This is a genomic window from Streptomyces sp. NPDC052020 (assembly GCF_040680575.1).
Classification (GTDB): domain Bacteria; phylum Actinomycetota; class Actinomycetes; order Streptomycetales; family Streptomycetaceae; genus Streptomyces.
Window position 1 is genome coordinate 1 of sequence record NZ_JBFAWY010000047.1, and the last position, 47,824, is coordinate 47,824.

A 47,824-nucleotide genomic window follows, 5' to 3' on the forward strand; every position below is an offset into this window, starting at 1 on the left:
GCACTCCCGCCCGTCCACCCACCGACGACCCCGCGGAAGAAGCCCCCATGACCCTCCTGACCATCCACCACCACCCCACCCACAACACCACCCCCTCTACTCCCCCTACTCCCCACGAATACAGCTCAGCCCTGCTCGCGCTCCACCGGAAGCCACAACTCGGCGTCGGCTTCGGTCCCGTCCGGTGACAGGCGAGTCCGCAGGATCTCCGGACCGAGGCGGCTGCGGTACGGGTTCGCGGGGAACCACTCGGTGAATACGTCCCGCCACATCAGCTGAATGGCCTGCGGCGCGGGCCCCGAGGTGGTGAAGACCGCCCAGGTTCCTGCCGATACCGGCAGGACCGTCGTGCCCTCGGGTGCGGGAGCGGGTGCGGGTGCGGACGTGATGACGCCGTGGTAGTAGTCGAGTTCGGTGCCTTCGGCACGGCTCGGGTCCAGGTCGTCGCAGACCGCGACGATGCCCTGCGGCTCCTGGTCCGACAACTTCTGCAAGCCCTTCAAGCCCTCCAGGACCTGCGAGTCGATCCCGCGGACGAAGTCCATGATCGCCTGGTTGGGCCCGGTGTGCACCAGAGGCACCCTTGCCTTGAGGCCGACGACGCTGAAGTCCGGCCTGTTCACAACGCGATATCGCATGCTGCTGCTCCCTTCGAGAGTGAGGCGGAAGGTCAGCCGGGGCTGGGAGACGAGCGCGGCACCGGTGCGGCGGGCCTCTCCCGGCCCTACACCGTGCAGAGCGCGGAACGCGCGTGCGAACGCCTCTCCCGAGCCGTAGCCGTAGCGGAGCGCGATCTCCAGCAGCCTCTCGTCACCCGCGAGCACCTCGGCACCCGCGACGGTGAGCCGTCGCCGCCGGACGTACTCCGACAGCGGCATGCCCGCGAGTGCGGAGAACATCCGACGCAGGTGGTACTCCGAGGTGGCCGCGATGCGCGCCAGCTCCGCCGCGTCGATGGACTGGTCGAGATGGCGCTCGATGTGTTCCATGGCCTGGTTGAGCCGCTCCAGCACGCCCCGGTCCCCTTCCTTCTTGTGACCACCACGCTAGGTGGCGCGCCCCCTGTCGCACCCGACATGCTGTGCCCGGTCCTGTCGGGTGCGTGGCGGGGCGGACGGTGAGCGGACGCCGAGGCATCCCGCGTGCCCCCCAGCTCGCCGGCCCGCCGGTCGTACCCGACGCCCCGCCCCGCCGGTCGTACCCGACGCCCGACGGCCGGTCGCGCCCGACGGAGCGTCCGCCTGCCTGGCTGGACCGGGCGCCTGCTCGCCGACCGGCCGCGGAGGTGCCTCGCCCGCTGACCGGGCGGGCCGTCCGGGGGCAGGGCTGAGGAGCTTTTCATCCGGCGTGATCAGGGAACCCGGTCGTCCGCCCGGATCACTCAAGAGACAGGAGGCCGACGTGGCGGACGACCAGCACACACAGCAGGATCCCACCACTCAGCACCCCCGCCCCGACTTCCCGCAGCAGGACCAGGCGCATCCGGGCTGGACCGGGCCGATGGACCCGCCGCCCGACCACGGTGAGGACTCCTACCGGGGCTCGGGCCGTCTGGAGGGCCGCAAGGCGGTCATCACGGGCGGGGATTCCGGCATCGGCCGTGCGGTGGCCCTGGCCTTCGCCCGTGAGGGCGCCGACGTGCTGTTCACCCACCTCGACGCGGAGGAGGGCGAGGCACGGGAGACGGCACGCCTGGTGGAGGACGCGGGCCGCAAGGCGGTGGCCGTCTCCTGCGACATCCGGGAGGAGGACAACTGCCGGGCGCTGATCGAGCGGGCCGTCGCGGAATTCGGGCGTATCGACGTCCTGGTGAACAACGCCGCCTACCAGATGGCACAGCCGGACGGCATCGAGGCGATCACGACCGAGCAGTTCGACCGGGTGATGCGGACGAACCTCTACGGCATGTTCTGGCTGACGAAGTTCGCCCTGCCGCACATGGGCCGGGGTGCGAGCGTCATCAATTCGACTTCGGTGCAGGCGTACCAGCCGAGCCCGCATCTGCTCGACTACGCGATGACGAAGGGCGCGATCGTCACGTTCACCCAGGGGCTCGCCCAGATGGTCGCCGAACGCGGGATCCGCGTGAACGCGGTGGCGCCGGGTCCGGTGTGGACGCCGCTCATTCCCTCGACGTTGCCGGACACGGCGGAGTTCGGCAAGCAGAGTCCGCTGGGCCGGCCGGCCCAGCCGGCCGAGCTGGCCCCCGCGTACGTCTACCTGGCCTCCCAGGAGGCGAGCTTCGTCACCGCGGAGATCCTCAACGCGACCGGCGGGACGCCACTGCCCTGACGTTCGCCGGTCCGCTGCGGCGTCGGCACGCGGGCGAGGGCGGTCCCGGCCCCCGGTGGACGGACAGTCCGCGCGGGGGCCGGGACCGCCCTCGCCGTGACGGGGGCGCGGTCCGCTCAGGCCGCCGGGGTGAAGCAGGCGGCGACGGCCGCGTCTCTCCGGGTGTGGAGGGTCAGACGGGAGCAGGCCGCGTCGGCGTCGCTCTCCAGCAGACGCCGCAGCCGGGCGCTCCGCGTGACGACGGACATCGTCACGCCCTGGCGGCCGCACAGCTGGTGGGCACGGAGCACGGCGCTGACGGTGGCGATGCTCGCGGCCCGGTCGGTGAGGTCGATGACGACCGGTGTGGGGGCATGGGCTTCGATCAGGTGGGCTATCTGGGTGGACAGCGCGGCCCGCCCGTCGATTCCCGGGTCCCGGCCCACCGTGATGACCAGAACGCCGTGCTCGAGGGTGTGCGTCAGCATCGCAGTCTCCGATCCGAGGCCATGTGGGGTTGGGTGCCCAGTCAACGTGCCCCGTACTGGATGTGGCATGCACCGGGTTCCGCCGAGGAAACGGAGGCTCGCATCGGCACCGCTCGGCTCCCTCACCGTTCGTGTACGCCCGCGCGGCGCGACCGTAGCGTCAGGAGCCGGGGCCCATGTCGGGAGGGCTGGGCGGCCGGCCGGTGAGGTTGGTGATGAGTTCCGTGCACAAGTCGCGGAGCTTGACGTTGCGGTGCTGGGAGGCGGTCCGCAGGATGGCGAAGGCCTCGTCGGCGGTGCAGCGGCGCTGGCCCATGATCACCCCGAGAGCCTGGTCGATGACACTGCGCGACTTCATCGCGGTCCGCATCTGGTCGGCGAACTCCTGGGTGGCGAACATGCGCTGAGCCAGCGCGACACCGCCCGTGGCCTGGGCGGCCAGTGAGCGCACGGCGTCCAGACCGAGGTTGTGGAACGCGTCGGGCGCGGTGGCGTAGAGGTTGAGAGCTCCCGCGGTGGGGGTCCGCGCGGCGATCGGCAGGGAGAGGGAGGAGCGGATACCGCAGGCCGCGGCGTAGGCGGGGTAGTCGCCCCAGCGTTCCTCGCTCAGCATGTCGTGCACGACGATCTCCTGGCCGGTGCGCAGGGAGCGCAGGCACGGGCCGTCGTTCTGGCCGTACTGCTTCTCGTCGAGCTTCGGCGCCGGCGGGCCCGCGCTCGCCACCGTCAGGGGACGCCCGTCGCGTTCCAGGGTCACCCCGGTGCCCTCCACGCCGGCCACCTCCAGGGCGGCCTCGGCGAGAGACTGCAAGAAGTCCTCCAGTGACTCGGTCTCGAGAAGCCACTGGGTGATCTCGGTGCTCCTGTCGTACACGTGGTCAGCGCTCACCGCTCCGCCCTTCGCGGGGCACGGGCCCCCGTGGTCGGCGTCATGTCGTGTGTGGTGCCGGCGGGGGCGACGGGGGTTCGGGGGAGCGGCGCGGCCGCGGCCGTTGCCGGCACCCTCGCCGTCACCCCACCGGCGCGGCATTCACCACCTATGTCCCACCCTACACACGTGTGCGCTTGACACTGAGGCGATCGGATACACGGGGGTGAGGGGGACGGACGGGCTCGACCATGGAAGGAACCGACATGACCAGTCCGCACGAGGACAAGCTGTCCCACCCGCTGGAGCAGGTCACGGGCGAAAAGGATGTGCACCCGGAAGAGGAAGAGGAAGGGACGCCGCGCCGGGAGCGGGCGGCCCGGAGCGAGGACGAGCGCCCCGGCCCCGGCCGTCATACGCGGGAAGGCTCCTCTCGGGAAGAATCTCCGTGAGGGCTTGCGCCACCGACCAGGATGCCGCCCGGCTCGAGGGCCGCGGCGGCGTTCTTCGCAGTCCTCCGCTCCCGGCCCGGTACGGCACCCGGCACCGGCTCCGGCGGTGAAGGGCGCAACCGAGCCGGTTCGTGGGCGTGGGGTGCGTCGAGAGAGGTGCCGGCCGGCGCGAAAGGCGGTACGGGCTTCACGGGGTGACCGCTGACCGCCTTCGCCGCGAAGAGGCCGGCCGGCTACCCACGCGACCACGGTCAGACCACCACCGGCACGGCTCCGGGGCCGCAGGCCAGACGGGCACGCTGACCGTGGCGGCAGTGGATGATCCGGTCGCCCAGCCCGATCCTGCCGGCCTCGGCGAGGAACTCGGCCAGCGGGGAGCGCATCACCGTGTAGTCGCCGTAGTGCACGGGCAGAAGGAGGCGGGGGTCGAGGCGCCGCGCGAGTTCCGCGCCCTGCGCGCCGTCCATGGTGACGAGGAAGCCCCCGGGGAGCCGGGTGCCGCCCAGGTGGAGGACGGCGAGGTCGGCGGCCGGGAAGCGGGCGGCGATCTCATCGAGGCCGTCGTAGACCAGGGTGTCCCCCGAGATGTACAGCCGCAGTCCGACCGGGCCGCCGGACGGGCCGAATTCCAGCATGCTCCCCATCACCGGCGGCAGCAGTCCCCGCAGCAGTCTGTGACCGGCGTGCCGGCCCGGCAGGGCCGTGATCTTCACCTGCGACCCGCCGCGCCGCAGCGTGAGCGCCTGCCAGGTGCGCAATCCCGCCGTGCGGTGGAAGCCGTGCACCACCTTCAGCCGGCGCGCGGCGTGCGGTGTGGTGAGGATCGGCACCGTGCGGTCCAGCCGCCGTCGGGCCCTGCGGTCCCAGTGGTCGCCGTGCAGGTGCGACAGCACGATGCCGTCGAGCCGGGGGAGCTCGTCCACGTCGACGGCCGGTTCCGTCAGGCGCCGGCTGAGCAGTCCGTATCCCAGGTAGGCGTACTGCCCGCGGTGCAGGAAGTTCGGGTCGGTGAGGAGGCTGATCCGCCCGTACCGCAGGAGCACGGTGGCGTTGCCGATGAAATGGACATCGAGCGCGTCGTCGCCCGCCGTTTCCGTGTTCGGTGGCATCGTTTCCTCCTCCGGACGGCGAAGCGCCCCCCTGCCGGCCTTCTGAATCGGGGTCCCGGGACAGCACGCCTAGGGCCGGATGACGGTGCGGACGCAGCCGTCGGTCTTGTGCTTGAACATGTCGTACGCCTTCGGAGCCTGGTCGAGGGGCACGGTGTGGGTGGCCAGGTGTGCGGTCTGAAGTTCACCGGAGGCCAGGCGTTCCAGCAGCATGGGGATGTACCGCTGGCCGTGCATCTGCGCCCCGCGTACGGTCAGCCCCTTGTTGATCACGGCGCCGAGCGGGAACTTGTCGACGGCGCCGGCGAAGACGCCCAGGATGAAGACGGTGCCGGCCTTGCGGCAGGCGTGAATGGCCTGGCGCACCGCGGTGGGCCGGTCGCTCTGCATCCGCAGCTGCTGTTTGGCCTGGTCGTACAGGTGCATGGGGCCGTCGCTGTGGGCCTCCATGCCCACCGCCTCGATGCACACGTCCGGGCCGCGTCCGCCGGTGCGCTCGCGCAGCTCGGCGGCGACGTTGGTGGTCGTGTAGTCGATGGTCTCGCAGCCCGCGTACCGCTCGGCCATGGCCAGCCGCTCGGGGATGCGGTCGATGGCGATGACCCGTTCCGCGCCGAGCAGGCTCGCCGCGCGGGCCGCCATCTGCCCCACCGCGCCGCAGCCCCAGACGGCGACGACGTCGCCGGGTCCGACGCCGGCGAGGTCGGCGCCCATCCATCCGGTGGGCACCGAGTCGGAGACGAAGAGGGCGCTGACGTCGTCGATCCCGTCGGGGACGCGGAAGGCGCCGTAATCGGCGAAGGGGACCCGGACGTACTCGGCGTGGCTGCCGCGCAGGCCGCCCATGGCGTGCGAGTAGCCGAAGATGCCGGCCGTCTCGTAGCCGAACAGGGCCTGTCCGATGCCCGGGTTGGTGTTGGTGTTGTCGCACAGGGACCACAGGTCGTTCGCGCAGTACCAGCAGCGCCCGCACCCCACGAACGAGCAGACGACGACGCGGTCGCCCACCTGGTGGCGGCGTACGCCGGGGCCGGTCTCCACGACCTCCCCGACGAATTCGTGCCCGATGACGTCTCCGGCGCGCATGGCCGGGATGTACCCGCCGATGAGGTGCAGGTCCGAACCGCAGGTCGTGCCCGCGACGAGCCGCACGATCATGTCCTGGTCGTTGTGGAGCTCGGGGTCGGGGACGTTCTCGACGGACAGCTTGTTCACGCCCTGCCAGCACAGCGCCTTCACAGCACTCCCTCCCCGCCGGAACGACGGCTGATCAGCCCGAGCAGTTTGCCGGCCGGGGTCGGGCGGGTCGTCGGCGGTGTGTCGGCATGGAGGACTTCCCCGGCCTCCAGTACGGCCTTGGCCTCGCGCAGCGCGCGCCGCAGTTCTTGACGGGGGTCCTGGCCGGACAGCCGCGCGGGCACTGAGGACGACCGTTCCCGTACCTCTCGATCCGCCGGCCGTACGGCCAGCTCCGTGCCCCGGTCGCCGGGTGCGGGCCGGATGCGTACGTCGATCGACTCGCCGAACCGGTCCAGGGGCGGGGGCGGCTTCTCGCCGGACCCGACCTCGTCGACCGGCCGGTTGACCGTCACGGTCAGCCACCGGTCGTCGGGCCGCCCGTCGGAACGCGAACCGGCGGGCCAGGCCCTCCGTGCCGCGACGACGCCCGCGCCGACCACCGGCACCGTCCACCACGTCTTCTTCATGCAGCCGCCTCCGCTCCGGCACGCGACCCTCGCCGTCCCGCGGCGGGTTTCCTCCCCGGGGAGGCTCAAACGACGGCAGGGCACGAAGAGCCGCGGCCGGTGGGCGGCGCGCGGTCCTGGTCGCGCCCAGTACCGCGCGGAAGCGCACGCCGGCGAGAAGGACGTGCACAAGCTCGCGGAACACCTGGTCCGGCACGCGATCGGCTCACCCGGCGAACGCCCTTTCCGGACCCGCGAGCGGATCGCCGTGGTCGATGCGCCGGCCCGAGGGCTGCTCGCCCTCGGCGACCTCGACACGGACGGCGTCCAGGCCGTGCGGCTCGGTCACGAGGAACTGGCACGCGGGCTGCGCCACCGGGCTTCCGCGCCGGACGGGCTGTCGCGGCCGGCGCCCGGCTCTGCCTCGGCTCCGCGGCGGAGTGGGCCTGCCTGCCAGAGGACGTGACCGGGCACGGAGGCGAACCGGACATCCCGGACTTCCGGCCGGCGCCGGCCTCCCCGTCTCCACCCCCGTCGATCAGGCACTGTCCGGTTACGACCGGATGCCGCCGGACCCCGAACGCGGACGTGCCCGGACCTGCCCGCGCGCCCTGGTGCACCGAGTGGGCGGCGTTCGATGTTCGTCACATCCCGGGAACACGCCCACCGGGACAGAGATGTCTGTCAGCCCAGGCTGCGTGCGAAGACGTCAGTACGGCCGTTGGTGTCGCCGGGCACAAGATTGTCCGCGCCGCTGTCGAAGGACACGGTGCGCCCGGAGGCGTCGGCGCTGAGGAAGCCTGCCCCTGCGTTGGACTGCGTCCCGTCGTCGGCGACATCGACCCGTTGTACGTCACCGGTGCGCAGGTTTCGCACGAAGGCGTCGGCCATGCCGTTGGTGTCGCCCGGCACCAGGTTGGAGGCGGTGGAGGTGAAGACCGCGTAGCGGTTGTCGGCGCTGAGGTGGGGGCGGCTGGTGCCGGAGTCGTCGTTCGGCTCGGAGCCGTCGTGGGCCGCGGCGAGACGCCGGGTGACACCGGTGGTCAGGTCCCTGGCGAAGTGGTCCCTCGCGCCGTTGGTGTCGCCCGGCACCAGGTTCGCGTACGGGGAGGAGAAGAGCGCGTAGCGTCCGTCCGGGCTGAGACCGACATCGCCGTTGAGCGCCGTCTCCTCGCCGTCGAGGTCCACCACCGCCGGTGTGGTCCGGCCGGTCCGGGTGTCATGGACGTAGAAGTACCGGGACCGCGGGCGTTTCAGATCCGTCCCGGGCTCCTCCGCGCCGGTGCCGGCGCCGAGGCGTCGCGCACTCGTGAAGGCGATCCTGGTCCCGTCCGCGCTGATCGCCTCGCTCGCGGACCGGCCCGTGCCCTCGGTGCCGTCAGTGGCGACGCTCACGCGCCGGGTGGTCTTCTTCCACCGGTCGTGGACGAAGGCGTCCGACTCGCCGTTGGTGTCCCCGGCCACCAGGTCGGAGCGGCTGGAGGTGAAGGCCACATAGCGTCCGTCGGGGCTGATGAACGGGGCGTAGGTGAAGCTTCCCTCGGGACCGGGCCCGATGAGCGTCTCCGTGCGCCCGGTCCGGCGGTCGCGGATGAAGACGTCCTCGCTGTCGGGGGTGTCCCCCGGAACCAGGTCGCCGTCAAGCGAGTCGAACGCGACGTACCGTCCGTTCCCGCTGATCGAGAACGCGATGGAGGAGACGTCGGCCTGGGTTTCGTCGCTCGCCACGTTGATCCGCTCGATCGCTCCCGTCCGCCGGTCCTTGACGAAGACGTCGTTGACGCCGTTGGTGTCGCCCGGCACCAGATTCGCCGACCAGGAGTCGAAGGCGACATACCGCCCGTTCGCGCTGATCCGGGGAGTTCCCGAGTCGGAATCCCCGCCAGTCCCGTCGACCGCGGTACTCACCAGACTGGTGCGTGGCCGGCGCCCTTCACCCGCGGCTTCCGCCGAGGTCATGGGCAGCGCCGTCGCGCAGCTCCCTAATATCGCCGCCACGGCGGCAGCCCGCCTCACACACCGCATCTCTCCCCCTCGCGACACAGCCCATGGCCCCGGACGCGCGAGGCCGGGGACAGCTAATACCGCGCAACGCGGAGGGTCAACGGCGTGGGCACGAAGGGATTCGGCTGTCCGTGGTACGGGGACAGGGCAGCAGGCTTGATCGACTGGGACCGCGCGCCGCTCATCCGGCGCCGGGCGGCGTCCCGTCCGGGTCGCGTTCGACTCGGCGGAGACGGTGGCCGGCTGACGCTTCATCCTTTGCGGTGGCCTTGCTGGTGCGGTGCCAACTCCGGGGCGGGTCTCGTCGTTGGCGGAACACGCGTGTCCACAGACGGAACAGGAGGAAAACGGCATGGCCGATGTCGCCAGGAGTGCTGTGATCGTTGCGGGTTCGGTGGTTGGTCTGGTGGCTTCCGCTGTCGCCGGGGCTGGCGGCGCCGCAGCCACGACGATCATCGGCGCGGGCAACAGCGCGAGCGGCAACCGCTGTCTCAACGTGGAGGAATCGAACGCTCCCCGGGGGGTGACCGGGCGGACGGACGGCGTCGTCACCGCGACGTTGGCGGCGGTGCCGTTTTCCGCGCCTGCCAACCAGTGCGGTGACCTGGGCCTGCCGAAGGAGGACAAGGCCGACCAGCCGGAAGAGAACGCTCATGTCGACGTGGCGGAGTGATCTGGGGATCGCCGACCTCGCCGACCCGGTCGCCCTCGTGATGCCGAGATCCCGGGCCGGAACTGACCGCCACCCCGCGGTTCGCGGAGCCGCGAGCGGCCAGACGCCGTGGCTCCGGAAGACCGCGACCGGGATCTGATCCGCCTACGAGCCGGGAGGCAGCAGACTGCGGGTCAGGGTGAAGGCGGCTGTGGCCGTGGACAGGAGGGCGTTGATCCTTCCGAGGATGCGGCCCGCCCCGTCGGCGTCCTGCGCGTCGACGGCCGAGGCCAGGTCGTCGGCGTACTCCCGCGCCCGCACCGCCTCATCGGACGTCGCGGTGGCCGCGTCCGCGCGCAGCGCGTCGATCAGCCGCTGGTGGGGAATGTCAGACGCGTTCGCTCGGTTGCCGTGACCGCCGTGGGCCACGGCTTGAGGGCTGTGGACGTTTGCCACGACGAAGCCACCCGACGCAGAGGAGATGTGCACTCCTTCGCCTCCCATCCATATGAACCTGCGCTCGTACTCGGACCAGCCCTTGCGCGTCACGCTGTACTCGCCGAACCGCCAACCACTGATCCTGATCATTTTGTGCTTGAGCGGCTCGGCCAGGATGAGCATGGCGTCCGCCCGGTTCCATCCCCGCTGAGCGAAATAGTCCGTCATCACCACGTTCGGTCCTGGACCCACTGCCCGTCGGCAGATCTCGCGGAACGCCTGCCCCTGATACGACTCCAGCTGGCCGGGATCTAGCGACGGCTCCGGGAGTCCCCTCCGGTGCACAGCCCCGCGGATCCGGACGAACAGCCCGTAGGCCGACCAGCAGAGCAGAGTAATCAGCACAACGTGCCCGAGCGTCACATCCTCGCCCATCACTGTCCCCCGTCGACCTCAATTCCCCCTATTTTAAATTTATTTGGCGCCTCGTGAAGAACCCGCACCAGCCACCTCACACCACTTCGCCCTGCCGCATGCGGCAGGGCGAAGTCATCAGACCCCGGATGAACCGACAGGCCCTGCGGGGCGGGGCCCGGCGGTGGACCGGCTGATCAGTCGGTGTAGGGCACGGCGTCGGCGGGGTCGGTGTGCCAGTTGGTGGCCACCGGCTTGTCGACCAGGACGGGCTCGGAGAGTCGGAAGGCGACGGCATCGGCCTCGTATCCGGCGACGGCGACGATGAGCTGGCTGAACTGCCTGCCGTCGTTGGTGTTGGTGCTCTTGGGGCTGATCCCGGCGTAGGCGGCGGTGGAGCCGGAAAGCTTGATGGTCTCGCTCACGCCCTGCTCGAGGGGGGTCACGTGGGTGTCGGCGGCGGAGCCGAAACCGGCGGAGGGGAAGGTGCCTTCCAGGTAGCAGGTGATGCCGGGCAGGGCCTTGGCGGTGATGAGGAAGTAGCCGCCGGCCTCCTTCTGCGGGCTGAGCGTGAACGACAGGTCGTTGGTGCCGCAGGCCTGTCCCACGTCGCTCTTGCGCACGATGTCGCCGCTGGCGGCGAGGGCGGTCGCGGCGGTCGTGGTGGTCAGGGCCGCGGCGGCGGCGACGGTGACGGCCAGGCGGGCGGAGCGGGGAGCAAGACGTGAACGCATGGGAAACCTCCGTGCGGGAACCGGGATCGTCAGCGGGTCGCTGAGACGGCCCCAGCCTGTGCGGTGATCCGTCCCACCCGCCACCACCCACCGGCATCCCGGGACGCTGGAACGCGGAGACAGCCGCTGAACAGCACAAACACCGACCGTCTGGAACGGGCGCCTGGAACGGAAGAACGAACGGCACCAGCACGAGGCACCTGAGCCGTTCGGTAGTGTGTTCGCCGGGGAGGGCCTGAACGAGTGCTGCCAGGCGGCACCGGCATCCGCGAGCCGTAGACACGTCCGATGGCCACGGACGCAGGACTGCCTTCGGCCCCTGATCCCAGAGGACGGACCACGAGATGGACGGGGGACACCGATGACGACCGCTCACGCTCTGTCCGGGGTGGGGAGCAGCCCGCCGCCAGAGAGCGACACGGTCATCGACGTACGGGATCTGCGGATGCGCTACCGCAGCCAGGACGTCCTGAAGGGGGTCGGCTTCACGGCCCGGCGAGGCGAAGTCGTCGTACTGCTCGGCCCGAACGGCGCGGGCAAGACGACCACGATCGAGGTCTTGGAAGGCTTCCGGATGCGCTCGGCCGGTGAGGTGACCGTCCTCGGCACCGATCCGGCTCGCGGGGACGAGCGGTGGCGTGCGCGCCTGGGCATCGTGTTGCAGTCCTGGCGCGACCACGGCAAGTGGCGGGTGCGGGAACTGCTGGCCCATCTCGGCTCGTACTACGTGCCGTACTCCACCGCCCTCGTACGGCGGCCATGGGACGTCGACGAGCTGATCGCCGCCGTGGGGCTGACCGAGCAGGCGGACAAGCGCGTGGGGACCCTGTCGGGCGGGCAGCGCAGGCGTTTCGACGTCGCCGTCGGCATCGTGGGCAGGCCCGAGCTGCTGTTCCTGGACGAGCCGACGGCAGGTCTCGACCCGGAGGCCAGGAACGAGTTCCACGGCCTGGTACGCGGACTCGCGGACGAGAACACCACCGTTCTGCTGACCACACACGACCTCGCCGAGGCGGAGAAGCTCGCCGACCGGATCCTCATCCTGGCCGGTGGCCGGATCGTGGCCGATGGCGCGGCCGAGGAGCTGTCCCGGCAGGCGTCGGCCGAGGCCACCGTGCGCTGGAACCGGGACGGTCGGTCCTTCGAGCAGGCGACGGCCGAACCCACCCGGTTCGTCCGTCGCCTGTTCGAGAAACACGGCGAGGCGATCGGCGGGCTGGAAGTACGCCGGGCGAGCCTGGAAGAGACCTATCTCACGATGGTGCGCGAGTGGGAGGCGAAGGACGCCCCCGGCGAACGGCCGGCACCCGCTTTCGGGGAGGAATCGCGATGAGTCCGGTGTGGTACGCGGCTGGGATAGGGGTGCGTCGCGGCTGGACGGAACTCCGGCAGACCCTCACCTCCGGCCAGGACGTGTTCGGGTATGTCCTCTGGACGGTTCTGCTCATCGTGCCGCTGTTCCTGGTCAGGGACGAATCGCTGAAGGGCGCCGGCATCTCGGCCGGCGCGTTCATGCTGCCGAGCATGCTGGGGATGACGCTCGCCTTCACCGGGATGATGACCACGGCGCAGTTGCTCGCGACCGAGCGTGAGGACGGCACCTTGCTGCGGGCCAAGGCCGTGCCTCACGGCATGGTCGGCCACCTGGTCGGAAAGATCATCCTGGTGTCGGGGACGGCGCTCGTCTCCATGGCACTCCCCTTCGCCGTGGGCGTGTTCCTCGTGGACGGGGTTGCCCGGCAGGGCGGCGAAGCGTTGCTGACGCTGGTGTGGGTGGTGCCGCTGGGTCTCCTGGCAACCCTGCCGATGGGCGCCGTCATCGGCTCACTCGTCGACAGTCCGCGCACCATCGGGTTGCTGATGCTCCCGGTGATGGGACTCGTCGTGATCTCCGGGATCTACTTCCCTCTGTCGAAGCTGCCCGAGTGGTTGCAGACCGTCGGGCAGATCTTCCCCGTGTACTGGCTCGGCCTCGGTCTGCGGGCCGCGCTGCTGCCGGCCGAAGCGGTCGCCGCCGAGATCGGTGAATCCTGGCGGCATCTGGAGACAGCGGGCGTACTGGGTGCCTGGGCGGTCGCCGGGCTGCTCCTCGCACCGTCCGTCCTGCGCAGGATGGCCCGCCGCGAGTCCGGTGCCGCCATGGCGGAACGGCACCGGAAGGCGATGCAGCGGATCGGTTAGTGATGTCCCGGACGATCACCTGATCGCTGGTCAGGCCGCGCCGGGCAGGGGGCGTCCGGTCCGGCGGGACCTGTGTGTCCTGCCGGAACCCGCCGAGAACGGCGGCGGCCGGCCGGCGGCCCGCCCGGCAAAGCGGTCTACGGCTCAGCGGCTCACCGTGGTCTCGCGGTCGACGCGTGACAGCTTCTCGGGATTGCGCACGGCGTAGAGCCCGGTGATGAGGCCGTCGTCGATGCGCACCGCCAGGACGGTGTCGACCTTGCCGCCCAGCCGGACGGTGAGCGCCGGGTAGCCGTTGACCTGTGCCGGCCGCAGCGACACCGCGGCGTCGATCCCGCCCAGCACGTGGACCACCTTGTCGGCGCCCACGATGGGCGCCAGTGCGGCCTGTACTATCCCGCCACCGTCGGTCAGCAGGACGACGTCTGGCGCGATCATGTCGAGCAGGCGCTGCACATCGCCTGTTTCGACCGCCCCTCGGAACGCCTCGAGGGCACCGCGGGTCTCGGCCGGGGAGACGGTCCCGCGCGGCCGGCGCGCGGCGACGTGGGCCCGTGCCCGGTGCGCGATCTGGCGGACCGCGACCGGGCTCTTGTCGACGGCCCCCGCGATCTCGTCGTATTCCAGATCGAACACTTCGCGCAGCAGGAACACCGCCCGCTCGGTCGGGGCGAGCGTCTCCAGCACCAGCAGCATCGCCATCGAGACGCTGTCGGCCAGTTCGACGTCCTCGGCCACGTCGGGCGCGGTCAGCAGCGGTTCGGGCAGCCAGGGGCCGACGTAGGACTCCTTGCGGCGACGGAGCGTGCGCAGTCGGCCGAGCGCCTGGCGGGTGGTCATCCGGACCAGGTAGGCACGCTGGTCCCGCACCGTGCGGAGGTCGACGCCCGCCCAGCGCAGCCACGTCTCCTGGAGGACGTCCTCGGCGTCGGCGGCGGAGCCGAGCATCTCGTAGGCGACGGTGAACAGCAGGTTGCGGTGGGCGACGAACGCCTCGGTAGCGGCGTCCATACGGCCGTCCCGAGCGCGCGGCCCGGCCGTGTTCTCTGTCCGCTCGCTGTGCTCGCTCATAGCCGGCTCCCGCTGTTCGCTCTCGACCGTGTCACGCACAAGACGCCGGTCCCAGCCGCGCTGTGACACCCATGGCCGGTGTCCTACGTCACATCACCGTGCTGTCACAAGGTGCGGACGGCCGGCATCTCGTGTTCGTCAGGACGCCGCGGACGATCCGCGCGGCAGGCAACTCCACGAGTGAGGACGCGATCATGGAAGCCCGTTTCAACCTGTTCGACAGCCCGACCGCCGCGAAGGTCGCCAAGCGGTTCTACAACGCCTCGTTGCCCCTGGAACAGTCGTCACTCCCGAAGACCCTGCGGGAGCTGGTGGAACTGCGGGTCGGCCAGATCAACGGCTGCGGTTTCTGTGTCGACGTCCACACCAAGGAGGCCGCGGCCGCCGGTGAGACCGCGCTCCGGCTCAGCCTGGTCGCCGCCTGGCGCCACAGCACCGTGTTCACCGAGGCCGAGCGGGCCGCGCTGGCGCTCGCCGAAGAGGGCACCCGGCTCGGCGACCACGGCGTGTCCGACGAGACCTGGGCCGAGGTGCGCAAGCACTACGACGACGACCAGGTCGGTGCGCTGGTCTGCCTGGTCGCCCTGATCAACGCGGCCACCCGGATGAACGTGATCGTGCACAACCCGGGGGGTTCCTACGAGCCCGGCATGTTCGCCGGTATGTCGAGCTGAACGGCCGGCGAAACACGGCCCGGCCGGGCATCGTTCGCTCCGGGTCGGGCCCGCGCGGGTCCGGCCGGCGCGAGGAGAGGCCGGCCGGCCCGCGCGTGCGGGCCCGGCCCCGCGGGGGTCGACTGGCCACCGGGGCGCCGGCCGGCTTCAGCGGCCGGGCTCCCGGAGCATGCACCAGGTGAGGGGGCCGTCGTCGGGCAGGGGGACCTCTGCGGTGACGGTGAACCCGAGACGTTCGTAGAACCGCACGTTGCGCGGGCTGGAGGTCTCCAGGAAGGCGGGGAATCCCGCGCGCTCGGCCGCGTCCAGGCCGGGCCGGAGAACCGCGGCGCCCCGGCCTCCGCCCTGGGCCCGGGGGTCCACCCCGACCGTGGACAGGAACCACACCGGGTCGGCGGGGCGGTGCGGTGCCAGTGCCCGCTCGGCGCTCTCGAAGGCCGCCGCCCGGTCCCCGGCGAGCTCGGCGACCAGGGGTCCGACCTCGGCGAAGGCGGGTGCGGGGTCGTGCTCGGGGGTGGTCCAGGCGGCGACGGCGAGGCAGTCTTCGGTGACCCAGGAGCGGCCGTATTGCATCGCGACGCGGACCAGGAACAGTTCCTGGCAGCGGCGTACCCGTTCCTGGTGGTTCTCGGCGGCAAGGACGTGCCGGGTGAAGGGGTAGTCCGCGAACGCGCGTGCCAGCGTCCGTACACAGCGGGGCACGTCCTCCAGGGTCGCGGGCCGTACGGACGGGGCGGTGACGGGCATGTCGTTTCTCCGGGTGAGGGGCGGCGGGGTTCAGGCGGCGCGGGGTACGGGCGCGCGCAGGTTCTGCCAGAGCAGGCGTTCGTCGGCCGCCGGGTCCTCGGACACGGCGGGGTCACCGGCGCCCAGGCGCATGACGGACCGCCGTCCGGCGTAGGCGGGCCAGTGCGGCAGCACGCCGCCCGCGGTGCCGGGCCGGCCGGTGCGGGCGAAGGTGATCCACGCCTCGCGCAGGGTGTCGGAGAGCCGGCGCGGGGCGCCGGGGCCGGTGAGCGGGCCGGCGAGGTTGCCGAAGACGAAACCGACCTCCGCCATGTGGCAGGCGCCGAGGGCGCCGTCGAGAGCGGGTGAGGGACGCGTGAACTCGTACACGAAGGTGTCCGCACCGTGGGCGGCGCGGGCCTCGGCGACCCGCAGGGCCGGGATCCGGTAGGCGTGGTCGGTCATGGCCGCGGACAGCAGGTCGCCCGGGGTCGCGCCGGGGCGGGCGGCCGCGTACACCTCGTGGGCCTCGGCGGGGTCGAGTCCGAGTCCGGCGAGGAAGCCGTGGAGGACCTGGTCGGTGATCCGCGGGGCGATCCCCAGCGGCACCAGGAAGAGGCGGAACTCGTCGCTGGTGGTGCCGGTGAGCAGGTCGATGTCCCGGCCCGTTCCGTCGGCGAGTGCGTCGACGGGTCGTTCGGGGAGGGAGGCGCCGTCCACGACGGGCAGCACGGTGGTGCCGCCGCCCGCCGATTCGCCCCACCGGCCCGGATCGGCGGCCTGTGCGATCTCGCGGCTCAGGGCCTGGTCGGCGGCGATGAGCCGCTCGGGCGGTACGGCGGCCAGGCCGTCGCGGGTGGGCTCGGTGCCGGCGAGGGCGGCCAGCCGCTCGGTGATCCGGCGGGCGATGTGCGGGGGATGACTGTGGTGCCCGGCGCCGCTCTGGGTGATCGCGCGGCGGAACAGTCCGCGGGCCCGGGGCATGGTCATGAGCGCGGTGATGCCGATGGCGCCGGCGGACTGGCCGAACAGGGTGACGTTGTCCGGGTCGCCGCCGAAGCGGGCGATGTTGTCGCGGATCCATTCCAGTGCGGCGATCTGGTCGAGGAGGCCGAGGTTGGCCGTGCCGTCGTCCAGCAGCAGGAAGCCCTCCGCGCCGAGCCGGTAGTTGAGGGTGACGCACACGACGCCGTCGGCGGCGAGCCGCGCGCCGTCGTAGGAGGGCAGGGAACCGGCCCCGTTGCGGAACGCGCCGCCGTGGATCCAGACCATGACGGGAAGCCGTCCCCCGGCGCGGCCCGGAGCCGGCGTCCACACGTTGAGGTTCAGGCAGTCCTCGCCCGGGTGCGCGGCCTCCTCCAGCAGCCCGGCCATCGCGGGCAGGTAGCCGGGCTGGGGCGCCGAGGGACCGGGGACGAGCGCGTCGCGTACCCCCGTCCAGGGCTGCGGCGCCACGGGGGGCCGCAGCCGTCGCGGGCCGAACGGCGGCGCCGCGTAGGGGATGCCCAGGAACGCCGAGACCTCGCCCTCCCGTCTCCCGCGGATCCGTCCTGCCGTGGTGGGAAGGGTGACGCGCATGGGTCCTCGCAACGATGTCGATCTTTCTCGGCCGATACTCGCCGCGGTCCCGGCGGACGGGCAACCCATTTTCCGGCGCCCCCGGCTGCCGCCACGGGCGGGCGCCCGTCGGCTCCGGCCGCGGGCGAGCGCTCTTCGGCTCCGGCCGCGGGCGCGCCGCTTCGCGGGAAGGGAGCGATGCCCGTGCCGCGGCGTTCCGCCCACCGGCGAGAGCTCGTCTCCTCGGCGGTCAGGACGACCTGCGCCCGAGCGGCTCCCCGTACCAGCGCCAGTGGGTCCGGCGGGGCCGGCCGGGCATCTCGATCCGCCCGGTGGCCCACAGCAAGGTGGACGAGGCGCTGTCGGTGACGGCCACGTCGGGGAACAGCCGCCCCAGAGCGCGCCGGCTCAAGTCCTCGGGCGGCGCCCCGTCGTATCCGAGTCCCCGGGCGATGTCATAGGTGTGGACGAGGGTCTCGACCACGCCCATGGCCGCGAACCCCTCCGGGTCGGAGGCGCCGAAGACATGCGGGGCCAGGGTCGTGGGAACGGCGTTGTCCACGGCGGTCGCGAGCAGCCCGCCGCACGCCTCGACGACGGTCAGCAGCCCGCCGGGCCCCGCCGCTCGGTCACCGAAGACGACGTTGGCCGGCCCGCCGGGGCGTTCGCTGGAGATGCGCAGGGGCACGCGCGGGACATCCATCGGACGCGCCAGCCCGAAGCGCAGCGCATAGGTGAGCAGGTCGTCCGCGAGGTGTTCCAGGGTCTCCCAGCAGGTCCACTCCAGGCCGCCGGCCAGGGCGGACCAGTCATCGGCCGAGGGGGTGGCGGAAAGGGTCCTGACGCAGTGAGCGACGGCCTCGCGCACGTGCGTCCCGCTCACCAGGGCGTCGGTAACATCGGAATTTGCCATTCCAGGAGGCTACTCAAGGGGGCTCGGGCCGCCCGCGGGCGGCCCGGGCAGCCGCCCGCGGGCGGCGCGCGCGTGGCCGGCGACGGTGCCCGGGAGCGGCCGCCGCGGCACGTCCCGGCTGCCGCCGGCGCCGAGGGAGCCGCCGGCTCGCCCGCCACCGTCGCGGGCGCGGTCCCCCGCCGCTCCCGTGCGGGCCGGCGACCGCGCTCCGAGGCCAGGTCAGCGGCTGATCAACGGCGGTACGGTGGCCGTGTGAGTGTTGAAGGAGCGCTGCGCCCCCAATCCCTGATGCTGACGTTCCTGGGCGACCAGGTGCTCGGACGCGACGTGTGTGTGTACTCCGGCAGTGTCATCGATGTCTTCGCTCGCGTGGGCGTCGGTGAGCAGGCGACCCGCTCGACGCTCAGCCGCATGGTCAACCGCGGTCTGCTGCGCCGCCAGCGCGAGGGCCGCCGGATGTACTTCGGGCTGACCGAGCGCTCGGCGGCCGTGCTGCGCGACGGTGAGCGGCGCGTCTGGCACACGGGCGCCGTCAACCGGCACTGGGACGGCACCTGGACCCTGCTGGGTTTCTCCCTGCCGGAGTCCTGGCAGCGCCAGCGCCACGACCTGCGCTCCCAGCTGACCTGGAGCGGTTTCGGCCCGCTGTTCAACGGTCTGTGGATCGCTCCCGGCGAGGTCGACGTGTCGTCGCTGGTGGCCGAGCTGGGCCTGTCCGCCCATGTGAAGGTGTTCCGCGCGCACGCCGACGCGGGAACGGACATCGGCGCCATGATCGAGGAGACCTGGGAACTGGGCGAGCTGGCGGACCGTTACGAGGCGTTCGTACGGCGCTGGCAACCGTGGGAGAGCCGGTCGCCGCGGGACGCGGACGACGCGCTTCCCCTGCGGCTGCGGGCCCAGGCCGAGTGGCTGCGGATCATCCGCGGCGACCCCCGGCTGCCGGTGAAGCATCTGCCGGACGACTGGCCGGCGCAGCGCGCCGAGCACACCTTCCGCGCGGTGCACGAGCGGCTCACCCCGCTCGCGGAGGCCGCCGCGGAGCGGCTTCTCGATCTGGTACCGGTGCGTGACGATCAGGCGTAGCGAGCCACGCCGGGCTCCGCCGCACGGTCACCGGCCCGGCGCCGCCCGCTCGCGCGGCGCCGGGCGGGCGGCCTCCCCGGTCCGCAGTCCCGGCCGCGCAGCGCCGCTCCCTCCCCGCCTCGTGCGGCCCTCAGCGGGACTGGAGCGCGTCCGGGGCGGCGGACCGCGCCGGCAGCCGGCTCAGAGTCCGGCGAGCTGCCCGCCGTCCACGAGCACCGAAGCGCCGGTCTGGAAGGCGAAGTCGGGCGAGGCCAGAGCCAGCGCCGCCGACGCCATCTCCTCGGGCCGGGCCATACGCTTGAACCCGTCGACCCCCAGGGCCGCGAACCGGGCCTTCTCCTGCTGCCACTGCTCGTCGGTCAGGCCGGCCGGGCGGTGGACGTCCAGCATCGGGGTGTCGGTCATGCCCGGGGAGAGAGCGACCACTCGGATGTTGTACGAGGCGTTCTCGAGGGCGGCGGCCTGGACCAGGCCGCTCACCCCGTTCTTGGCGGCCGTGTAGGACCCGAGACCGGGGCGGGTGGCGTACTGGTTGGACGAACCGGTCACCAGAATCACGCCGCCACCGAGCCGGCGCATAGGGGGGATCTCGTACTTGAGCGCCAGGAAGAGGCCACGGATGTTGGTGTGCGCCACGTCGTCCCACTCCTGGACCGTCACCTCGTGCAGGTCGGTGAAGGGCTTCTGGATCCCCGCGTTGTTGAGTGCCACATCAAGGCCCCCGTAGGTGCGCACCACCCGGTCCACGAAGTCCTCCACCTCATCGGGGCGGCGTACATCCGCGCGGATGTACGTCGCTTCGCCGCCCGCTGCGCGGATCTCGGCCTCCACCGACCGGCCCAGCCGCTCCCGTCGTCCGCAGAACCCCACCCGCGCTCCCTCCGCGGCGAACGCGATGGCCGCAGCCCGACCGATCCCGGAGGTGGCGCCGGTGATCAGCACGGTCTTCCCCTCGTACCGGCCGCTCCGCTCCACCGCCCGCCTTCCGGCGGCGCCGGCCACGCCCGACGCCCCCGCCCAGGCGAGCCCGGCAGCCGCTGCCCCGACCACCCCGCGGCGGCTGACGTTCTGTTTCCCTCGCTCCACGACGTCCTCCTCGGTCCTTCTGACGGCACGCGCCATGCTGCCGGGCGTGGCTGGAAGGAGCGCTGGAAGAAACGGTGGAAGAAACCAGCGGGGAAGCGGTGGGAGGTCCGACCGGCGCCCGGGATGCCCGCGGCCTTCGCCCAAGCCGGCCGGGGTCCCCGACGGGGACGCCGGCCGCGGGCGCCGCGGTCGGCGTCCCCGTGGAGGTAACGGACCTCCGGCGGAACACGGGTCAGGCCGTGTGGACCTCCAGGGCGGCACGCACCGCGGACTCCACGGCCCCCTCGATCCAGGCGGGTTTGACGGAGGTGTGGTCACCGGCGAAGTGCAACGGGCCCTCGGGCACGGGGATGTCGGGCAGCAGCTCCGTGTGCTGACCCGGCAGGAGCACCGAGGCCTCTCCGTAGGCGTAGGGGTCGCGCAGCCAGCTCTGGGTGCGGCCGGCACCGGTGTAGAACACCTCGATCCGCTGGCCGTAGACCTGCTGGAGGCCGCACAGGGCGTGCGGGTAGCGTGCCTCGTCGTCCAGGGAGTCCCAGCGCAGGGCGTCGTCGGCCCAGCTGTAGGAAGCCAGGACCACGCCGCCGTCGCTACCGGCGACCGGGTGGGAGGGGTGGAACATGAACCGGTTGGCGTTGTCCGACACCGAGCCGCCGCCGACGACGTCGACGGCCTCGGGCTGTTCGCGGGTGAGGGCGCGGTTGGCCGCGTAGTGGGTGCGCTGGCCGGGCGTGATGTGGCCGTCGGGCACCGAGGGGTGCGCGCCGAGCAGACGGCCGTCCGAGGCGGCGCGGCCGGTGCGGTAGGCGTCGTACAGCCCGGGATCGACGCGGTCCAGCTCGCGCTTCCAGTCCGCCTCGCCGAACTCCCACCAGCGGCGGCTGAATTCCAGGAGCACCTTGGTCGCGCTGTCGTAGTGCAGCTCAAAGACCGCGCGGCGCTTGCCGTAGGACATCGGCGGCGCGATCTGGACGTGCCGCAGGCCGGAGAACGGCACGGTGACCACGGCGGCGTCCGCGGTGAACTGCTCGCGCACGACGGGACCGCCCCGCCCCTCGGACACGGTGTCCACCCACACGTGCGGCCCCTTCTCCCCCGCGTGCCGGAGGTCCGGGGAGGGGCGGTCGGGGTCGTAGTACTCGATGCGGGTGACCCGGCGGTCGAACCGCACCTCCTCGCGTACGCGGCGCAGAAGGGCGTCCGGGAGGACGGCCGTGCCGCCCTCCAGTTCGTAGAAGGGCGTGTCGGGGCTGATGAGGGAGGAGCCGATGAAGCTGTGGATGAAGGACAGGGGCAGGCGCGAGGTGAGGTTCTCCAGGGTGCCGATCAGGTCGACGGTGCGTTCGTCGAAGCCCGCGTGCTCGGTGAGGAAGCGGAACATCGACCAGTGGCCGAACCGCTGCACCACGCGGGCCCAGCCCTCCAGCCGTTCCCGGAGCGGCTTGTCGACCCGCTTGCCGTCACCGTCGACGTAACTGAACTCGTCGCGCACGGGGTCCAGCGCGGTGCGCAGGAGGGTGGCGGCGGGGGTGTCCCAGTGGGCGCGGGGTACGCCGAAGGACCGGTTGATGCGCCGGGGCGCGCGGGCGTAGTCGGCACGGCGCATGCGGATGCCGTTGACGTGGATCCAGGTGCGGTGGGCGGGCCGGCCCTCGCTGTCCACGTCGACGTAGTGGAAACGCCGCTTCCTCAGCTCCAGCTGGTCGATCAGCCCCATCACCAGGGGGTGGCTGCCGGGAATGCGCATCGCGCCCGCCTCCGCGTACTGGCGGGGGTCGGCGAAGGGCTGCTCGGCACGTTCGTGGCCGCCGCGGCGGAAGGTCTTGACGCGTCCGCCCGCGCGGTTGCCGTTGGCCTCCAGCACCGTGACCCGGTGGCCTGCCCGCTTCAGCAGCCAGGCCGCGACCAGACCGGCCGGCCCCGCGCCGACGACCAGGACGTCCTTGGGGCGGGTCCGGCGCCGGGCGGGCAGGCCCTCGCGGAGGACGCGCTGGTAACCGGGGACGAGGGGCCGGTTGCCGGAGTCGAGCACGAGCAGTGCGCGAGCGACCGCCAGGCAGCGCTCGAAGTCGGTCTCCCGGCCGCCGCCCGGGGCGGCGGGGGCGGGCAGGGCCGCGGAGACACCACCGGTCAGAGCGGTCGCCACGGTGGCGGTGCCGGCCGCCGCCGTGAAACTCCGCCGGGAGACGCCGCCATGGGAACGCGCGATTACATGATCTTCAGTCATGCGGATGTCATACCGGTGGGCGTGGCCGAACGCGCCTGTTTCTCCGAGGAGTTGACTCGAAGGAGCGAAGAGTGCGGCCGTCCTGACGCGGCGCCGCCGATCGGTGCTCACGACCGGCTCGCCACACCGCGCCTTCTTCCCCGAACGGGTGAACGCCTGGCGAACCCCGCCGTGCGCCGCTGCCGGGCCCGCACACTGCCAGGAACATGTGCGCGGGGCGAGGCAGGGGGACAGTGTGGGGCGGCGGCGTTCTCGGCTGGGTGACAGGGCCCGTTACTGGTTCGACAGCACACTGTCCCGGGGCGTCTTCGCTCTGGCCGGCTGGCTGGCCCTGTTGTGCCTGGTCGTCGTCGTCCCGGCGAGCGCGGTACTGGTATGGACCGATCCGGAAGCGCCGGCTTCCCTGTCCGACCGGCTGGCGGCGGTGTGGCACCTCACCGGGGAGACGCTGCGGCTGGGCGGTGCGACCGGCGCGCCGCTCCGGATGACGATGTCGGTGCTGCTCGCCCTGGTCACCCTGCTGTACGTCTCCACCCTCGTCGGTCTGATCACGACGGCGCTGACGGAGCATCTCACGGCGCTGCGGCGCGGCCGTTCCACCGTGCTGGAACGGGGACACGCCGTGGTGCTGGGCTGGTCGGAGCAGGTCTTCACGGTGGTGGGCGAACTGGTGGCCGCCAACGCCAACCAGCGCCGGGCGGCGGTGGTCGTGCTGGCCGACCGCGACAAGACGGACATGGAGGAGGCCCTGGCCACGAAGGTGGGGCCGGCCGGGGCCACGCGGCTGATCTGCCGCAGCGGCCCCGTCACCGACCCGGCCGTGCTGGCCCTGACCAGCCCGGCCGAGGCCGGGGTCGTCCTCGTCCTCCCCCACGACGAGCCCGACGCCGACGCGGAGGTCGTCAAGACCCTGCTGGCGCTGGACCGCGCGCTGCCCGGCCGGACGCCCCGTCCCCCCGTCGTCGCCGCCGTCCGCAACGACCGGTACCGTCTGGCCGCCGCCCTCGCCGCCGGAGCGGACGGCGTCGTCCTGGAGAGCGACACCATCACCGCCAGGCTGATCGTGCAGGCGGCGCGCCAGCCCGGTCTCTCCCTCGTCCACCGGGAGCTGCTGGACTTCGCGGGACACGAGTTCTACGTGTTCGCGGAACCGGGCCTGGCGGGGCGCGCGTTCGGGGACGCGCTGCTGTCCTACACGACATCGAGCGTCGTCGGTCTGGTCCGGGAGGGCACTCCCCTGCTCGGCCCGCCGCCGCGGACGCGTATCCGCTCGGACGACCGGCTCATCGTCATCTCTCGCGACGACGACCCGGTCGGGCTGGAGGACTGCGCCGCGCTGGTCGAGGAGGCGGTGACGGTGTGCGGGCCACGGGCCCCGCGACGGCCGGAGCGGGTGCTCCTGCTGGGCTGGAACCGCCGGGCGCCGCTCATAGTCGACCAGTTGCGCCGCGGTGCCCCACCCCGGTCGGCCGTCGACGTGGTCACCGACGGTGGTCATACCACGGCCCGGCAGGTGGCGGACGCCGACAGGGACGCCGGCACCGGCCTGACCCTGACGCTGCACCGAGGTGACGTGACCCGTCCCGAGACCTTGCGACGCCTGGACATCGGCTCCTATGACAGCGTGATCGTGCTGGGTGGAGATCCGGCACCCGGCCGGCCTCCAGGCGAGCCGGACAACCAGACGCTCGTCACCCTGCTTCTGCTCCGGGACCTGGAGGAGACCATCGGACGGGAGTTGCCGGTGGTCACCGAACTGGTCGACGACCGCAATCGGGCGCTGGCACCGATCAGCCCCGGAGCCGACGTGATCGTCAGCGGCAAGCTCATCGGTCTCCTCATGGCGCAGATCTCCCAGAACCGGCACCTGGCGGCCGTCTTCGAGGAGCTGCTCTCCGCGCAGGGCAGCGGCATTCGTCTGCGGCCGGCCGCCGAGTACGTCCGGCCGGACCGCGAGACGGCCTTCGCCACGGTCGTGGCCGCCGCGCGCGACCGGGGGGAGTGCGCCATCGGGTACCGCGTCCATGGTGACGTGCCGAACGGGCCCGGCTACGGGCTGCGGATCAATCCGCCGAAGTCCGAGCGCCGCCGCTGGGCGGCCCGGGACGAAGTGGTCGTCATCGGCGAGGACCGCGGATGACGCGGGCACCGCCCGCCGGACGCCCCGTCGGGGTGCTACGAAGGGACGGGACGCCGGCGTGTGACATGGGCGTCGGCCACTTCCGGCGGTGCCGGCGTCACGTCGGCCGTGGCCGCCTCCGCAGGTGTGCGACCGCCAGGGCTCCGGCCAGGCATGGGCCACCCCGGTCCGGCTCAGCACCGGAGGCAGGGGCCGGCCGGGACATGGGCGGTGGCACGGCCGACGAGCCGGGCAGTGGGTGGAACCGACTGTCGCCGGTCCGGTCAGCCGTACATCGCCACGCGGTGGAGAGCCGCGAGCGCGTCGTCGATGGGATGGGGCTGCGGTTTTCCCGAGGAGTCGAGCCTGTTCCACCTCTGCTGGTTCACCGCGACGGCCAGCTGCCGCCTGCCGTCGGCACGCGTCATGGCCAGCGCTCCGGCCCCCCAGACCGTGCCGCCGTGACCCCAGAAGGTGCCCTGGCCGGGGGCCTTCACCGGGTGCAGGCCCAGTCCGTAGTCGATCGTCTTTCCCTCCTGGTTGACGACCGGGACGGTGCGCCGCATCTGCGCCAGCGACGCCGGGCTGACGATCTCGCCGGCCAGCAGGGCGCCGAAGAAGCGGTTGAGGTCTGTGACGGTCGATATCAGCGAGCCCGCGGGCCCCACCCACGACATGCCGTAGACGCTGTAGTCGCGAGGCGGGTCGATCATGCCGAACCACGCCTCGTAGATCCGTGAGTGCGGCCCGTCGATGTGCGGTTCGTCGGGGAGCTCGGTGTCCCGGAGCCCGGCGCGTTCGATGACGTTCCAAGTGATGTACCGCTCGGCCGTGGTGCCGGTCACCTGCCTCAAGAGTTCGCCGAGGAGCAGGTAGTTGGTGTTGGAGTACACCCCCGGAGTGCCGCCCGGGGCGCCGGCGGCGGGGGCGCCGACCCCCACCCTGATCAGTTCGGTGGGGTCGAACCGCGTGAGCCGGTTGTCGTCCAGGCTCTCGGGCCCGGTGTCCGCGAGGGCCGGGAGCGCCTTGAGGGAGGGGTAGGCGTAAGGGAGGTACTCCGCGAGGCCGCTGGTGCCTTCGGCCGGCAGCCCCAGCTCGCCGCGGTCTGGGGGCGCTACGCGTCCGGCGGCACCGGGTCCCGGCTGGTCATGGAAGAGGTGCTGCAAGCCCTGCGAGCGTCCGGACTGCCCGACGAGGAGATCCCGGCGCGCTACCACCGGCTCGCGGTCCTCATCGTCGCGTTGATCGCCTCCGAGGCCGGGGTCAGCACCATGACCCCCACGGAGTACGAACAGGGCATGGAGCTGTTCCGCGTCGCGGTACTCGGCGCCGACCCCGAACGCTTTCCCGCCCTCGCCCACTTCGCCCGTGAGGTCCGCCCGCTCGGGGCGGATCGCCGCGCCGCGTTCGAAGAGATCCTCGCCGCCCAGCTCGCCGACATCGAGGCCGCGATCGGCCCGGGCTAGTGCCGCGGCTTCACTGAGCGGGATCTTGGGGAGGCGAGCCGGCTGCCCCGCGCTCCAGGGTGCGGTGGCCGCCGCCGTTCCCCGAGCCCCGCGGGCGGCGGCCTGTCCGGGCCCGGAGACGGGGTACCGGGCCCGCCCCTCCCCCGCCCCGGGTGCCCCCGGGCCGCCCGCGCCGCCGGAGCCGTCGGGCGGTCGCCCCGCCGCCGGCACCCGTCAGCGGGGCGGGGCTTGGGCTCAGGCGCCGACGTAGGCCGCGAGGTGCTCCCCGGTGAGGGTGGAGCGCGCGGCGACGAGGTCGGCCGGTGTGCCTTCGAAGACGATCCGGCCGCCGTCGTGGCCGGCGCCGGGGCCGAGGTCGACGATCCAGTCGGCGTGCGCCATGACCGCCTGGTGGTGCTCGATGACGATGACCGATTTACCGGAGTCGACGATCCGGTCGAGCAGGCCGAGCAGGTTCTCGACGTCGGCGAGGTGAAGGCCCGTGGTCGGTTCGTCGAGGACGTAGACGCCGCCCTTGTCGGCCATGTGCGTGGCCAGCTTCAGCCGCTGCCGTTCGCCGCCGGACAGCGTGGTGAGCGGCTGGCCCAGGGTCAGGTAGCCGAGCCCGACGTCGGCGAGCCGCGTCAGGATCTTGTGGGCCGCCGGCGTGCGGGCCTGACCCGCCCCGAAGAACTCCTCCGCCTCCGTGACCGGCATGGCCAGCACCTCGCTGATGTCCCGGCCGCCGAGCCGGTACTCCAGCACCGACGCCTCGAACCGCCGTCCCTCGCAGTCCTCGCAGGTGGTGGCGACGCCGGCCATCATCGCCAGGTCGGTGTAGATGACACCGGCGCCGTTGCAAGTGGGGCAGGCGCCCTCGGAGTTGGCGCTGAACAGGGCCGGCTTGACGCCGTTGGCCTTGGCGAACGCCTTGCGGATCGGGTCCAGCAGCCCCGTGTACGTCGCCGGGTTGCTGCGCCGGGAGCCGCGGATGGGCGCCTGGTCCACCGACACCACACCCGCGTGGGCCGGCATCGACCCGTGCAGCAGCGAACTCTTGCCCGATCCGGCCACCCCGGTCACCACGACCAGCACCCCGAGCGGGATGTCGACGTCGACGGCCCGCAGGTTGTTCGCCGTCGCGCCGCGGATCTCCAGCACGCCGGTCGGCTTTCGTACCGTCTCCTTCAGGGACGCCCGGTCGTCGAGGTGCCGCCCGGTGACCGTGTCGCTCGCCCGCAGCCCCTCCACGGTGCCCTCGAAACAGACGGCGCCGCCCGCCGTGCCGGCGCCGGGACCGAGGTCCACGACATGGTCGGCGATCGCGATGACCTCCGGCTTGTGCTCCACGACCAGCACCGTGTTGCCCTTGTCCCGCAGGCGCAGCAGCAGCTCGTTCATCCGCTGGATGTCATGCGGGTGCAGACCGCTGGTCGGCTCGTCGAACACGTACGTCACATCGGTGAGCGAGGACCCGAGGTGGCGGATCATCTTCACGCGCTGCGCCTCGCCGCCCGAGAGCGTGCCCGCCGGCCGCTCCAGGGAGAGATAGCCGAGGCCGATCTCGACGAACGAGTCGAGGGTGTTCTGGAGCGCGGTGAGCAGCGGCGCCACCGACGGCTCGTCGATGCCGCGTACCCATGCGGCCAGGTCGCGGATCTCCATCGCGCAGGCGTCGGCGATGCTGATGCCCTTGATCTTCGACGAGCGGGCCCCCGCGCTGAGCCGGGTGCCGTCGCACTCGGGGCAGGTGGTGAAGGTGACCGCCCGTTCCACGAAGGCCCGGATGTGCGGCTGCATCGCCTCCTTGTCCTTGGTCAGAAACGACTTCTGGATCTTGGGGATCAGCCCCTCGTAGGTGAGGTTGATGCCCTCGACCTTGATCTTCGTCGGCTCCTTGTGCAGCAGATCGTGCAGCTCGCGCTTGGTGAACTGCCGGATCGGCTTATCGGGGTCGAAGAAGCCGCAGCCGCTGAAGATCCGTCCGTACCAGCCGTCCACGCTGTAGCCGGGGATGGTGAGCGCGCCCTCGTTGAGCGACTTGCCGTCGTCGTACAGCTGCGTCAGGTCGAAATCGGTGACCGAGCCCCGGCCCTCGCAGCGCGGGCACATGCCGCCCGTTTTCTCGTACGTCGCCTTGACCGCCTTCTTCGCTCCGCGCTCGACGGTGATCGCGCCGGACGCCCGCACCGAGGCGGTGTTGAAGGAGTAGGCGCTGGGCGGCCCGATGTGCGGGTCGCCGAGCCGGCTGAAGAGGATCCGCAGCATCGCGTTGGCGTCGGTAGCGGTGCCCACCGTGGAGCGCGGGTCGGCGCCCATCCGCTGCTGGTCCACGCTGATCACGGTCGTCAGCCCGTCGAGGACGTCGACCTCCGGCCGGGCCGTCGTCGGCATGAAGCCCTGGACGAAGGCGCTGTATGTCTCGTTGATCAGACGCTGCGACTCCGCGGCGATCGTGTCGAACACCAGCGAGCTCTTGCCCGAACCGGAGACGCCGGTGAAGACCGTCAGCCGGCGCTTGGGAATCTCGACGCTGACGTCCTTGAGGTTGTTCTCGCGGGCGCCGTGCACACGGATCAGGTCGTGGCTGTCGGCGATGTGCGGGGCGGGCGGCGTGTCCGTCTGCGTGGCCTTGCTCATCGTGTCTCCATCGGTCGGGCGGGCCGCCTGCGCGGTCTCCGCCGGAATCGGCGGGGAGTGCCGTGCTGCCTTCGACGCTACGAGGGGCGGGCGCGTTCGTCTTCTTCGATCCTGACCGACCTGACCGACCGGCCGTCGCCGGGGCACCCCGGCCCGCCGTGCGCCCGGGTTCGAGCGCCTGGCCCGGCACCGGGCCAGGCGGCTCAGTAGGCGCGCGCCACCACGGCGATGTTGCCCGGCTGGTCGTCCCGCTCGGGGACCGAGCCGTCCGCCGCGACCAGGCACCGCACGGACACGCCGCGCTCGGCGAGGCGCGCCTCGCCCTCCGGGCCCACCATGGTGCCCCGCACCGGCCCGTTGTCGGCCAGCTCCGCCTTGGTGATCAGCTCCTGGTACCAGCGCGGGAAATGATCCGCCCGGGGCGTGAGAACGGGTGCCTTTGCCATGGCGCGCAGAGTAGGGCGCGGACCGCTCCCCGCGCGAGCGGATTACCGCGCGGCCTTTTCCGCCCGGGGGGCCGGAGGCGGGCGTCCACTGGCGTCGGTGAAGCGTCCTTGTTTCCCGCTCTTCCCTTTCCGGGAGAGGGGAGGAGGCATGAGCCCCCTGTCACACCGCGACGAACGTTCAGTCACCCTCGCCGGCGCCGGAGATGATTCCACCGGCGAAAGAAGCCCACTCCCGCGCATACGGCGGGTACCGCTGCCGCGCCCGCTGCCGTCCCCGAAGTGAAGCCGGAGGCGCCGGCGGCTCGTCGCGTCAATACGTGTACAGCGGGTACTCGCGACGCAGCGGAACCGTTACCGTGCCGGGAGGGAACACAGTGGACGAATCGTCAGTGCGAGCGGTGGGCTGGGCGCGCTCACTGCCCATGAACACTGGTCCGAAGGCCGCGCGTGACTGGGCGCGCGAGCATCTGGAGACGCTCGACTGGACCCACAGCGCCCCGCAGACGGTGAACGATGTGCTGCTGACCGTGTCGGAGCTGGTCACCAACGCTCATGTGCACGCCCACTCCACGGCCCGGCTCGTGCTGACCTGGGACGGCCAGTGCCTGCATGTCGCCGTCCACGACGACGACACGGCACTGCCCGCACCCCGCCCGCCCAGCCACGACCGCCCTGGCGGGCGGGGCATGCTCCTGGTCGACGCCGTGGCCGACCACTGGGAAGCCCGGTCCTGCCCCGACGGCAAGTCGGTCACCGCCTGCTTCCGCCCACCGGCGACGGCCACAGACGCCCGCTGATCCGTGCCCATGGGCGAGAGGCGGGAAGCACGCCGGGTGAGCGCGCACGCGACCGACGGCGGCTGAGCCCGCGCGGCCGTCGGCGGCAGACGGAAAAGCCACGTCTCACCTGCGAAAAGCCGGGTATTCGCGAGAACGGATCACCGTCGCCCAACGTGAGGAGAACCGCTGTGCCGTCCACCGACGTCGTCGAACTCATCCTGGAGGACCACCGCCGCATGGAAGACCTCTTCCGCACCATGCGCAACGTCGAAGCCGACCGTGCCGCCGCTCTAGAGGAGTTCGCGGATCTCCTCATCGCGCACGCCTCGGCGGAGGAGGACAAGGTCTACCCCGCTCTGCGGCGCTACAAGAACGTGGACGGTGAGGACGTGGACCACAGCGTCCACGAGCACCACGAGGCCAACGCGGCGCTTCTCGCCCTGCTGGAAGTGGAGGACACGGCTTCCGAAGAGTGGGAGGAGAAGCTGGAAGAGCTCGTCACGGCGGTCAATCACCACGCGGACGAGGAGGAGCGAACCCTCCTCAACGATGCCCGGGAGAATGTCAGCGACGACCGCCGCGACGAGCTGGGCCAGGCGTTCCGCGAGGCACGTGCCCGGTACCTGGAATCGAACTGCGGCAGCGTCGAGAACGTACGCAAGCTGGTGACCGCCGCCGGCGATTGAGCTGTTCGGCGTGCCCTCCCGAAACGGCGGCTGTCCGGCGGCGGGCTCGCCCGCCTCGACAGCCGTTCCCGGGAGCGCCATCGAGCCGGTGATCAGCGGCCTCGTCCTGGTCGGGATGCCGGCGGGTCAAGCCCGACCGGCCCACTCCCGGTCGAGGAGGGCGTGCACGACGGAGTCACGCCACTTCCCCGCTTTGACAACGTGCTCCCGAATGGTGCCCTCCTCAACCATGCCCGCGGACGACATGGTTCTCGCCGAGGCTGTGTTGAGCGGCGAGCGCGCTCCCCAGACGCGGTGAAGGCCCAGGTCTTCGAAGCCGAAGGCGAAGAGCAGACGGACTGCCTCCAGGCCGTAGCCGGCGCCCCAGGTGTCCGGGCGCAGCGCGAAACCGAGCGTGGCCGCGCGCTGCTGGTGCGGGTCCAGAGCGATCCGCCCGTGCCCGACCAGTCGGCCTGTGTCCCGTTCGACGACCGCGAGTGCGTACTCCGTGCGGGGTTCGGCGGCCGCCGAGGCGATGGCCCCGGCCACGTTCTGGGCGGCCTGGTCCCGAGTACGCGGCTCGAACGAGAGGTGCTCTGTGGCCTCCGGGCTGCCGTAGACGGCGAACATCGGGTCTACGTCCTCGGTGACCAGCTCACGGAGCTGAAGGCGCGCACTGGAACGCTTGACCGGGTACCTGCCCCCGGACTCTACCGGCGGGGCAGGCCGGCCGGGCGGGCGGACAGAACTTCGGTCCGCGCGCGCGGGCCGCGACTGCCCGGTGTCCGCGCGGCCCAGCGGCGCATCGCGGGCCGTTCCACCGTCACGTGGAGCAGCCATGCCGTCAGCAGCGACGCGGCGGCCGTCAGCACGGCCCAGCCGAACCGCGCCGCGAACCCGGAGCCCGGACCGGGGGCCAGGGGGGTCATGCCCAGGTACTGGAGCACGAACAGGTGCACCAGGAAGAGGGCGTACGACAGTTCACCGAGCCGGACCACGGGCCGCCGCCGCAGCAGGGACCGTCCGCGCCGCACGTCGTTGTGCGCGCAGGCGACGATCAGCAGGGCGAGCGGCAGCACCAGCACGGCGGAGAAGGTGAAGAGGAACGGCACGTACAGGGCCAGGGGGAACGCCACGGCCAGCGCGGCGACGGCGTGCCGGATGCGGACCGGGCTGTGCGGCCGGGCCGCCACGAGACGGGCGAGCACCATGCCGAGCACGAACTCGGCGAGCCGGGTCAGCGGGAAGACGTAGACGAACCAGAACTGCGTCCGGCTGACCGGAAACGCGTCGTAGGCGGGTTCGTCGGGCAGCGCCCCCGCCGCCAGCGGCAGCGCGGCGACCAGCACGCACAGGGCGAGGGCGCAACCCGGCAGGCGGCGCTCCGGCACCCCGCCCACGAGCCGGGACAGCCAGGGGAAGCACAGATAGAAGAAGACCTCGCAGGACAGTGACCAGCTCACCCCGCTGATGACGCCGAAGTCCTCGATGACGGGGAAGACCCAGGCATGCAGCAGGGGCGCCTCCAGCAGGGCCACGGTGACGTTCGGGCCCGCACCGTCGCCCAGACCCAGGAGCAGCAGCCCGCCGGCGACCCCCAGCACCGCCAGGTGGCTCGGATAGATCCTGACCGCCCGCCGGCTCCAGAACCGGGTGGCCCGCTCGTCGCGGCCGGGCCAGTTCAGCAGGAATCCGCTGAGGAGGAAGAAGAAGCCGACGCCCGCCCAGGCGCCCTGGTGCAGCACCAGGTCGACCGTGTCGCCGCTCCAGACCCGCTCCGGCCAGATCATCTCGTAGGTGTGGCAGGCCAGCACGAGGAACGCGGCGACGAACCGCAGTCCGGTGAGGGACGGCAGGGCACGAGGCGACCGGCCGGTCCCGCCCCGCGGGGAGGAAGGCCCGGCCGCCGGCCGGTGCCCGTCGCCGCGAGCGGTCACCAGTCTTCCGCTTCGGTGTGCGGGTGGAGCACGGCGTGCTTCTCCCGCTCGGCACGCTCCAGGTCCGCCTCCACCATCATCCGCATGAGGTCGTCGAAGCCGACGGTCGGCTCCCAGCCCAGCTGCGCCCGTGCCCGCTTGGGGTCCGCGCACAGCAGGTCCACCTCGGCGGGCCGTACCAGGCGGGAGTCGCCGACGACGTGCCGTGTCCAGTCCAGCCCCACCGCGTCGAACGCGATTCGCACCGCGTCGCGGACCGAGTGCGTACGGCCGGTTCCCACGACGTAGTCGGCGGGCTGGTCCTGCTGGAGCATCAGGTGCATCGCCTTCACGTAGTCGCCGGCGAAGCCCCAGTCGCGTACGGCGTCGAGATTGCCGAGCCGCAGTTCGCTCTGCAGGCCCTTGCTGATCCGGGCGGCGGCGCGGGAGATCTTGCGGGTGACGAACTCCCGGCCCCGGCGCGGGGACTCGTGGTTGAAGAGGATGCCGGAGACGGCGAACAGGCCGAAGGACTCCCGGTAGTTGCGGGTGATGAAGTGACCGTATGTCTTGGCGACCCCGTACGGGCTGCGCGGGTGCAGGGCGGTGTCCTCGTTCTGCGGGACTTCGCGCACCTTGCCGAACATCTCCGAGGACGACGCCTGGTAGAAGCGGATCTGTCCGGTGGTGCCCGTGGTGCCCGACCTGCCGATGCCGCTCACCATACGGATGGCCTCCAGCATGCGCAGCACGCCCAGGCCGGTCACCTCGCCGGTGAGTTCGGCCTGCTGCCACGACATGGGCACGTAACTGATGGCGGCGAGGTTGTAGACCTCGTCGGGCTGTGCCCGGTCGACGGCCGCCACCAGGCTGCTCTGGTCCAGCAGGTCGCCCTCGACGAACCGCAGGTCGCCGACGAGCCGGCTGATCCGGGAGCGATGGGGGTTGCCCTGCCCCCTCACCAGCCCCCACACCTCGTAACCGCAGTGCAGCAGGTGCTCGGCCAGGTAGGAACCGTCCTGGCCGGTGACTCCGGTGATCAGTGCGCGTTTCACAGCAGTGCTCCCTCGGTCGGGGCCGGGCGCGGGCCAGGGGTGCCGGGCCGGCCGCCCGGCGGGCTCCAGCGGGCGGTCCGCAGGCTCGCCACCAGGCCGGCCACGGCACCGAGGTCGGCCACGCTGCCCAGGCAGCCGGGGCGCAGCGTTTCGAGCCGGCCGCGGCCGGTCCGTACGTGCACGGACCAGCAGCCGGCCTCGGCGGCGGCTGCCAGGTCGGTGTCGTGGTCGCCGACGAGGAGCGCCTCGGCCGGTGCCACGCCGAGCTTTTCGAGGGCCTGGACGAGCATGCCGGGCCGGGGTTTGCGGCACGGGCAGCCGGCGTCCGGGAGGTGGGGGCAGTGGACGACGACCGGCCGGGGCACGCCCGCCTCGGCGAGGTCGGCGGTCATCCGGTCGTGGATGCGGCTCAGCCCGTCCGCGGTGAGCAGGCCCCGGCCGACCGCCGACTGGTTGGTGACCACGGCGATCCGCGGGATACCGAGGTCGGTGAGGCGACAGCAGGCGTCGACGGCGCCCGGGAGCCACTGCCACTGCGCGGGGTGTGTCACATGGTCGGGGCGGTTGACGTTCAGCACCCCGTCGCGGTCCAGCAGGACGGCACGGAAAGGCATGGGGGGTCCCTTCAGTCGATGCCCTGGGGCGTGAACCGGGGCTGCGGGCGGTGCTCGGCCAGGAGGTCCCGCACGGCCGCGCGGACCGCGGCGTGCGACGGCAGCGCCGGACGCCAGCCGAGGGCGAGCAGGCGTTGCGGGGTGATCCGCAGGGTCGGGATGTCCCCGGCCCAGCCCCGTCCGCCCCCGCCGAACACGATCTCCGCGTCCGGGCCCGGGAATTCGGCCACCGCGATGCGGGCGACCTCGGCGGCCGAGGTGGCGTCGGTGTTGCAGACGTCGTAGGTCTCGAATCGCCGGTCCGTCCGCGGGCCTGACCCGGCCGGCTGGCGGGCGAGTGCCGTCAGTGCGGTGACGCAGTCGGTGACATGGAGGTAGCTGCGGGTCTGGCGCCCGTCCCCGAGGACGGTGAGCTTGCCCGGCTCCCGCTCCAGCCGGGTGACGAAGTCGTGGACGATGCCCCGGCGCATGCCGCCGCCCACGATGTTGGAGAGCCGGGCGGCGACGGCCCGGAAGCCGCACTCGTGGGCGGCGGCCGACACGAAGGCCTCAGCGGCCGCCTTGCCGGCCCCGAACCGGGTCGCGGGGCGTGGCACGCGCTGGGACTCCTCGGTGGGGGCGTCGGCCCCGTCGCCGTAGACCAGCTGGCTGGACGTCATGACCAGGACGTCGGGCGGCTGCTCGGCGACGGCTTCCAGGAGGCAGACGGTGCCGCCCACGGTCGTTTCGTAGTCGGCGCGGGCCGCCGCGGCCCACGAGCGGTTCTCCGTGTGCGCGGCCAGGTGGAAGACGGTCCGCGCCCCATGGGCCAGCCGTCGCAGCGCGTGGATGTCACGCAGGTCGGCCTGTTCGTAGCGGAATCCGGGGGTGCCCGCGAGGGCCCACAGGCGGTTGGCGCCGTCCCATGGGACGCGGTCCGCGGCGCTCACCCGGACGCCGTCCCTCACCAGCGCGGTCACGAGGTGTGCGCCGATGAAGCCCGCTGCGCCGGTGACGAAGGCGTGCGGCGGGTCCGCTGGGCCCGCGTCCGTACGGTCCGTGGTGTCCATAACCTGGCCTTTCGTCAGTCGGTGACCTGGATCAGCCCGGCGAGCCGCGCCAGGCTCCGGATGCGCACGTAGCGGGCGGTGTCATCCGGGTAGATGCCCAAGGGGTCGTACAGGACGGTGGGCGGGAGGTGGGCCGGGGCGCCGTCGAGGGTGTCGGCGACGTAGCGGCACTCGTGGAGCGGGCGGCCGAGCGCGACGGCCGCCATGCGGAAGATCCGCGGGTCGGGTTTGGCGACGCCGACGACCGAGGAGTCCAGTACTCCGTCGAGTTTCGGGAGCAGTCCGGCGCCGGCCAGTTCGGCGTGCGCCTTGCCGTCGGCGTTGCTGATGACGTACCGCTGCACATGCGGCGGGAGCGTGTCGAGCAGGGCCACGGCCTCCGGGTTGACCAGGCTCCACAGCCGGGTGTCGGGGACCTCGCTGCGGACCGCGGCCCACAGTCTGCGGCCCGTCTCGGCCGGGCATCCGGCGTGCCGGGACCACAGGTCCTCGAAGCGGCGCACCTCGCCGCCGCCTTCCGGATCGCCCAGGTCGCGGTCGCGGGCGGCGAGCGAGACCGCGTGCCGCGCGGTCGTGGCGGAGACACGGACCCCGAAGCGGAGGGCGAAGTCCGCGAGGATCTCGCCGTCGATCAGCATCAGCACTCCGCCGGAGTCCAGCAGCAGGGCCGGAGCGGCACGCCGGGGCGCCCGGCGGGCGGCCGGTCCTGTGCGTGCGGTCGCGGCGCTCCCGGCCGCGCTCGGGGATGCGGTCATGGCTGCACTCCAGTCCTCGCGATTGCTCCGGGGGACGGGCCCGGGACCCGGCGGGCGGTGCGGCCGCCAGGTCCCGGGCCGGTCCGCGGGCGACCGCGGTCACGGGCCGGCCCCGGGGCCGCTCGTGTGGATCAGGCCGGACCGGGGGTGAGGAGGAGGTTGACGAAGTCGCGTTCGGTGGCCTCCGCGGCGGCGGCGAACTCGTCGTCGGGCAGGGCGGGATCGATGGGCAGGTCGTCGACGACGTCCCGGGTGAAGCCGAGGGAGGAGTAGATCCGCAGCACCTCCACCGGGTCGTCCCCGCGGTCGCGGATGCCGGGCGGCCAGAACTCCACCAGCATCCGGGGCCGGCAGCGGCGCAGGGTGCGGGTCATGCCGAGGACGGCCAGGTGGTCCGCGCCCTGGAGATCGATCTTGATGAACGAGATGCCGGGGACGTCCTGGAGGACGTCGTCGAGAGCGATCACGGGCACGGGGTGGCTCAGCTCGGTGGCGGCGTCGAGCACCCGGTGGTCCCCGGTGTTGTGGTCCTTGTCCCGCCGCAGGTGGCCGATGCCCGGCTCGGCGCCCGCGGCGGCGAACACGGGGACGACGTTGCGGGCGCCGTTGCGGATCAGGTTCTGGACGAGGAGCTGGTGGTTCCAGGCGTCCGCCTCGAAGGCGATGACCCGGCCCCGCTCCTGTACGAGCCCGGACATGAGCAGGGAGAAGTAGCCCACGTGGGCACCGATGTCCAAGACGGTGGCGCCCGGGGTGACGTGCTTGCGCAGCGCCTCCTCCTCGTCTTGTTCCCACCGGCCGGTCTCGGCGATCTCTTCCCGGATGATGGCGTCGTCTCCGTCGATGAGCAGTTCACCGACGTCCGAGGCGAGCCGCTCGGGCAGATGCCATCCGGCGGGATCGCCGTCCGCGACCGCCCGGCCGATGATCGGGCGCCACAGCGCGGCCGTGGTGTCTCCGGCGGACCGCCGGTCCTGCGGCGAGGCGTTCCCGGTCGCCGTGGCGGCGGCGGCCGCCGCCGCCCGCTGGACGGTGAGCGCGAAGTCGGCCGGTGACGGGCCGCCGTAGGGTTCGTGCTGGGTCATTTCCTTCCCTTCTGCGAGGGTTCGGGCCTTCGGGCCGGGGCGGGTCGGGCGCGGTTCAGACGGGGGTGCCCTCGACCACGCTGTGGTAGGCGGCGTCGAGGTACTCGTGGTCGCCGAGGCGGCGGGCGCCGGTGAGGCGGAAGCCCGCCGCCTGGAAGAGGGCGGCGAACTCCCCTTCAGAACGGACCCGGCCACCGGTGGTCACCAGCAGGTCCATGTCGGTGGTGACGATGCCGTGGGCGGGGCCCAGGTCCTCGGCGCGCTCGGGCATGAGCGGTTCCATCACCAGCAGGCGGCCGTGATCGGGCATGGCGGCCCGGCAGTTGCGCAGGATGGCCAGGACGTGCTCGTCGTCCCAGTCGTGCAGCACGCTCTTGAGCACGTACAAGTCACCGCCGGTGACGACGTGGTCGAAGGCGTCTCCGGCGACCACGTCGCAGCGGTCGGACAGCCCCGCACCGGCCAGGGTCTCCGCAGCCTGGGCGACTCCCTCCGCGCGGTCGAAGACGATGCCGCGCAGCCCGGGGTGGGCCAGCAGGAGGCAGGTCAGCAGCGCGCCGTTGCCGCCCCCGACGTCCACGACGGTCTTGTAGGGGGAGAAGTCGTAGCCCTGCGCCAGGGCGCGTCCGGCGACCCGGGTGTCCTCGCCCATGGCGCGATTGAAGACGGCGTACTCCTCGGGGTGCCGGGCGTAGTACTCGAAGTACGGCAGTCCGTGGATGCGTTCGAATGCGTTCCGCCCCGTGCGCACCGTCTCCGCCAGGCCGCCCCAGCTGCGCCACATGGCGTCGCCGGCGAACAGGAGCACCATGTCCCGCAGCGACTCGGGGACGTCGGAGCGCAGCGGGCGTCCCATGTCCGTCAGGGCGTAGCTGTCGTCGCCTTGGGCCTCGACGAGGCCCATGCCCGCCATGCCGCGCAGCAGCCGGCGCAGGGACGCCTCGTGGGCACCGGTCACCCGGGCCACCTCGGCACTGGTCCGGGGTCCCTCGGCCAGCGCGTCGGGGACGCCGAGGGTGACGGCGGCGTTGATCACCTGCGCGGGCATGGCGCCGAAGGCCAGCTGCCACAGCTTGGGGATCTGGTCGTCGTTGTCGGTCCGGGTCATATGGCTCCTCCGGTGGCATGGCCGGTGCCCCGTCCGCGCGGGCCGCCGACGGGAAACTCGACGGCAGGGGTGGTGTCGGGGGTGCCGGCGGTGTGGGTGGGATCGGTGAGGCCCGCGGGGCGCCCGTCCGCGGCGCCCCGGGCGTCCGCCGCGCCGGCGCGGGCCGCGGCAGGCGCGGGCGCGGCGCCCGGGGCGGCCCTGGCAGGCGCCGGCCGGTCGTCCGCCGTGGCCGACGGGGCCGTGGGCCGGGCGGTGGCCGCGCTGTCCGCACGGTGCGCGGCACCCGGGGCGGCCGTGGGACGCCCGAGCCGTTCGTCCGCCGCGGACGGCCTGGACGACGCGGCCGTGAGGGTGAGGATCTCCGCGTGGAGGGCGGTCGCCGTGGAGGCGTCGGCCGCCTCGACGTTGAGCCGGAGCAGGCCGTGGTTCTCGGTGTTGGCGGGACGGAGGTTGAACCAGGCGCCGTCCGGCAGGTGGACGGTGAGTCCGTCCAGCCGGTCGACGTGGGAGGCCCGGCCGGCGAAGGCACTCTCGACCGCCGCCAGCCGCTCCGCGGGGTCGTCGGCCGGCACGGTCGTCTCGGGTGCCGCCGCGTACGGCGCGTGCCTGCGGGCCAGCCGGGAGACGGGCCCGCCCTCGGCCGAGACGGTGGCCAGGACGTGCAGGGCGGCCAGCATGCCCGAGTCGGCGTTCCAGAAGTCGCGGAAGTAGTAGTGGGCGGAGTGTTCGATGCCGAGCACCGCCTGGGCGTCCGCCATCGCCTGTTTGACGTAGGTGTGGCCGACCCGGCAGCGCACCGGGCGCCCGCCGTGCCCGGTCACCGTCTCCGGCACGGCCCGGGAGACGGCGGCGCCGTGCACCACCGCGGACCCCGGCCGCCTGGCCAGTTCCCGCACGGCGAGCAGCGCGCCCAGCGCGCTCGGCGAGACGGTCCGCCCGGTCTCGTCCACCACGACACAGCGGTCCGCGTCCCCGTCGAAGACCAGGCCCAGGTCCGCTCCCGTGCGGCGCACCTCATCCCGCAGCGCGTCGGTGCGTCCGGGCTTCATCGGGTCGGCGTCCTCGTGCGGGAAGCGGCCGTTCAGGTGGCAGTTGAGCGGGATCAGCTCCCGGACCAGTCCGTCCAGGACGGCCGGCGCGGTGAGGCCGGCCATGCCGTTCTGGGCGTCCACCACGACCCTGAGCCGGTGTCCGCCCATCGGCCCGGCCAGGCGGAGCAGATGCCGGCGGTAGTCGTCGAGCACGGTGAGGTGACGGAGGCGTCCGGTGACCGCGGAGCGCGGCGGGAGTCCGCGCCGGGCCATGTCCCGCAGGGAGCGCAGCCCCGTCTCCCAGCCGACGGGCACCGCGTGGGCACGGCAGAGCTTGACGCCGTTGCAGTGGGGCGGATTGTGGCTCGCGGTGATCATCGCTCCGGGCAGGCCCAGGGCCCCGGAGGCGTAGTACAGCATGTCGGTGCTGACCTGCCCGACGTGGACCAGGTCGGCCCCCTGGCCCAGCACGCCCCGGGTGAAGGCCTCGGCCAGCCGGGGTGAGGAAGGCCGCATGTCGTGGCCGAGCACCACGGCGCGGGCCTGCGCCAGGCGGGCGAAGCACGCTCCGAACACCTCGACGAGCCGCTCGTCCAGTTCCTCGTCCACCACTCCTCGGATGTCGTACGCCTTGACCACACCGGTGGGTTCGCGCACCGGGGCTCCTTCCTGAATCTGTGTCCGGGCGGCTCTCACCAGCGGCGTATGCGGCTGGGCTCGACCGGCGGGCGGCGGGTGCCGTCCTGCGCCACGTACGGGTCCTCGGGGCCGAACGGCCGGGTCCACCAGTCGTCGGGGGCCGGTGCCCACTCCTCGTCCGGGTAGATGCAGTCGACCGGGCAGACGGGCGGGAGGCACTTGCCGCATCCGGAGCACAGCTCGGGGATGATCGCCATCATGTGCCCGAGGTTGAAGGCCGCGCCGAACTGCGAGGGGCACGCTTCCACACACGCGTCGCAGCTGATGCACTCACTCTGTTCGATGCGCAGCGGCGGCAGCCGCCACTGGTCGGGGCGCTGCCGGTGTTCGGCCCGGTCGGCGCGCGGTGACTGCCGTGCCGGCTTCCTGGTCCGGCCGTGGTCATCGGTCATGGACGGTGCCTCCAACGGGCGCGTCGGGAACGGGGTGCCGGGCGGCCGCGGCCGCCCAGTCGGCCGTCAGCCGTACCGCCTCGGCCAGGCCGCGGGAGGAGAAGCCGTGGCTGCCGTGGACGACGGACAGGTCCCAGGAGGGACGGCGGGCGATCTCGGCGAGCATGGTCCGGGGGCCGTCCCCGTCGATCTCCTGGTCCCCGTAGACCACGCGGACCGGAACGCCGCTGTCGCGCAGCAGCTTCAGGTAGTCGCGGCCGCGGTCGTCCCGGTTGTAGGCGACGCCCTGCCACAGTCCGCACCACTCGGCGGCCAGGGTGCCCTCCACCCTGCGCAGCCGGGGCGCGGGGCCCTCGCCGTCCTCGCTGAGGATCGGCCCCCACAGGACCGCTCCGGTGACCTCGGGCCGAGCATGGGCGGCCATGGCCGCGAGCCGGGCGCCGGCGCTGTTGCCGACGACGACGAACCGTTCGGCCACGCCGGCGGCGCGCAGCCGGGCCATGGCCGCGGTGAGGTCCTCCAGGCGATGGCTCCAGGTGGAGTGGGTGAAGGAGCCGTCGCTGACGCCCATGCCCCGGCTGTCGTACCGGAAGACCGGCACGCCCCGGGCGGCTCCGGCGTGGGCCAGGGCCGGTCCGCACTCGTGGATGTCCACCCGCTGTCCGGGGTTGCCCGGTTCGTAGATCAGGCACACCGGCTCGGGTGTGCCCTCGGGCCGGGGAGCGGGCTCGTGGAGGACGCCGAGCAGGCGCCGGCCGCCGGAGGTGAAGGCGAGCGAGCTGATCCTGGACCCGGCGGGCCCGGACACCGACTCGGTGACGGCGGGGGGCGGCGTCCGGACGGGTGCCGCGGGCACCGGGGGCCCGGCGGGCGCGGGCCCGGCGAGGGCGTCGTGCACAAAGCCGGTCACGGCGTCCAGCACCTCGCGGCGTGGCTCGTACGACCAGTGCCAGGTCGGCGCCCACGAGGTCGGCTCGTGGTCGATCTCCCGCACGGGGAGACCGGCGCGCCGCGCCCAGTCGCGGTCCCGCGGGTCGGCGGCGATGACGAGGGCACGGGTGCCCCGCAGGCCGGCGAAGGCCGGCCCGGCCGCGGCGGCGGCAGCGGCGAGCAGGGCCGCGCCGACCGCGCCGGCGGGTTGCGGCGGCTGGTACGGCTCGCCTACCAGCGCGTCGAGCAGGAGGGCCACGGCCGTCTCGTCCTGGAGTTCGTCGGGTGCCACCCGGTCGCGCGTGGCGAGGGCGGACAGGGACGCCGTGTGCCCGGCGGCGGCCCGCCAGCGGTGCGTCGCGGGGCAGATCAGCACACCCGCCTCGGCCTCGCCGGCGCGCAGGAGTTCGGCGACGAGCAGGTTGCCGAGGCCGTAACCGACGATCACCAGCCGGCCGGAACCGATCCGGCGGCCCTGTTCGGCCACCGAGCGGGCCGCCGTCCGTACGGCGTCCAGGGTGGCGGGGCGTCCGGTCAGCGAGCTGTCGCCCTGTCCGGGGTGGTCGTACTGCAGGACGTTCAGCCCCTGTCCGGCGAGTTCGCGGGCCAGGATCGCCCACAGGTAGCGCGGTTCGCTCATGCTCACGCCCAGCCCGGTCACCAGCACGACGGTCGGGGCGCCGGGGTCCGCGCGGTGCTGGACCACGCAGGTGGTCGTGTCGCGCGTGCCGGAGCCGAGGGGGTGCGGCGCGAGGAAGAACTGGCTCAGCTCCGCGCCCATTCCGCCCTCCCCGCCTCGGCCGCCTTCCGTTCGAACTCCGTCACGGTCAGCCCCCTCAGGGTGAGATCCAGCAGCAGCCCGGCCGGGATCTCCGGGTGCCTGCGGGCGAAGACGCGGGCCGATGCCTCCAGGGACTCCCGGTAGAAACCGGCCGGCCTGCGGTGGGCGAAGTGGTGGTTGCGGGCCGCCGCGCAGTGGCGGAACTCGGCCCCGAGACCCACGAGCCGGTAGCCGAGCTCCAGGTGCTCCAGGCCCCATTCGGTGAACTCCTCGTCGAAGCCCCCGGCTTCGTCGAAGAGCCGTCGGCGCAGCGATACGTTGCCGGACAGGAAGCTCAGCCACCGCACCGGGGAACGGGTGGCGCCCGTGGCGTCGTAGACGCCGCAGACCCGTTTGACGAAGGCGGGCGTACGGGCCGTCCGCTCCAGTCCGCCGCCGGGTGCGGTGAGCAGGCCGCCGAGGGACTCGGCCCGGCTGTCGAAGTCGGAGACGTACACCTCTTTGATGTCCCCGACGACGACTCTGCGCGCGCCGTCGAGGTGCGCCTCGGCGTGCGCCCGGACGAACCCGGGCACCGGTGCCCGGTCTCCGTCGCAGAAGATGATCAGCTCGCCGGACGACTCCCGCACGCCGCGGTTGCGTGCGGCGGCCCGCCCCAGCGGCGGGGTGCGGACCGCGCGCAGCGGCAGGCCGGGGGCCGCGGAGGCCAGGACGCCGGCGGTGCCGTCGCGGGACCCGTCGTCCACCACGATCAGCTCCCAGGCGTCCGGCGGGTGGTCCTGTCCGGCGAAGGCGCGCAGGGTCACCCCCAGCCGCGACGCCTGGTCGCGGGTGGGTACGACGACGCTCACGCTGGGCATCGTTGCGGTCATGGCGGTCTCCGATCAGACGACGACGTGGTCCCGGCCCAGCCAGTAGGTGCGGTGGGAGGGGTCCGCCTCGGTGAAGCGGCGTTCCACGTCGAGGTAGCCCTCGACCAGCTGGTCCGCCGTCAGGAGCTTGGGCTTGAACGTCACGGCGAGGGGATCGTCGATGCCCTGGGGCCGTTCTTCCAGCAGCCGGCCCTCCGCGCGCAGGTGCTCGTACAGCGGGGTGCCGGGAATCGGGTACAGGATGCTGAGGAAGAGCCGGGAGACCTTGGTGCGGATGGCGAACTCGTAGGTCTCGTCGAAGACGTCCGGGTCGTCCCAGTCGAAGCCGAAGATGACGTTGACCTGGGTCTCGACCCCGGCTTCGTGCAGCCGCAGCAGCAGGTCCTCGGCTTCGGGGATGGTGAAGAAGGTCTTCTCGGTGAAGACCCGGTTCTTCTCCCGCACGCTCTCCACGCCGAACGACACCACGCGCATGCCTGCCTCGATGGCCGTCTGGACCACGTCGGGGTGCCGGGAGAGGTTGAAGTCGGTCTGGCACCCCCACTCGATGCCCTCGCCGCGGAGCCTGCCGAGCAGTTCCCTGGAGCGTTTGGGGAAGACGAGGAAGTCGTCGTCCCGGAAGACGACCCGGGGTATGCCGAAGCGGTCCCGGTACTGGAGCAGTTCGTGCACGACGTCGTCGACCGGGCGGTAGCGCCAGTTGCTGTAGAGGAACTCGCTGCAAAAGGTGCACCGGCGCGGGCAGCCCCGGGCGGTGAAGGACGGCAGCACGTACGGTGGGTCGATCTTGCTGAAGTCCACCAGGTCGAAGCGCGGCAGCGGATGGCCGTGCATCGGCACCAGCTCGTTGCTCTGGTACACGTCCTTGAGGTGGCCGCGGCGCAGGTCCTCCAGGAGCTGACGCCACAGCACGTCGGCCTCGCCGACGACGACGCTGTCCGCGAACCTGCGGATGACCGGCACCAGGCCGTGCCCGTCCTCCACGGTCACCGGGCCGCCGACGACCACCCGCGTGCCGCTGGCGCGCACCATGCGGGTGATCTCCAGGGCGCGTTTGAGCTGGATCGTCTGGCAGGTGACGCCGACGAGGTCGTAGGAGGCCAGGTCGTAGTCGTTCTCCAGGTCCTCGCAGACCTCGTAGACCAGGTCCACCTCCCACTCGGGGGGCACCATGGCCGCGAGGTAGGGCAGGGTCAGGGAGATGAGCTGGGACGGCCGCTTGTCGCGCTTGTCCAGGCCCTGGGGCGTGTAGACGGCAGGCTCGATCAGCAGTATCCGCACGGTGACTCCTTTCCGGGGGCGCAGCGTTCCTGCCGTGCGCGAAACTCCGCGTAACGCTCTGGGGTGCCGATGTCGGTGAACGGTTCGCCGATGGGGTGGGCGGCCAGGGTCCGGCGCCGGATGAGGAGGCGGAACAGCTCCCCGAGGTCGACGGGGTCGGGCCGGTCCGCCAGGTGGTCCAGCGCGGAGCGGCGCAGGAGGCACACCCCGGTGTCGGTCCACCGTGCCTCGCCCGCCCGGACGCCGTCGGCTTTGTGGTAACCCGTCACCCGGCCGTCGCGGACGACGGTGTTGGGCGGCACACCGGTCGGGGCGTCGGTGACCACCATCACGGCCTCGTCGCCGGGGGCCAGCCAGGTGGCGGCGTCGGCGTAGCCGATCGGCAGGTGCGTGTCACCCAGGACGAGCAGGAAGACCTCGTCCAGGTGGTGCGCGCCGTCGCGCAGGGCTCCGGCGGTGCCCCGGGGGACGGTCTCCACCTGGGTGGTGATCTCCGCCGGCGCCGCCATCGCGCGCAGGTGCCGCAGGACGGGCCCGGCCAGATGCCCCAGGCAGAAGTGGAAGCGGCGCAGGCCGGAAGCGAGCAGCGGTTCCAGCAGGGTGTCGAGGAAGGGGCGTCCGGCCACCGGCTGCATGATCTTCGGGAGGTGCTCGGCCAGAGCTCCGAGCCGGGTGGCCCGCCCGCCCGCCAGCACCACGGTCTGCAACCCTCGGACGCCGGGGTCCCGGCCGGTGCCCTCGCGGTCCGGCGGGCCGGCCGGCTCCTGGTACGCGTCCCGGAACGCCTGGCGCCCGCTCACCGGTCGTCTCCGGCGGGCAGCAGCCCCCGGCGTTCCGCCAGGAGCAGAGCGAGGGCGGTCGGCGCGTCCTGGATGGTGCCGTCCGCGGCCAGGGCCAGTGCCCGGCGGACCGGTACCGGGCAGGGCCGGAGGATCTCGTCCGGGTCGGGGCGTGCCGTTCCGGGGCGGACACCGGTGGCCAGGAACAGGTGCACGCGTTCGTTGGAGGAACCGCTGGACGGCCAGGTGGTGCCCAGGGGATGCAGCGTGCCGCCGTGTGCCCCGGTCTCCTCGGCGAGTTCGCGCCGCGCGGTCTCGGCCGGGCTCTCGTCCGCCTCGCAGCGGCCGGCGGGGGCCTCGACGCACCAGTCGCCCACCGCGATCCGCCAGGACCGGATCAGCAGGACGGTGCCGGAGTCGGTCACCGGCAGCACCAGGGCACAGCCGGGATGGTCGACGTAGTACCAGTTGCGGCCGGCGCCCCTGCCCGAGGCCGGGCTGGCCTCGCGGACCGTGAGCCAGGGCGTGGACAGCACCGTGCGCGGGCGGGCGGGCAGCTCGTCGGTGACGTCACTCGCCACGGGGACGCACCTCCGTCAGCGCCTCGGCGAGCACCTGGGCGGCGTAGGCGAGGCGCTTGTCGTCGAGGCTCGGGTAGATCGGCAGGCAGAGCTGGGTGGCGCAACTGCGTTCGGCGCCGGGGAACTCCGCGCCGGCGTACCGGTCCCGCAGGACGGGCTGGTGGTGCAGCGGTATCTCGTAGACCTCGCCCTGCGGCTGCACGCCGCGTTCCCGCAACGCTCCTTTGAGCAGGCCGCGGTCGGTGCCCGGCGGGAGCAGGACGACGGCCTTGTATCCGCTGTAGGGGTGGTCGGGCAGCAGGAACTCGCCCGCTGCCGCCTCTTTCAGGGCCTCGGCGTATCCGGCGGCGACCTGCCGCCGGGCGGCGACCGCGGCGGGCAGCCGGGCGAGCTGGGCCCTGCCCAGGACCGCGGCGATCTCCGGCAGCCGTGCGTTCCAGCCGAGCCTGGTGTGGCGGCTCACCCATGGCTCGGGCTTGCCGAGGTTGCGCAGCAGCCGGACCTCCTCGGCGACGCCGTGGTCGTCGGTGACGACCATGCCCCCCTCACCGCTGGTCATCACCTTGGTGGCGAAGAAGGAGAACGCCGCCGCGGTGCCGAAGGTGCCGGCGTGCCGTCCCTCGCGTTCGCTTCCGTGGGCGTGTGCGCAGTCCTCGACCAGCGCGATGCCGGAGGACCGGCACCAGGCGGCGACGCGTTCGGTCTCGGGGCCGATCAGCCCGCCCATGTGCACCAGGGTCACCGCCGCCGTCCTCGGTGTGCAGGCCGCGCGCAGCTGGTCCAGGGTCGGGGACATGGTCCGGGGGTCGACGTCGGCCAGCCGCACCGTGGCGCCGGCGCGCTCGGCGGCGACGTACGTCGCGAAGTTGGTGTTCGCGGGCACCACCACCTCGCGTCCGCGCACGTCCAGAGCCTGGAAGACCAGCTCCAGGGCGGCGGTTCCGCTGGAGACCGCCACGGCGTGCCGGGCGCGGGTGAAGGCGGCGAACTCCGCCTCGAAGCATTCGACGTTCTCCCCCTGGGAGAATCTTCCGGCGCGCAGCAGGCGGTCGATGCCGGCCAGCACCTCCCGGCGCTCGGTGTCGTCGACCTCGATCTCGACAGCAGGAACGGATAACACACGACCCCCTATCGGAATCGGCCCGGAAAACAGCGGTGTGCCGCTGTCCGGCCTCATTTGAAGAACAACACAGTTCCCACGGCCGGCGCAACCCCCGATTTTCGGTAACCACCTCCGGGCGCCCTTGACCGGTCCCGAGGTGTGTCCTATCAATGCTTGACGGAACACCGAAAACGCATCCCGGACCGAGAGGCGGAATTTCCATGTTTCTGCAGAGCGCCGCGACGCACCTGAAATCAGTGATCGCCGCACAGTACGATTCCGTCTCCCGGTCCTGGCATCCGTCGGTGGCCGAACTGATCGGGGTCACCGCGCCCTGGCTGGATGGCCCGTGGTTGGAGCCGTTCAACGGGCAACACGCCCGCCAGCAGCTTTTCCGCTCGCTGCTGGCCGCCGTGGAGCCGTACGCGATCTTCGAGTCCGGCTCCTACCGGGGTGCGTCGACACGCTTTTTCTGGCACACCTCGGGAAAGCCTGTGTACACCGCCGAGAAGAACCGGAATTTCGCGCGTTACGTAGGCCGGCGCTTCCGCCACGTGCCCGAGGTGAAGGTGATCAACCGGGATTCCCGGGAAGCACTGAGCCTACTGCACCAAGGGGACCACCTTCCGGTCTCCGAGTGCATCGTTTTCTATCTCGACGCACATTGGAACGAGGATCTCCCACTACGCGAGGAGGTGGAATTCATCACCCGCACCTGGCCGTCGTCGGTCATTGTCATCGACGATTTCAAGGTGCCCGACGACGAGGGCTACGGATTCGATGTGTACGGAACCGTGGAACTGTCGCTGGAGTATCTGGGGGCCGAGGCCGTCGGCCCGTTCCAGATCCTGTGGCCCAGCTGCCGCGCGGAGCGGGAGACCGGGTACCGCCGTGGCTGCGTGGTGCTGGCTTCGCCGAAGGTCGCCCCTTGTCTGACCGACCTCCCGGAGCTGCGCAGGGGTCCGGACGCGATCGGCTGACCGGAGCCGGGGTGCGGCCCCGCACCGTGGTCACCGTGGCCCCGCTCTTCCTGGGGACGACTCCGTTTCCCGCCTACATGTTCG

Annotated in this window: 45 protein-coding genes and 2 pseudogenes; 12 read left to right on the forward strand and 35 right to left on the reverse strand. The window is 72.4% G+C overall.

Annotation, left to right across the window (positions count from 1 at the left end; all coding sequences use genetic code 11):
* Positions 1-125: 125 nt before the first annotated feature.
* A complete protein-coding gene (locus AB0L74_RS31190; protein ID WP_365659793.1) occupies positions 126-1,013 on the reverse strand; it encodes an AraC family transcriptional regulator in 888 nt (295 codons plus the stop codon).
* Between the two features lie 388 nt (positions 1,014-1,401).
* Here AB0L74_RS31190 and AB0L74_RS31195 point away from each other — a divergent pair, with 388 nt between their 5' ends.
* Positions 1,402-2,292, forward strand: a complete 891-nt coding sequence (locus tag AB0L74_RS31195) for an SDR family oxidoreductase (protein ID WP_365659796.1) — start codon at positions 1,402-1,404, stop codon at positions 2,290-2,292.
* Between the two features lie 116 nt (positions 2,293-2,408).
* Here AB0L74_RS31195 and AB0L74_RS31200 read toward each other — a convergent pair whose 3' ends face one another.
* Together AB0L74_RS31200 and AB0L74_RS31205 are read right to left on the reverse strand one after the other, a co-directional pair.
* Positions 2,409-2,759, reverse strand: a complete 351-nt coding sequence (locus tag AB0L74_RS31200) for a hypothetical protein (RefSeq protein WP_365659798.1) — start codon at positions 2,757-2,759, stop codon at positions 2,409-2,411.
* 160 nt (positions 2,760-2,919) lie between these two features.
* Positions 2,920-3,648 (reverse strand): GAF and ANTAR domain-containing protein, encoded by a 729-nt coding sequence (locus AB0L74_RS31205; RefSeq protein WP_365659801.1) that lies wholly within the window; start codon positions 3,646-3,648, stop codon positions 2,920-2,922.
* A 245-nt stretch (positions 3,649-3,893) separates the two neighbouring features.
* Here AB0L74_RS31205 and AB0L74_RS31210 point away from each other — a divergent pair, with 245 nt between their 5' ends.
* Entirely contained in the window at positions 3,894-4,079 is a 186-nt protein-coding gene (locus AB0L74_RS31210) for a hypothetical protein (RefSeq protein WP_365659804.1), read from the forward strand.
* 251 nt (positions 4,080-4,330) lie between these two features.
* On the opposite strand, the gene AB0L74_RS31215 is transcribed toward AB0L74_RS31210, so the two are convergent.
* The 5 genes from AB0L74_RS31215 to AB0L74_RS31235 form a co-directional block, all read right to left on the reverse strand.
* Entirely contained in the window at positions 4,331-5,188 is an 858-nt protein-coding gene (locus tag AB0L74_RS31215; RefSeq protein ID WP_365659807.1) for an MBL fold metallo-hydrolase, read from the reverse strand.
* Between the two features lie 69 nt (positions 5,189-5,257).
* The gene (locus AB0L74_RS31220; RefSeq protein WP_365659810.1) at positions 5,258-6,427 is read right to left on the reverse strand and encodes a zinc-dependent alcohol dehydrogenase; all 1,170 of its coding nucleotides are present in this window, start codon (positions 6,425-6,427) and stop codon (positions 5,258-5,260) included.
* Positions 6,424-6,894: a hypothetical protein gene (locus tag AB0L74_RS31225; RefSeq protein WP_365659813.1), complete on the reverse strand. Its 471-nt coding sequence runs from the start codon at positions 6,892-6,894 to the stop codon at positions 6,424-6,426. Before AB0L74_RS31225 ends, AB0L74_RS31220 begins: the two co-directional genes overlap by 4 nt.
* A 205-nt stretch (positions 6,895-7,099) precedes the next feature.
* Complete coding sequence (locus AB0L74_RS31230) at positions 7,100-7,249, reverse strand: hypothetical protein (RefSeq protein WP_365659816.1); 150 nt, start codon at positions 7,247-7,249, stop codon at positions 7,100-7,102.
* A gap of 308 nt (positions 7,250-7,557) precedes the next feature.
* Positions 7,558-8,781, reverse strand: a complete 1,224-nt coding sequence (locus AB0L74_RS31235) for a hypothetical protein (RefSeq protein WP_365659819.1) — start codon at positions 8,779-8,781, stop codon at positions 7,558-7,560.
* A gap of 448 nt (positions 8,782-9,229) precedes the next feature.
* On the opposite strand from AB0L74_RS31235, the gene AB0L74_RS31240 reads away from it, so the two are divergent.
* Complete coding sequence (locus tag AB0L74_RS31240) at positions 9,230-9,550, forward strand: hypothetical protein (protein ID WP_365659822.1); 321 nt, start codon at positions 9,230-9,232, stop codon at positions 9,548-9,550.
* A 144-nt stretch (positions 9,551-9,694) separates the two neighbouring features.
* On the opposite strand, the gene AB0L74_RS31245 is transcribed toward AB0L74_RS31240, so the two are convergent.
* Positions 9,695-10,195: a hypothetical protein gene (locus AB0L74_RS31245; protein ID WP_365659825.1), complete on the reverse strand. Its 501-nt coding sequence runs from the start codon at positions 10,193-10,195 to the stop codon at positions 9,695-9,697.
* A 383-nt stretch (positions 10,196-10,578) separates the two neighbouring features.
* Complete coding sequence (locus AB0L74_RS31250) at positions 10,579-11,115, reverse strand: DUF4232 domain-containing protein (RefSeq protein WP_365659828.1); 537 nt, start codon at positions 11,113-11,115, stop codon at positions 10,579-10,581.
* 361 nt (positions 11,116-11,476) lie between these two features.
* On the opposite strand from AB0L74_RS31250, the gene AB0L74_RS31255 reads away from it, so the two are divergent.
* Positions 11,477-12,448 carry an ABC transporter ATP-binding protein gene (locus AB0L74_RS31255; protein ID WP_365659831.1) on the forward strand — a complete coding sequence of 324 codons (972 nt, stop codon included), beginning with the start codon at positions 11,477-11,479 and terminating at the stop codon, positions 12,446-12,448.
* Positions 12,445-13,296, forward strand: a complete 852-nt coding sequence (locus AB0L74_RS31260; protein ID WP_365659833.1) for an ABC transporter permease — start codon at positions 12,445-12,447, stop codon at positions 13,294-13,296. The genes AB0L74_RS31255 and AB0L74_RS31260 overlap by 4 nt, the downstream gene beginning before the upstream one ends.
* A 144-nt stretch (positions 13,297-13,440) precedes the next feature.
* Here AB0L74_RS31260 and AB0L74_RS31265 read toward each other — a convergent pair whose 3' ends face one another.
* Positions 13,441-14,307: an RNA polymerase sigma-70 factor gene (locus AB0L74_RS31265; RefSeq protein ID WP_365659918.1), complete on the reverse strand. Its 867-nt coding sequence runs from the start codon at positions 14,305-14,307 to the stop codon at positions 13,441-13,443.
* Between the two features lie 254 nt (positions 14,308-14,561).
* Between AB0L74_RS31265 and AB0L74_RS31270 the strand changes: the two genes are divergently transcribed.
* Positions 14,562-15,041, forward strand: a complete 480-nt coding sequence (locus AB0L74_RS31270; RefSeq protein ID WP_365659835.1) for a carboxymuconolactone decarboxylase family protein — start codon at positions 14,562-14,564, stop codon at positions 15,039-15,041.
* Between the two features lie 147 nt (positions 15,042-15,188).
* On the opposite strand, the gene AB0L74_RS31275 is transcribed toward AB0L74_RS31270, so the two are convergent.
* From AB0L74_RS31275 to AB0L74_RS31285, 3 genes are all read right to left on the reverse strand, one after another.
* Positions 15,189-15,788, reverse strand: a complete 600-nt coding sequence (locus tag AB0L74_RS31275; protein WP_365659838.1) for a GNAT family N-acetyltransferase — start codon at positions 15,786-15,788, stop codon at positions 15,189-15,191.
* A gap of 30 nt (positions 15,789-15,818) precedes the next feature.
* The gene (locus AB0L74_RS31280; protein WP_365659841.1) at positions 15,819-17,345 is read right to left on the reverse strand and encodes a carboxylesterase family protein; all 1,527 of its coding nucleotides are present in this window, start codon (positions 17,343-17,345) and stop codon (positions 15,819-15,821) included.
* Between the two features lie 229 nt (positions 17,346-17,574).
* Positions 17,575-18,237, reverse strand: coding sequence for a maleylpyruvate isomerase N-terminal domain-containing protein (locus AB0L74_RS31285; protein WP_365659845.1), 663 nt, complete (start codon positions 18,235-18,237; stop codon positions 17,575-17,577).
* A gap of 252 nt (positions 18,238-18,489) precedes the next feature.
* Here AB0L74_RS31285 and AB0L74_RS31290 point away from each other — a divergent pair, with 252 nt between their 5' ends.
* Positions 18,490-19,323: a PaaX family transcriptional regulator C-terminal domain-containing protein gene (locus tag AB0L74_RS31290; RefSeq protein ID WP_365659848.1), complete on the forward strand. Its 834-nt coding sequence runs from the start codon at positions 18,490-18,492 to the stop codon at positions 19,321-19,323.
* 180 nt (positions 19,324-19,503) lie between these two features.
* Here the strand turns inward: AB0L74_RS31290 and AB0L74_RS31295 are convergent, their stop codons facing one another.
* The gene (locus AB0L74_RS31295; RefSeq protein WP_365659851.1) at positions 19,504-20,409 is read right to left on the reverse strand and encodes an SDR family oxidoreductase; all 906 of its coding nucleotides are present in this window, start codon (positions 20,407-20,409) and stop codon (positions 19,504-19,506) included.
* A 232-nt stretch (positions 20,410-20,641) separates the two neighbouring features.
* Complete coding sequence (locus AB0L74_RS31300; RefSeq protein WP_365659854.1) at positions 20,642-22,636, reverse strand: FAD-dependent oxidoreductase; 1,995 nt, start codon at positions 22,634-22,636, stop codon at positions 20,642-20,644.
* 235 nt (positions 22,637-22,871) lie between these two features.
* Between AB0L74_RS31300 and AB0L74_RS31305 the strand changes: the two genes are divergently transcribed.
* Positions 22,872-24,776 (forward strand): NAD-binding lipoprotein, encoded by a 1,905-nt coding sequence (locus AB0L74_RS31305; RefSeq protein ID WP_365659857.1) that lies wholly within the window; start codon positions 22,872-22,874, stop codon positions 24,774-24,776.
* A 263-nt stretch (positions 24,777-25,039) separates the two neighbouring features.
* On the opposite strand, the gene AB0L74_RS31310 is transcribed toward AB0L74_RS31305, so the two are convergent.
* Positions 25,040-25,921 carry a serine hydrolase domain-containing protein gene (locus AB0L74_RS31310; RefSeq protein WP_365659859.1) on the reverse strand — a complete coding sequence of 294 codons (882 nt, stop codon included), beginning with the start codon at positions 25,919-25,921 and terminating at the stop codon, positions 25,040-25,042.
* Between AB0L74_RS31310 and AB0L74_RS31315 the strand changes: the two are divergent.
* Positions 25,811-26,221, forward strand: a pseudogene (locus AB0L74_RS31315) (TetR/AcrR family transcriptional regulator); the annotation flags it as partial. The gene AB0L74_RS31310 and the pseudogene AB0L74_RS31315 sit on opposite strands and share 111 nt — an antisense overlap.
* A 234-nt stretch (positions 26,222-26,455) precedes the next feature.
* Here the strand turns inward: AB0L74_RS31315 and AB0L74_RS31320 are convergent.
* Complete coding sequence (locus AB0L74_RS31320; protein WP_365659862.1) at positions 26,456-28,840, reverse strand: excinuclease ABC subunit UvrA; 2,385 nt, start codon at positions 28,838-28,840, stop codon at positions 26,456-26,458.
* Positions 28,841-29,043: 203 nt separating this feature from the next.
* Positions 29,044-29,286, reverse strand: coding sequence for a hypothetical protein (locus tag AB0L74_RS31325; protein ID WP_365659921.1), 243 nt, complete (start codon positions 29,284-29,286; stop codon positions 29,044-29,046).
* 422 nt (positions 29,287-29,708) lie between these two features.
* Here AB0L74_RS31325 and AB0L74_RS31330 point away from each other — a divergent pair, with 422 nt between their 5' ends.
* Complete coding sequence (locus tag AB0L74_RS31330; RefSeq protein ID WP_365659865.1) at positions 29,709-30,083, forward strand: ATP-binding protein; 375 nt, start codon at positions 29,709-29,711, stop codon at positions 30,081-30,083.
* A 170-nt stretch (positions 30,084-30,253) separates the two neighbouring features.
* A complete protein-coding gene (locus AB0L74_RS31335; RefSeq protein WP_365659867.1) occupies positions 30,254-30,751 on the forward strand; it encodes a hemerythrin domain-containing protein in 498 nt (165 codons plus the stop codon).
* Positions 30,752-30,877: 126 nt separating this feature from the next.
* On the opposite strand, the pseudogene AB0L74_RS31340 reads toward AB0L74_RS31335, so the two are convergent.
* The 16 genes and pseudogenes from AB0L74_RS31340 to AB0L74_RS31415 form a co-directional block, all read right to left on the reverse strand.
* Positions 30,878-31,426, reverse strand: a pseudogene (locus AB0L74_RS31340) (GNAT family protein); the annotation flags it as partial.
* A gap of 14 nt (positions 31,427-31,440) precedes the next feature.
* Positions 31,441-32,667 carry an acyltransferase gene (locus AB0L74_RS31345; protein ID WP_365659870.1) on the reverse strand — a complete coding sequence of 409 codons (1,227 nt, stop codon included), beginning with the start codon at positions 32,665-32,667 and terminating at the stop codon, positions 31,441-31,443.
* Positions 32,664-33,701, reverse strand: coding sequence for a GDP-mannose 4,6-dehydratase (locus tag AB0L74_RS31350; protein WP_365659873.1), 1,038 nt, complete (start codon positions 33,699-33,701; stop codon positions 32,664-32,666). The genes AB0L74_RS31345 and AB0L74_RS31350 overlap by 4 nt, the downstream gene beginning before the upstream one ends.
* Positions 33,698-34,315, reverse strand: a complete 618-nt coding sequence (locus tag AB0L74_RS31355) for an HAD family hydrolase (protein WP_365659876.1) — start codon at positions 34,313-34,315, stop codon at positions 33,698-33,700. The genes AB0L74_RS31350 and AB0L74_RS31355 overlap by 4 nt, the downstream gene beginning before the upstream one ends.
* A gap of 11 nt (positions 34,316-34,326) precedes the next feature.
* A complete protein-coding gene (locus AB0L74_RS31360; protein ID WP_365659879.1) occupies positions 34,327-35,364 on the reverse strand; it encodes an NAD-dependent epimerase/dehydratase family protein in 1,038 nt (345 codons plus the stop codon).
* A 14-nt stretch (positions 35,365-35,378) separates the two neighbouring features.
* Complete coding sequence (locus tag AB0L74_RS31365) at positions 35,379-36,119, reverse strand: HAD family hydrolase (RefSeq protein WP_365659882.1); 741 nt, start codon at positions 36,117-36,119, stop codon at positions 35,379-35,381.
* Between the two features lie 131 nt (positions 36,120-36,250).
* Positions 36,251-37,204 carry an FkbM family methyltransferase gene (locus AB0L74_RS31370; protein ID WP_365659885.1) on the reverse strand — a complete coding sequence of 318 codons (954 nt, stop codon included), beginning with the start codon at positions 37,202-37,204 and terminating at the stop codon, positions 36,251-36,253.
* Positions 37,205-37,259: 55 nt separating this feature from the next.
* Positions 37,260-38,312 (reverse strand): methyltransferase, encoded by a 1,053-nt coding sequence (locus AB0L74_RS31375; RefSeq protein WP_365659888.1) that lies wholly within the window; start codon positions 38,310-38,312, stop codon positions 37,260-37,262.
* Positions 38,309-40,000 carry a phosphomannomutase/phosphoglucomutase gene (manB, locus tag AB0L74_RS31380; RefSeq protein WP_365659891.1) on the reverse strand — a complete coding sequence of 564 codons (1,692 nt, stop codon included), beginning with the start codon at positions 39,998-40,000 and terminating at the stop codon, positions 38,309-38,311. The genes AB0L74_RS31375 and manB overlap by 4 nt, the downstream gene beginning before the upstream one ends.
* Before the next feature lie 35 nt (positions 40,001-40,035).
* Positions 40,036-40,434: a 4Fe-4S dicluster-binding protein gene (locus AB0L74_RS31385; protein WP_365659894.1), complete on the reverse strand. Its 399-nt coding sequence runs from the start codon at positions 40,432-40,434 to the stop codon at positions 40,036-40,038.
* Positions 40,424-42,145: an alpha/beta hydrolase gene (locus AB0L74_RS31390; RefSeq protein WP_365659897.1), complete on the reverse strand. Its 1,722-nt coding sequence runs from the start codon at positions 42,143-42,145 to the stop codon at positions 40,424-40,426. The genes AB0L74_RS31385 and AB0L74_RS31390 overlap by 11 nt, the downstream gene beginning before the upstream one ends.
* Positions 42,130-42,996, reverse strand: coding sequence for a glycosyltransferase (locus AB0L74_RS31395; protein ID WP_365659900.1), 867 nt, complete (start codon positions 42,994-42,996; stop codon positions 42,130-42,132). The genes AB0L74_RS31390 and AB0L74_RS31395 overlap by 16 nt, the downstream gene beginning before the upstream one ends.
* Positions 42,997-43,029: 33 nt before the next feature.
* On the reverse strand, positions 43,030-44,298 hold the full coding sequence (locus AB0L74_RS31400; RefSeq protein WP_365659903.1) for a radical SAM protein: 1,269 nt from the start codon (positions 44,296-44,298) through the stop codon (positions 43,030-43,032).
* Entirely contained in the window at positions 44,283-45,098 is an 816-nt protein-coding gene (locus tag AB0L74_RS31405; RefSeq protein WP_365659906.1) for a sugar phosphate nucleotidyltransferase, read from the reverse strand. The genes AB0L74_RS31400 and AB0L74_RS31405 overlap by 16 nt, the downstream gene beginning before the upstream one ends.
* Entirely contained in the window at positions 45,095-45,658 is a 564-nt protein-coding gene (locus tag AB0L74_RS31410) for an NUDIX hydrolase (RefSeq protein WP_365659909.1), read from the reverse strand. The genes AB0L74_RS31405 and AB0L74_RS31410 overlap by 4 nt, the downstream gene beginning before the upstream one ends.
* Positions 45,648-46,778, reverse strand: coding sequence for a DegT/DnrJ/EryC1/StrS family aminotransferase (locus AB0L74_RS31415; RefSeq protein WP_365659912.1), 1,131 nt, complete (start codon positions 46,776-46,778; stop codon positions 45,648-45,650). The genes AB0L74_RS31410 and AB0L74_RS31415 overlap by 11 nt, the downstream gene beginning before the upstream one ends.
* Before the next feature lie 203 nt (positions 46,779-46,981).
* Here AB0L74_RS31415 and AB0L74_RS31420 point away from each other — a divergent pair, with 203 nt between their 5' ends.
* Positions 46,982-47,740, forward strand: a complete 759-nt coding sequence (locus AB0L74_RS31420) for a hypothetical protein (RefSeq protein WP_365659915.1) — start codon at positions 46,982-46,984, stop codon at positions 47,738-47,740.
* The last annotated feature ends 84 nt before the right edge of the window (positions 47,741-47,824 follow it).

What these genes read in the sequence shown, in the direction of transcription:
- AB0L74_RS31270 (WP_365659835.1), top strand. Translation starts at nt 14,562, where the DNA reads ATGGAAGCCCGTTTCAACCTGTTCGACAGCCCGACCGCCGCGAAGGTC.
- AB0L74_RS31275 (WP_365659838.1), bottom strand. Translation starts at nt 15,788, where the DNA reads ATGCCCGTCACCGCCCCGTCCGTACGGCCCGCGACCCTGGAGGACGTG.
- AB0L74_RS31225 (WP_365659813.1), bottom strand. Translation starts at nt 6,894, where the DNA reads ATGAAGAAGACGTGGTGGACGGTGCCGGTGGTCGGCGCGGGCGTCGTC.
- AB0L74_RS31240 (WP_365659822.1), top strand. Translation starts at nt 9,230, where the DNA reads ATGGCCGATGTCGCCAGGAGTGCTGTGATCGTTGCGGGTTCGGTGGTT.
- AB0L74_RS31285 (WP_365659845.1), bottom strand. Translation starts at nt 18,237, where the DNA reads ATGGCAAATTCCGATGTTACCGACGCCCTGGTGAGCGGGACGCACGTG.
- AB0L74_RS31390 (WP_365659897.1), bottom strand. Translation starts at nt 42,145, where the DNA reads ATGGGCGCGGAGCTGAGCCAGTTCTTCCTCGCGCCGCACCCCCTCGGC.
- AB0L74_RS31210 (WP_365659804.1), top strand. Translation starts at nt 3,894, where the DNA reads ATGACCAGTCCGCACGAGGACAAGCTGTCCCACCCGCTGGAGCAGGTC.
- AB0L74_RS31200 (WP_365659798.1), bottom strand. Translation starts at nt 2,759, where the DNA reads ATGCTGACGCACACCCTCGAGCACGGCGTTCTGGTCATCACGGTGGGC.
- AB0L74_RS31365 (WP_365659882.1), bottom strand. Translation starts at nt 36,119, where the DNA reads ATGACCGCATCCCCGAGCGCGGCCGGGAGCGCCGCGACCGCACGCACA.
- AB0L74_RS31325 (WP_365659921.1), bottom strand. Translation starts at nt 29,286, where the DNA reads ATGGCAAAGGCACCCGTTCTCACGCCCCGGGCGGATCATTTCCCGCGC.
- AB0L74_RS31370 (WP_365659885.1), bottom strand. Translation starts at nt 37,204, where the DNA reads ATGACCCAGCACGAACCCTACGGCGGCCCGTCACCGGCCGACTTCGCG.
- AB0L74_RS31300 (WP_365659854.1), bottom strand. Translation starts at nt 22,636, where the DNA reads ATGACTGAAGATCATGTAATCGCGCGTTCCCATGGCGGCGTCTCCCGG.
- AB0L74_RS31330 (WP_365659865.1), top strand. Translation starts at nt 29,709, where the DNA reads ATGAACACTGGTCCGAAGGCCGCGCGTGACTGGGCGCGCGAGCATCTG.
- AB0L74_RS31250 (WP_365659828.1), bottom strand. Translation starts at nt 11,115, where the DNA reads ATGCGTTCACGTCTTGCTCCCCGCTCCGCCCGCCTGGCCGTCACCGTC.
- AB0L74_RS31245 (WP_365659825.1), bottom strand. Translation starts at nt 10,195, where the DNA reads ATGACGGACTATTTCGCTCAGCGGGGATGGAACCGGGCGGACGCCATG.
- AB0L74_RS31265 (WP_365659918.1), bottom strand. Translation starts at nt 14,307, where the DNA reads ATGGACGCCGCTACCGAGGCGTTCGTCGCCCACCGCAACCTGCTGTTC.
- AB0L74_RS31375 (WP_365659888.1), bottom strand. Translation starts at nt 38,312, where the DNA reads ATGACCCGGACCGACAACGACGACCAGATCCCCAAGCTGTGGCAGCTG.
- AB0L74_RS31360 (WP_365659879.1), bottom strand. Translation starts at nt 35,364, where the DNA reads ATGGACACCACGGACCGTACGGACGCGGGCCCAGCGGACCCGCCGCAC.
- AB0L74_RS31385 (WP_365659894.1), bottom strand. Translation starts at nt 40,434, where the DNA reads ATGACCGATGACCACGGCCGGACCAGGAAGCCGGCACGGCAGTCACCG.
- AB0L74_RS31260 (WP_365659833.1), top strand. Translation starts at nt 12,445, where the DNA reads ATGAGTCCGGTGTGGTACGCGGCTGGGATAGGGGTGCGTCGCGGCTGG.
- AB0L74_RS31215 (WP_365659807.1), bottom strand. Translation starts at nt 5,188, where the DNA reads ATGCCACCGAACACGGAAACGGCGGGCGACGACGCGCTCGATGTCCAT.
- AB0L74_RS31280 (WP_365659841.1), bottom strand. Translation starts at nt 17,345, where the DNA reads ATGCGCGTCACCCTTCCCACCACGGCAGGACGGATCCGCGGGAGACGG.
- AB0L74_RS31355 (WP_365659876.1), bottom strand. Translation starts at nt 34,315, where the DNA reads ATGCCTTTCCGTGCCGTCCTGCTGGACCGCGACGGGGTGCTGAACGTC.
- AB0L74_RS31255 (WP_365659831.1), top strand. Translation starts at nt 11,477, where the DNA reads ATGACGACCGCTCACGCTCTGTCCGGGGTGGGGAGCAGCCCGCCGCCA.
- AB0L74_RS31320 (WP_365659862.1), bottom strand. Translation starts at nt 28,840, where the DNA reads ATGAGCAAGGCCACGCAGACGGACACGCCGCCCGCCCCGCACATCGCC.
- AB0L74_RS31420 (WP_365659915.1), top strand. Translation starts at nt 46,982, where the DNA reads ATGTTTCTGCAGAGCGCCGCGACGCACCTGAAATCAGTGATCGCCGCA.